Below are 57671 nucleotides of genomic sequence, written 5' to 3' on the forward strand. Positions count from 1 at the left end.
TTAAACGCAACTTTGCTATCGGCAAAGTCGTAACCATTACTGGAACAGGGGTTTCTGTCGCTGCTTGTCCTATGTTAAAGGTTGACGGGCACGCAGTGGCGACATGGCCGGGTTTGTTACGGCACGGCGTAGAATTTTGTGCATCAAAAGGGCTCATGACGCCAGAGGAAGCTAGGGCGCTGGGAGGCTTGCTCGAAGTCGGCTCCACGTCTTTTTTAATTACCGCAGCCGAAGACATTTCACAGCGGATGAGAGATAGTTCGCATGGTGTATTTCGCGGCTGGCTTGAAGACACTATCGGGAAAATTGTAGTACCGGCGGCGGCACCTTTGCCAGATATTCTCGCCGCACTGAGAAATATACCGGGCTTACTCGCCACCTTAAATTACGACAATTTACTTGAGGCGGCCACCGGCTACAAGCCCGTTACTTGGGATCAATCGCATCAAGTGCAGAAGGTATTGAGGGGCGAAGCCTCGCAGTCTGTGCTTCACCTGCACGGCCATTATGAAGCGCCTGAGTCAGTAGTACTCGGCCAACTATCTTACGACAAGGTAAAAAATGATGCTCACGCATCAACCGTACTAAGATCCTTTGCCATCCAGCATACTCTGCTATTTGTGGGCTGCGGCGACACGGTTCTAGATCCAAATTTTAGCCGACTAATTGAATGGGCAAAAGACGCGTTAGCGGAAGTTGCGCCACAGCATTACATACTTTGCCGAAGTGCAGATACCTCCGGCTTTCAGGAAAAACTTCGCGCGGCGCCTTGGTTACAGCCACTCAGCTATGGAGATGCGTATGATGACCTTGCCCCGTTCTTACAAAGTCTATACAGCCTTACGACGGTCACTGCCTCGCCTATTTCGCCAAACGCACCTATCTCACCTGCACCTATACCGATCACAGATTACGACATTGCCACTACACCGGCAATCTGTAGTGAAAGAATTAAGACATCGACAGAGCTTTTCAATGGCACGACGCAAGTAGATCTTAGTACCTCCATAGAAAAATTAGAAAAAACTGAACTCAAAAAACCGACTGTTGACGCACTTTTCGATATTTACTCGCTCCCCGTTGAACCCTATTACGAGGTCCGTGATTTAGATGCTGTAATAGCGACTGCTACATTCGGGGCTCATTTATGGGTTAGTGGTGCAAGTGGTGTAGGTAAGACGGCAGCTTTACAGCGACTAGCGGTTACATCGGGATGGCGAGTAGAGCATGTAATTTTGGCGAGTTTTCAAAATTTAGACGCTTTAGCGTTGATAGCAGCGATATGTACGCAGCTTTATGAGCGTATAGGCATGCACGATATAATCGTTCCTCCTGTAGTCGATATAGTTAGCATACTGAATCATCTCGACAAAATCTACAGCACCATCAAAGATATTCAAACACTCTCGATCTTTGTAGAGGAAATACCGATTTCGCAGGGCGAAGAATATGCGCGTTTTCTTGAGCTTGTATACCATATCACGCTTTCCACCGGAAAAGCTAAGCACATTCGAGTGGTGTGGATGTTTTCTTCAATTGAAAACCCAGAAAAAAGTATAAATCCGAAATTAAAGCATTTTCGTGAAAGAATGCAGTTCATTCAAATTGAGAACTGGAAAGATATTGATATTCGCCGCCTTATTGTTAGAATTAAAAAATCTGGTCAAATAAAAATATCTCCCGAAAATTCAAAGGACTTGGTACTGGCAGCAAATGGAATCCCACGATTCGTTAAAATGGTTTTACGCCGAAGTCGAAACGAAGTTGCGAGTCGTAGGCCATTTTCCGCAGTAATAAATTCGGTTAAGAAAGACCTATAAAATGTCCGTAAAAAGTCTAAAGCCAACCGCGATAGTACCCGACTCCATATACGTGGAACGTGCGGCGGATCGCCAGCTCAGAGAAATTATCGACGAAATGGGAAGGCCAGGTTACGTTTTAGTTGCGAGACAGATGGGGAAGACTAACCTACTGCTCCACATGAAACGTGAGCGAACCAATGACATGGTCATTTACATAGATTTGACTAGTCGCTTCGATACACCGCGCGCTTGGTTTCGTAATATCATCGATATGCTCATCGAGGCATACGGTGAAAAGTTTCCGGATGCGGCCGTACGCATATCACAACAGCGAATAGATGCAAATCTTGAGCCGAATGTTGAATTTGACCGGCATTTGCGAACCATTCTTCGTGAAGTTTTTGTTAAAATAATCATTATTCTGGATGAAATTGATTCATTGGTGAACACATCGTATTCTGATGTCATTCTCTCGCAGATCCGAAGCATGTATTTTTCGAGGGCGAATTATCCAGAATATGAAAAACTAACTTATGTATTGTCCGGAGTAGTCGAGCCAACTGATCTGATTAAAGATAAGAATATTTCACCTTTTAACATTGGTGAAAAAATTTATCTAGAAAATTTCAACTTCCAAGAATTTATTCAATTTTTATATAATGCAAATTTGCATTTAGACGATGACGTCGCTGGACGGGTTTTTGACTGGACAAATGGCAACCCTCGGATGACGTGGGATATATGTGCAGAGCTAGAAAATTTTTTCCAGACAGCAGGCTTTTTAACTAAAAAAGACGTTGATAGTATTGTTTTTAAGACATATTTGAATGAATTTGACCGAGCACCTATAGATCATATTCGTACTTTAGTTGAATCGGATCAAAAGATCCGAGATGCTATTGACGAAATTCGATACGGTAAGGGCGAGGTTTTAGATCAAAGCATCAAGAACAGATTGTATCTTGCGGGAATAATCACATCGGCTGGTGAAGATGTGACTATAGCCAATAAAGTTATCGACGCTTCCTTATCCGATTCATGGTTGAAGTCGCTAACATCCAGTAGCGAGTCAATTTTCGCAAATGCGAACGAGCATTTTTCTGAGAAAAGATATTCCCTGGCGGTAGAAGAATTCAGGCGAATTTTAAAATCAGCCAAAAACGTTACACTGTCAAAACAAGATCGAAAGCATTTGGCTTTATCTTATTTGCACATTGGCCTTACAAGCGATGCGGTAAGCGAACTCACGCTCTGTATAAGTGAAGAATCTGATCCAACACAGATTCAATACTTGAACCTTGAGCTTGGAGTTGCGTTTGCCGTTGCTAAAAATTTCCCAGATGCAAAAGTCGCATTCGCTAATGCAAGATCTGGTCCAGATAAGCTTACTTCCTGCAAATCTCAGCTAGAGCAAACATTCGTAACCTTGATGACGGGCGATAAAAAAGAAATCACCGATGGCGTAGAAGCCTGTTCGAACATTATTAGTGAAATGAGTGCCTCAGAACTGAGAGACGAACAAAAGCATCAAGAAATAGTTATCCTAGCTTACTATTTGAGATCACAACTGCTAAGCAAATTGAAACTGGAAGACCGTGCAGATATCGATCTAGAAAGTGCAATATCGCTATCCTCCAGTAAATATAAACCCGGTCTTCTATTCGCTAAAAGCGATATGTCGAAGCATAGGAGCACTAGGATCGCTGTTTTACGGGAACTTCTAAACCTGATAACTGAAGAGAATCTATTCGTACTTGATATAGATGACAGTCATCTGCAGCTCAGTACAGCTCGGGTCGTGGATATATTTACATCTCTGATTAAGGAAAACCTCGTCAAAGAATTTAAAGATTTTGCAAAACATTGCCTGAGCATTTCTTCGAATTCTGAAGAAAATGAGTTTTCCTTATTGAAAAGTCTCTACAATAAGTCATCACATTTCACAACCATCAATGATTCTATCAACATCTTAGTATGGGCCATACGATACTTTGACGATGTCGAACAAGACTGGCATGAAAAAATTGAGGTTTATCGCGAAATAGTGATGGTTTATGGTGGCGCCGAAAAAGCAGGGCTAAGGACTCGTTATTTGGACGAGCTTAATATCCATGAATCAGAAAAAGATTCGTTTTTCGACGTTTCGCATTTAGAAGCTCTGACGGTTTTGGGTAACGCTTGTATTCAGGGATCTGAATGGCCCCTTGCTCGTCTGCTATTCGACGTGTGGGGAAAATATAGAAATTCCGCAGATAGAACGAGTTTTTATCCGTTAATGATGGACTACTATGAGATTTTATGCGCAAAAGCAGGTCAAGTTTTTACAGCTAGTGTCATTGACCTCTCAATCCGGAATTTGCAGACAATAAAGGATCATGACGCTTCTTTTGCAAATAGCGCCGAGAGAGATACTGTAAACCATATCAAACGCGATACAGAAATAATTGCTAGAGGCTGGGTCAAAACGGATAAGCCCAAACCAAACCCTTTACGCAACGTCGGCAGAAATGACTGGATTACCGTCCAATACTCTGGATCAGATGCTCAACAAAAGAAATTTAAGTTTGTTGAGGAAGATCTGAAAAGTGGGAAGTGCATCCTAATAAACATTGTCAAATCTAGTAAATAGTATGATCATAAATATTTTCTCAATACACCAGAAAGGTTAAAATAAATCGAACCGCCATGTTGCTCACACTAAGGAAGCAATGACTTATTCATCGGGTGCCGTTCCCTACGGCAGTCCGAGCTGAGACAATAACGGTATCACCACCGTCCGCCATCGACCATGCAAAAGAGCTTTTCCGACCTTGAATACGCCGCCAAGAAGAAGCTGACGCGGCGCGACCGCTTCCTGGCCGAGATCGACAGCCTGACGCCGTGGGGCAAGCTGGACAAACTGATCGAGCCGTTCTATCCAAAGGTCGAAGGCGCCGGCCGGCCACCGATCGAATTGGCGCGCATGCTGCGCATGTATGTGGCCCAGCAATGCTTCGGCTTGTCTGACGAAGGCATCGAAGACGCGATCTACGACAGCCAATCCATTCGCGCCTTTGTCGGCATCGATCTGGGCCGCGAGTCGGCGCCGGACGCAACAACCTTGCTGAAGTTCCGCCACCTGCTGGAAGCCAACGGGCTGACGCGCCAGATTTTCGATACGATCAACGGGCACTTGTCCGAGAAGGGTTTGATGATGCGCGAAGACACCATCGTCGACGCCACGTTGATCGCCGCGCCGCCGTCAACCAAAAACAAGGACGGCAAGCGTGATCCAGAGATGCACCAGTCGACGAAAGACAATGACTGGCACTTCAGCATGAAGGCGCATGTCGGCGTTGATGCCGCTTCGGGCCTGGTGCATATCGTCATCGGCACGGCAGGCAATGTCGCCGACGTGACGCAAGCGCACGCGCTGCTGCACGGCGACGAGACTGCCACGCTCGGCGACGCCGGCTACCAGGGCGTGGAAAAGCGGCCCGAAAATTGCGGCAAATCGGTGACGTGGCACGTGGCCATGAAGCGCTCCAAACGCAAGGCGCTGCCAAACAATAAGCTGGGACGCTTGACGGAAAAGCTGGAGCATCTGAAGGCCAGCGTCCGGGCGAAATTCGAGCATCCGTTTCATGTCATCAAGAACCTGTTCCGTCATCGTAAGACGCGCTATCGCGGCTTGGCCAAGAACACTGCACAGCTTTTTACCTTGTTCGCCTTTGCCAACTTGGTACTGGCCGGGAGACGTTTTACGATCACCGAATCCCGTAATCCGTCTTGATTGCAGAAAGACGCGAAGCATCGCGTCAAACTGAACGAAAAACGGGTTTTAAACGGCTCGCCGGTGACCATTTGGCGCGCCAACCTTGCCAGAAAACCGAGTTGATCAGCGCTTCCCTAGCGACTAGCCGTTAGTCGCTAGTGTAAATCATCTAATATGTATGCCAATAATGTCAGAAAAAAGAAGCTTATTATTTACGTCATAAATCCTGATTTCCATGGTATGAATACCACGATATTCAGCATGCCGCGTCCAACTATACTTTCTTGGATCGCGACCACGATTCGCAGCATTCGGTTTAATTTCAAAGTCACCCCGATCGTCATGGCTCATATTCGCATCCGCCGCTTGCTGACCGTGATTCTTTCTGATCCACTCCCCTCTTAAAGGCATGCGAAGTCCATCAAGAGCATGAGGCTCGATAAAAATTTGAAATTTTACTTCCGTTCCCTTGTTAACACACCTAGAGACTGATCTATACTCATTATAGGACTGCATGTCTCGGCAAAACGCTTGAAATTGGATGCCGGGGTAAGCAAGCACACCATTTACTATTTTTTGGCGCATTTCTAGTGGAATTGGCAAGAGCCGCACAAATTCCCTGAACTTTAATTCATGAATCTCGTAATTGTGATTTTCTCCACCAAATACCGAATAGTTCGGCAATAAGTAGGGTATTGGCACTGGCACACCATCGCGCATTTTTGTTTTTTGACCGGTTAAGCTATGAGGGAAATCAAGGTATCGGACTAAATTACCTCCAAGCATAGCGCTGTCTTTTGATGCCATCGATTGCAGTTTTGCAGCCGCGTCAACGAAGAAGGAAGTTGCCGTAACTTCGGACACGTCTCTGTAGCCATATGAAGACCATAGGACTTGGTCATCGCCGCCATAATCGATGCCTACTCTAAAACCAATGTCATTTGCGTCAATCCCCTGCTTTAAAAGACCAGGACCGATAGATTCATCCATCAGTAAGCGCAGCATTGCGGCACAATTAATCGCAGCCATGCAAGCACTCTCGGAGTCACGTCGCATACCGCCAAAATAGGCCATAAGGGCATCACCCATAAAACGGTGGACATGCCCATCTAATGCTCTTACTGTCTCTGAAGCCGCCCGCAGAATTGTATTTTTTATTTTCTGTACCTGAGGTAGTCCATAACGAAGTGAAAGTCGAGTAGAATTTTTTATATCGATAAATACAGTTGTGATATGGTGATATTTTGTATCGTCAGTGCCAACTAAATATTCAAAATCCGGATGTGCCCCGATTGTGCCTGTATTGACTCCAGTATTTCCAAACCACTCGCGTATTGGCTTTTGAATGACATACTCATCGGCGGATACGTTAGCCAAACCGAATCCTTGGTGATCCGCACTATCAAAAACGATAGAGGACGAAGTAGCGGCGCTCTCCATCGTTGGCCGTCCAAAATCGTCAATGATTGCGCGAGTGGATTGACTCTCTGAGGCGTATAAAGATTCAAAGCTAGCTCGGAATAATTCTTGGTTTTTATTTTTCATATCTACCATCTAAAATCAAATAATGCACAGCAACAGAATAGTCAATAAACTTAAGGGTAACTGTATTGTCGCAATAGCTTGGGTCGATTGATTAAGTAAAGCCATTTTTCGAGAAACAATATTTGCCAAGACATGCGCTTGTCGCGACAAATCCTCAACTATTTCTGCGTCAGTAATTTCGTTAATTCTGTGTACGTAACCATCTCGCCCTCCATTTAATCCCGCAACATCGCCAAAAAATATAATTGATGGTTTTTCGTGATTAGCGCGCCCACTTGGCATTTGAGGATTTAACGCCCCATATGCGCGATATGCAGAATAAAATGTGACTGCAATAGATATTCCCGCCGAGACAATTGGTAACCACCAAGTCCAGTTGTGATCCCTTTTGGCTATCAAATCGATAATTTTGAAAGCAATACCGCCGATGTAAGCCATGCAGTAAGACAAGATGATCGCAATTTTTGTGTTTGCGGCGCCAATATAAGCATCGTACCTCTTAATAATTTCAAAAAGTAGTTTTTGTTGATTTTCAGATCGCTTTGAAATATCGCCTGAGATAGTCGTCATTTTTTAATCCTAGATGTTGATTTGCAGCGAATTCCGACCCATTTTACCTCGTTATTTTCAAAAAAAGCGAACTACGTTTAGGTAACCGCTGATTTATTCATCGCGCCGTTCTCTGTGGCTGGCAGACCTGAGACAATAAGGACATTAGATTTCAAAAAGCGTATGGGTGCGATGCTTGACTGCCTTTTTATCCAAGAAAAGCCTAATGATGGTCAGGATATGTAATGGATCGACCCTGGTTTAATTACGGACACCGACAGCGCGGCCAGTTGCCTCAGAGCTCTTCAATCAGCTTTGCATTTCAACCAACATCCCCTTAAAACCGACGGCTCCGTTGTAGCCACCATAGTCTTAGTAAACCGGACAATCCGTTGCCCATTTGCAAGTGGATGTGAAGCCGAACGCAACGACAAATACCTCGCCGCCTGCAAGTCGGCCCCGCGGCTACGCTTTACGCCGTCACAAGCCGGCGAGCAGGTTTGCTGGTATGCCGCAGGTGTCAAAGCCCTGAGAAACTCCAAAAAGCCGCTTACGAGGCAAGATAGTTTGCCGGGCGCGGCAGTAGCCGCGCCCGGAGTTTGAAGAGCGCCCCCTGCGCAACGCACTTGGGTTATAGGACAATCGCAAGCGGCCAGCACATGCATCTCGACTTCGTCGTCGGCTTCTTCCTGCTCATTGCAGTGGTCGATTTGGAACACGGCGGGCAGTCACATTGTGCTGGCCTTCGTTCTTGGAATCAAAAAGGCTTCATAGGCTCTCCAAAATACTGTATGCACATACAGTATTTTATGCGATCACCCATGCCGCATTCAAGCGGTTAATTTTGTTGCTTTTGGAAAATATTGAAGCGGGGAAGCACCGCTTCGCCCAACTTAGTAGAAAGGCGACTTTTCGGTTACCTTCAGAAAGATCTCAATGGTAATATTGATTGCAACGATATTAACCTTGGAATAGGTTGCGCCCAATGACCTCAACATTTAGCTTTAGCGATCTTTGTGATCAAAATATCAATATCTTGATCGGCTCCGGCGCATCGTATGGCTTATTCCCAACGCTTGAACTTGGTATCAAATCGAATGACGGCGCAAATACCACGGTTGAGTCACTGGCCACGTTGTTTCAGGATCGAACTGACCCGCGCTATTCCGCGTTGTTCATGCACTACTACAAAACGTGCATCGAACCTGTGCTGGCGTTTGATTACACTGGGACGACGGCAAACGCTGTCCATGCGGCGGTATTGGAAAATTACCGGCGATTTCTCGGTTCGTTGCTCTTGCTGTTAAGGCGGAAAAAGGCCGATCAGCGCAAGGTGTGCAACCTATTCACAACAAACTACGATGGATGCCTTGCTCACGCGGCCGAGGAGCTGTGGAAGGAACGCAAGCATGAGTTCTACTTAAATGATGGGACAACCGGTTTCAAGCGTCGATATCTAGACGCCAGGAATTTCAGTACGGTGACGACGCAAACCGGGATCTTCGGGCGACATCGAAACGAGGTTTCGCAAATTAACTTGATCCACTTGCATGGTTCAAATTATTGGTTCAAAGATGCAGATCGCATTCAGGTCAACTACCTCACCAACAATGGGGAAAGGCTCGTGACTTCAGGCGGGTTTGCGAAGTGTGATGAATTTTCAAATGTTCTGCTCGACCCAACGAAGGCGATAGATGATCTTCCCGATGTGAAGTTTGTGGGCAAAGAGACTTCTGCGTTTTGGGGGAAATACGATTTGCTTCCCATCGTCAACCCCACCAAGTGGAAGTTCCACGAAACCGTCTTCGAAGAGCACTATTACCAGATGCTCCGCTACCTTAGCTATGAGCTTGAAAAGCCTCATGCAGTATTGTTGACCTTTGGGTTTTCATTTGCGGATGAACATATTCGTCAGCTGGTTCGGCGATCCCTGTCGAATCCTTCACTTCAACTCTATGTGTGCTGTTACAGCGCGGGCGCGAAGGCTACTATTGATGGGTACTTTAGCGAGTTTCCGAATGTGCAGACCATCGTGCTCGATGATCCGCTGGATTTCACAGCATTCAATAAACAGGTTTTCACAGCGTCACCAACGGCAGTGAGTGCCAACGTCGCTTTGGCTGGAGGGGCGGCCGAATGACCATTCGTGTTGGCGAAGTCGTCGCGGTCGAAGGGACCAAGATTTCGATTCGAATCTTTGAAGAGTCGAACCGCGACACGCTGTTCTTGCATGGCGAGAAGTACAAAGGAGTGTCGATCCGGGAATATTTGTCGATACAGCGTGGGTTCAGGGACATCGTATGCATGGTGCAAGGTGAATACCTGGATGAGCGCAGAGTCGAGGGCGACGGTGCAAGTTCTTATTTTATCCGACGAGTCGAGGTAAAACCAATTGGATATCTAGAGGATGGGCGATTCAGAGAAGGCATCAAGTTCCTTCCTATGATCAAGGACTCTGCCTTCCTCATGCAAGAATCCGCAATCAAGGCCCTTTACGCGCCCAAGGATACGACTAGCGGACTGGTGATCGGCCAGCTTCTCAAGGAAGAAATTCCTATTTCCCTCCCTTGGCAGCGTCTATTTAACACGCATATCGGAATTTTTGGAAATACTGGCAGTGGCAAGTCAAACACTCTCACCAAGCTCTACACCGCCTTGTTTGAAACCAAAGCACAGGATTTCGCTGGCAAGAGCAAGTTCGTACTGCTCGACTTCAACGGGGAGTACACGAATAACCAGTTGATCGGTGCTGAACAAAAGCAGGTAATCCGACTTCGGACCAACGCCGAAGGCGGGGACAAGATCACTATCAATGATGAAGAGTTCTGGCATACTGAGACGCTTTCAATCTTGTTTCAGGCAACCACGAACACGCAGCGACCGTTCATTAATCGCGTCGTGACGGCCAGGGCTAAGTACCGGGAACAAGAGAATAGCTTGGCACGCTTTTTTTCATATACTTGCAAGTCGGTTTTCACTTCAGCGGGACCAAAAACGGAATGCCTAGATCTCCTGCGTGTCGTCTGCAAGATGACACAAGCAGATGACCTGCAAGAATTCCTGGCAACGATCAAATGGCATAGCCAGCAGGGGAAGTTTTTTGTGGCTGGGCCGCGCTTTTTCGATTCTGATGGAATTGTCTACGCTGGCTTGCTTCAAGCATTGGTAAATGGTGTGGACCTAGGCGACTTCAACGCTTTTGATGAATTCATCTTGCGAGCGCACCTGCAGCTCACACTGGACGTTCTCAGCGGCTTTGTTCAGTTCGAGCACATCCAGCCGCTACTCAAACGCGCTGAGTCCGCATTCACGAACCTGCGGCGCGTCGTTGAAATCTCGGGCGCCAATCCCGACGAGCGTATTTTGACTGTGATTTCGCTTCGGAACTGCAATCAGGATACGAAGAAAGTTCTCCCCTTGCTGGTTGCGAAGCATTACTACAACAGCCACCGCAACAGTGTCGCATCCCCGCCGGACAGAACGATGCACCTGATAATTGATGAAGCTCATAATATCTTGTCGGAACAATCGGCAAGGGAGCATGAGGTATGGCGGGACTACCGCCTTGAGCTGTTTGAGGAGATCATCAAGGAAGGTCGCAAATTCGGCATGCTCTTGACATTGTCAAGCCAACGCCCGGCCGACATTTCGCCGACGATTGTCTCGCAGCTTCACAATTTTTTTATTCATCGCCTGGTGAACGAGCGAGACCTGTATTTGATCGAAAACGCGATCAGTACACTCGACCAGATATCGAAAGCGCAAATCCCCAATTTATCAAAAGGCTGCTGCATCGTGACCGGCTCTTCATTTGACTTGCCAATGACTCTGCAGGTAGACCTTCTGGAAAGGCATAAGCAGCCAGACAGTGAGGATGTGGATCTCTCTGAAATCTGGTCGGACAACATTGATGATCTCGTTTGAATACGAATTGGCTTTGCGCTGGCAGCATCCGGCCAGCGTTTCACCTGTTCTCTAGAAAGGACGTCACGCAATGCAAATGAGTAACCTGTACATTTTGGTATTCCGCGATGGAGATTACATCAAGATCGGGAAAGCAGATGGTATCCATGCCAGGATCGCTGTCCTTCAGCGCGTAAAGCCCGCGATGTTTGCAACATCACCGGCGGCTAGTGACCCGCAGTCAGCATTGAGGACTTTATCTCATCTGACAGCTGCCGTCAGACTTCATCGAACTCAAGACTGGCCGAATTGCCGATTGGAACGGTTTCAAATACGCCATCTTTTTGCTTCCTCAGAAGACCGGCCTTGGCGCTTTGCCCAAGGCAGCGCGCTATCGCCTGGCGCCATGCTTCCGGCGTGAGACCTTCGGGAAGAACATAGCGGCCAGTGTCTTTCGCTAGCATGTCACGCTCGAACTTTGTACCTACCTGCTTCACGCTAATCCGAGAATAGATGAATGCCGTTGCCAATCGATGAAGGGTGCTGGAATTGGCGAGTTGGTTCAGCTCGACAGGAACACCTAGCGGCCTGGCTCTGGCATATATCCGCGCCCCCAATGCGGCCAGTGGCAAGGGGAGGCAATTTTTCACTTCCTGCGCAATCACTCCTGGATTCGGTGAGGTGATGATTGCATCGAATTTTCGCAGCATTGCCAAGACGTCTTGTGACGGTGTCGCTCGTTCCTCGATCGCACCAGCGCAGCATTGGCATATGGGCGCTTGACGCAATTGGGGCACGTGCGGCGTTATGTCGGTACAAGCTTCACACACATTGAGTTCATAGATCTCCGTGCGCAGATCACCCGGAACCTTATTGACCGAAGGATCTTCACGTTTGATTTTGCGTCGGCATGACGATGTCCAGGAATACACCGGCCAGTTGTGGTATGCCAGCAAGTAGTCTATCCAAAGGTCCGCAGCCTCTGCGTCGTCTTCCCTGTCAACGAACCAGCATTTCCAGGTATCACACCAGGACAGCTCCACGGAGGAGAGTCCAACAGAGGCAGACTCGATATGCCGGGCCAAGATGAATCTGGTCAGCCCCTGTTCTCTCGCAGCATTCGCGATGTTTGCATTGTCTGGATGTTCCAAGACCAGCTCTTGAAACTTCCCGTGCGAGGATTTGCAACCCAAGGGCTCCGCTTCGTACAGTGCGATACAAACCGTCGTGGCGCGGGAGTAGGCGCAGAACAGTTCGATATCGTCCATATCATCGGCTCCCGCAATAATAATGACAGGCGCCTCCATGCCACGAAAGCGAGCAACCGTTTCATAGCGCTCGGCACTGATACGATTGCGCGACCACCCGAACCTCGACAACACGACGATGTCTGCTCGGTTGACCCCTTTGGCCGTTAAGTCCCCAATTAAGGCATCAATAGCAGTGTTCACGTTTCCGACTACACGCTCTTGCAATGTATCTTCTTCCACATCACGCGGGTTGACCATCTGGTACGAAGGCTGTCGAACCCGCTGCAAACGATCGAACACGCTGCGGGGAGATCGCAATGGAATCGTAAGAGAAAATGGGCCCTCAATCCCGAATACATTGCAAAGATCGTTGGTGGAAATCCGCTCTTTCTCAAAAGCGAATCTCTGGGTTTCATCACAGAAAGCGATAATCGGTTTTCCCATAAATTGCGCTGCGAGCCAGGCGCACCACCCCTGACGGAGGGTTTGCGCCTCGTCGAGAATGAGTACATCGAAATCTGGGATCAGACCGTTAGCTTGGGCACTCTGCAGGTCCTCCAAGCAACCGTGTTCCAGCCAGGTAGAATTGGATTCGAATTGCCCGGGCAGTCTCCTAGCGTACTCCGAACAGAATCCATGCCAGGTCGCTACTCTCGCCATCGTTGCATAAGCGATCTCTCTTCGCAGATGCTCGACAAGCAAGGCATTGAACGTCAACATTAACACTCGCTTACCCTCAGCGATCATGCGCCGGGCGATCTCGACCGCGATTAACGTCTTGCCTGTACCCGGCCACCCAGTTACTACCATGCGGGCCTGACTCATGAGAGTGTTCACGACTGAAGCTTGCTCCTGAGTCAGGCGTAACCAAACACGATTGTCATATTCAACTCGGTTTCCCCACGATGGGGTGCCGTCAAACGTAGGGCATAGCACTTGAACGAGACGGGCCGCACGACTGGAGCCAAGTGTTGGATTGCCGAGGGTTTGCTTCCAATACGCCATCAGTTCACGAATTCGGGCTGCCAGTTCAGGAGCATCCATACTCATGCGATCAATAAACAGCGATTGCGGTGGCGTGACGGTGACGTCGACGAGTCCAGGACTAATTATGTTCTCGCCAAACACACTATCTGGGAAGACCAATCCGTAGCCAATGCGCCAGCGTAGACGGGGGTCATTGCCCAGCCACCGGGCTAGACCGTGAAGATTATTGCGCGTTTGAAGGACATGATTCCCAGTGTTTCCGGTCTTCACATAGATGAAAAGTCCGTCCTTGACACTCTGCTTCCCACCCTTGACCTCAAGTGCTAAGAGACCCAATGATTCGTGAATTACGAGAAAATCAATCTCTCCCGTCGGAGCGTAGTTGGGATCGATTTCTTTGACACCTCGAGCCAGCCACGGAAGACTATGAATTACGGTGAAGTCGTCCGATAAGCCTTGCTTTAACATGTCATAAATTTTCTTCTCGCCACGACTATTCGTATCTTGCGGTCCTGCGACCGGAATCATGCGCGCCATGGATATTCCTCTCCCATCATACTTTCCTCACTCCATTCAGCCTGGCAGTTCTTTCTCCTCAAATTGGCCGACAACACCAAGAATCTGGTCAATTCGTGTAAGGCACTCATTGATGAGTGAGTCTGTTATGTAGCATAGGAGCCGGAGGCACTATCGGCAAAATCGGAGGCACTGGCGGTTCTGGTGGTGTAGGTGCTACTGACTGCGGAAAAACATTAGATGGCAGCTGTGCGCTCCAAGAAGGTTTCCGCTCAGGCTTAGTTAGGTAGCGGCTCGCTCGACTGAATGGAGATAGACCCGGCGCTGGTCGATTGACAGGGGGCGTGCCTACGCTGTCCCATTCCTTTGTGCCCAGGTTCCAAGCTGAGTCAAGCATAAAGAGGAATGCCACGTCACCGTCTGAACTCCCAACTATGTCACGGAAATCGCACTGGTGGCGATTTCGGAGATTGCCCGGAGAGTGGTCGAACATGCCGAGCTCTACCAACCAGTGATCTCCGGCTGCTACGGTAAGGGCGCTAACTTTTGCTATATAGCTTTCTGTATCAAGCTCCCAATATGTACGCGCGGCCAGGATAACCGTCAGAACACCCTTATGTTCGCCGATGAATTGCACGCCAGGCAGCAACCCTTCCATGAGCATCTCTTCGATAACGCAAATGATGCGAGTGTCATCATCGTCATCCCATATAACGGCAAAATCATGAACACGGGGACGCGCGACCAACTCTTGGCTGACATTGCGTGAGTCAACTGCTCGAAAGATTGTGTATCGAGGAAAGCGTGCGCCGGGGGCACTTTGCTCGTCGTGCATGCAATGGAATAAAGTGGAATAGAAAGGTGTGCCGTTAGCCATTGTTATGCTCCATTTTCAGTGGTTGGCGTTGTGGATTCCTCCACTGCCTCCCGGCTTTCGACCAGGAAGCGATTTCAGTGGACAGCTTAGCATAGTTTCGATGGCTGCTTTCCTGCGTGGTCGGAAACGCTAATTCATCCGACAGCTTTTGTTAGGCCAGATCAGATCTGCTATATATCAAGCTAGAATTGCTTAAATTTCCAACGTTGGAAAAATAGGGAAGGTTGACCTGACTCCAACACCACAAGATACAGGGTAGGTCACTACTATTCCCTCGACACGATTGCTACAACGTTGCCCACCTCTGCGAGCTCTTTTCTCAGGCGAGACGCTGCCGCATGCTCGCGGGCGGCCTCTTTCTCGGCTTTGTCTCGAGCAGTAAAGTGTGCCAATACAGCCGCCTTGTGCGTATTAAGCTGGCTTCTCAATTCCGCATTGTCGGCGCGCAGACGCTTGATGACTTCATTTAAGGTCGTGGGCACGCCGTCGAGTCCGGCCGTATGCTGTTTAATCAGTTCACGTATCCGCGGGTACCGGCATCCTGTTTCCAAGGCAATCAGCGTACGGGAATGACCTGCTTCCAGCGCCACATTCGAAGCATTAACTTTCAACGTTCCTTTGACCTTACGCGCTTTGAGCTTTTTGTTTTTCGGTTCGCCATCGCACAACCGGTCGAAGGCCTCTAGGAAATCCTGCTCAATCGGGTCTTGTGCCGGCGCTTCCTTCTTAAGTCTAGGCATGTTCGTTCTCCATGATTATCACCACACGGGCGTCCAGCGCCCCCACATCCGAGCCGAACTTCTTCAGGATGCTCCTAGCTTGGTCGGCGCGGAAGCGGATTTCCCGAAACAGGCCGAGGTGTAATCCAGCCGCTGCCGCCTGGCGCACCGATGTCTCGCAGGCTACATAACGGTCAGACCAGAATGGCTCATGGCTTATGTCCATAATTGCGCAGGCACAGCCAGCACATAAGCTTGGCTCACGAGTCGCAGTGTTAGGAGCCTTACGCAACCAGATTGGAGTGCCCGAAGCATCATGGCAGCGCATCTCGCTTGCACGAGTCGGACAACAAGTCGCATGCGCAGTGAAGAACATCTTGAGATCGTTGCGGTCACTCCACTCGACGGCGCGTTGCCATTTGCTCGACGTAGGCAATTCGCCTACCTCATCACGCAATTTTGCCAAGGAAAACTCCAACTGTTCGCCCATCCTCCCCGCCAACGCGGACTTTCCCATAACGCTATCGAAAACTGTCAGATAGACTTTCTGTACGGACATTGAGCTGATCTCGCCAAGCAGCAGCGGGTTGCGGCCGATATAACCACCCTCGGTCATAGCTAGACTCACGTGATGAAACTGCATCTGTATCGCGGGTAGCAGCCGAGGATCGCAAGCCAAAGCGAATTGTGCCCAACTTTTGCGAAGCATGTGCGTCCTAAAGATTGCTCCTTTGCTTTCACGCCAAGGCACAAGATCATTGTCTTCGGTCTTGCGCGCGCTCTCGTCGGACAAGCCGGACAGGTCAACCCAGCATACAATGAAGCGCTGCATCGATTCGTTTAGCTTAGTGCTTGCCATCGCTCCAAGATCCGTCGATGCAACAGACAGAGTTTTACCGCATCTGCCCGACAGAATCAGTCGCCGCGTGCGCGCACGGGCTCTCCAAGGTTCGTATAGTTGATTGAGAATGCACAACGCTCGAACGGCCAACGGAATTTCCCTGCTTCCTACGGGACGCATACCTAGTACCCAGTCAACTTCACGTGGTAGGCCCCCTTCGGTCTTGGAGAGAACAGAGCTGATAACGAACCATTCGTACAGACCCGTTGTGCTTCGCTCCAGACGAACACCGTTCGGAAGGCCGCTGGCCTCGTCGATGCCGGCCTGAATACCCAGTAATTCTGACACCCTCATTCCCGAGCATGCCTGCACCATGATCGAGGCAGCGTCCCGCACAGATTCCCACAATTCCCGAATTCGCGACATTCGAGCCGATCTCCGATCAGACGAGCATTCGAATATAGAATCGAGTGGCCCATGCCAAGGTTGGGTGTGGCCGGGAGGAATGCCGAACTCAAAACTATCCAAGAACTTCCTTGCCCGCCGAAGTCTTGCTTGTTTTCTTGTTCCGGTCTTTTTCCGGGCCACTTCGGAACCCCGCGAGCTCTTCACCTTGACCACCGTACCAGCAAGGGGATCACGAATCACATCCAGCAATCTAAGCACATCGTCAGCTGGCGTACCAAGAAACCATGCAGCCTTGTTCAACAAGGGAATAGCCACCTCGTCTGGCAACGGCTTAATCCATCCCGGCACTTTAGTGGCAACGTTCTTGGCTATGGCCCATGCTCCGCGGCCATCAAAGGGGTGACTCGCCAACGATTTCACCCCCATCTTTGACAATGCCAAGCGCTGATCCCACAACCGCATGAGTATCGCCAACGTCCTTACAGCGACAGACACGCCGATCTCGCCATCATCGGTATGGGCCGCGATAAAGCTCGGGAGCTGATCTACATAATGTTGAATCACGGCTTGGGTAAGTTCGTGTGGATCGTAGTACCCTGCTTCGCTCATCCAAGACAGCAGCCACTTAAATTCAACTTGAATCGGCCCCATTGATCCGGGCGCAGGCTTGCGTCCGTCGGATGGTAATACAAGTAGCGTAAGCATTAATACTCTCGCCCAATGCAGGCGCGCTGTATGTTGCTGATCTATTAGTCGACTGCCGTCGAATAGTTCCATTCCCCAATTGAGAGAAGACTGCGACTTTTTTGATCCGGGGGTGGGATTGGAAAATAACCAGACTTTATCATTAAACAAACTGTGTTCGCTGACCTGATATTGATCGAGCTCATCCCTAATCAATTCATGAATTTTTTTCCTGTCGGGATCATTTCTAGCTTGTTCGCGAGGAGCGGCAGCGTTAGTCATATCTACCCCACGTTCGGTAGTTGTACTGAAAAGTCCATCGACGCCTTCATTACGTCCGCAGGAATCCAAACTCGCAGCGCTTTCAGATCAGCCAAAACCGGGACCCAGCGTTCGATCCAAGTCTTGGCGCTCATGAATGCCTGGCTTCTATAGATCGCCACCTCGAGCGCAGTGTAATATGCGACGCAGATAGGGTCGGAAGGATGGGCAGCTGCCATTGGACATGATGGACAGCCGCCGTAATCTTTGCACAGCCGTCCAGGCTGTTGATTTGGTCTTTGCGAGTTGAATGGATCGAGACAAGAGAAACCGGGCGTCGCAGCCCCTTTATCCTCTCCGAACGTTAATCGTCGTGGATCGATCACACCATTGGTATCAAGCCAGCGTTCGCGCAAGACAATGACCTGCCCTATTCGTTCTCGGTAGCGTTTCCTTATACCAGCGCTAGTATAGTGGGTCCACGTTGTCACCGGATTGCCATGATTACCAACTAGACGGGCCGCCTCAAGGCTGCCATCCATGAACTGAACTAGATCCAATATAGTTGGACGTAGCTGACTAAGGTTAAATTGAGATAGTTTATTGTCAGCTATAAATTTTTGAAGAGCTTTCTTCCAGACTGGATCGTTTGATGGAAGTAAAAAACGCTGACCATTCAAGCCGAATCCCTTGGGTCTCTTCGTACCCACTTTTTGAACAAACAAAAACAAACGACCCATGTGCTCTACCGAGACCTCTGGTCTGATACGAGACGTAATATTCTGTAAGCATGAGAGCATTCGTTTTAGGCCTAACTGCGACGAAACTGCTACATCAGGATCAAGCAGGCGCACCAAGTCCTTTGAGGCACGCCCCTTCGTTCCGATAATTTCAATGGCCGGAGAACCTGCCTGTTCCTTTTCAAAAGAGATGTCTCCCCAATCCAAGCTCAATACAGTGTCGGCGTTGAACACTGTCGTTATAGTCAGCAGCAGAACAAACGGAACGAGGTCACGACCTGATGGATAGAAATACGAGCATACCGCTGTTTGGCCGTGTATGCTCTCAATTGCCCAACCCAACGCTGGATACTTGTCGCGAATTACTGGCAGATTTGGAATCGTGCCAGGATAGGCGGCCTCCAGAGCAGCAAGGCAAACCGCCAGATCCTCGTAGTCGCAACGATTGTTATGTACGGATCTTCTGGGATCCTGTAGCCACAGTCGACCTTTCTCCAATAAACTGTTCCGCCCGGAGAATCGCTGCTCAATGATCAGTACCTCCCGCTCTGCAACTTCGATGATCGACAACAGCAGATCGGTGTCCAACACCTCTGTTGGTATCGACTTTCGGTTTCCCCCTATAGGTCCGGGAGGGACCCGCTCGGAGATATACCGAGCCATATCAGCCCAGGGCCCGGTGTCAAGCGCATCCATGATCGATCGCACCGCGCCCAACGCACGTCCAATGGTAGTAGGGTGCAAGGGCTTGCCTCGCTGCCCAGTCTCCCTCAACAGCCTATCTTTAAAGTCTGCCAGTAATTCATCGTCAATCTCGCCAGGATGCAATGTACTAGGCCAATTCATCCCAATATACCCAAAGAAGTAGCTCAAGTTGCCTTTTGCATTTGTACGCGTAGCCGCCGAAACGTTGGAGCCCCAACGTAGAAACGCTTCTGTGAATAGCTGCTGGAGGTTGGGGAAGGCAAGCAGGAAGCTCAAATCTACACGATGCGGCTCACATCCGCCTTTTTGCGGGAATATGGCGGTCAAGATCTGATCGCCAGTTTTAGAGTCCATGCTTTGCTCGATACGAGCGTGTGCAACATACTCGATGCTATGGCCTTGAGCCATCTTGGTTTTCACTTGCGCGACGCTGCTTGCCGCAGATGAGAGCTTCCTGCGTCCGCGCTTCAAATCCTTCCGCGATTCAGGTCTAACAGGCTCCATCGTCATAACCCGAGCATTCTTCTTACGTCGAGCAAGCCTGGCTGGTCAGTGAATATTTGAACATGCGACAGGTAAGTATCGATTGTCGTTTGGAGACTTCGGTGACCGAGTTGAGCTTGTATCCTTTTCCAAGGCTCAGCGTTACCGTTAGCGCGTTCAGCGTGATAGGTCAGTACGGCATATGTGTGACGCAAATCGTGCAACGAGTGTCGCGGCGTCTTATACGTAAATTTCATCCCGGTTTCTGGATCTGTCTTCTCGATGACAGTCACCAATCCGAGAGCCAGGCAGGCCTCCCTAAACATTTTCTGTAATGCTGCGTTCGTAATTGGCTCACCAGCACTGTCGGAGTGCTCAAGACCAAGAAAGAGACGCGTTGTTGAGTGTCTATTCTTGGTCTTAGTCGCCCGCAGTAAAGTAGTCCGTTCGCCTTCCATATACGCCTGTATATCCATGACTAGCCACGAGGGTACCATTACCTGTCTGGCCCTGTTTCCCTTTCCACGCTCTATGGTGAGAGCCATGCCCACAAAAGGCGCAGCAGGGTCAGGGACTAGCGTCATAAATTGCAGCGTAGTTAGGCTGTTGATTTCGCTTAGTCGAAGGCCAACCGCCCATCCTAAATCACTGATTAGGCGATTGCGCACCACGCGCTGGTCACCTTCGCGAGCAGCAGCCTGAGGACCAAGATAACAGAGGAGAGTTTTCAAATCGCGGACTGTCAGCGGATGAATTTTGACGCCTGGACGCATCTTTGGCAGGGCTCGGTCCTTCACGCTGCAAATCGCATTTGCACGAGTATGCGCAAAGGAGTCTCGGTCTATCGGTACCCTATATTCGGCAACATCTGAACTGCCACCGATGTCGCCGTAATAAGCGCCGCGATTCGCACAATGCTGGTAGAACAAACGTACCACGACCATAGCGCTCCTCACACCATCTTCACCATAGCGCCTGCCAGTCTTCGGGCTAATCGATTGGAGATAAGTATCCCTGAAGTCGATACGGTCCTGCTCACTCGCGTCCAGCCAGTCACGCTCAATCGCTTGCAAAAACTGGAACCAACTTTTGAGTCCGTAGGCAGCCTTCTGCCAAGTGTGCGAGCTTGGTGTCGAACCGCACCGCACAAAACGTTCCGTAAGGAATCGAGTTGGCTCCTCGAACAATTCAAATTTGCGCTCAGTTTCCAAAAAAAGAGAAGGCCACCCCAATTTCAAATTCGGATGACTGGTGTAGTTAATGAACATGCCGACCTCTGCCTGAAGAAACATGTTCTCCATATTGTCACCTCATCCGAAATCTATGAACAGACGCACATATCACAGATTAGTCGGAACAACAGAGGAATCAAGTAAATTATGAACAATCTAAAGGTTCATCATTATCAGCATAAATCAACAAATTTGGTCCGTTCCCCCCCTACATAAATGATTTGAAACACCAGTTTACATTTCGTGTTCGCAGCCCCGGTACGGATTCAGCGACACGCTGAACGGCAGATCCGGCGACGCGTTGCGGGTCAGGATGGTCTTGGCGTACTCCTCGGTGACCTGGGTCTTCCAGCTGACGATGGCCTTGCCGTCGGCGTTTTCATCTTCCTGCGCCCAGCCATCGTCATACCCTTCGCGGCCATGGATTTCATAGCGGCCCTGCAAGTTCGACACGGCGCCGCGCCCCTTGCGCCCTTTCAGGGATGGCGGCGGCAGCATGACCTGCCCTTGCATCTGTTCGTCATAGTCCGACATGGCGCCCCCATATACTGTATGCCTATACAGTATACTATGCGGGTATCAGCGCAAGATCAAGTACTGTCTGCGCTCAAACTGGCAGGCTATCTGATGTAGCGCAATTGCTGGGCCACGAAACCGTCGAAGGCGGCGATCAGCGGCGTAAAACGGGCGTTGTCGTTTTCCAGCTGCATCAAGGCGTAGCAGGTCGCTTCCAGCGTCGACAATTGATGCGGCGCATGGGCCTTGCGGATCAGGTAATGCGACCGCGGCGTATCGCGCAGCGGCAGCCGCGGCAGTTGCTGCAGTTGCGGATTCAGGTACAGCATTTTGCGGCTTTTGCGCCACGTCGCGTCCAGCACCACCAGCCGCAAACCGGCCGGCTGGTGCAGCCATGCCGGGTTTAATACGGGCGGAACCGGCATGCCGAGCGACTGGTCGCCAGGGGTGTCCGGGTAGAGCAAGATATTGTTCTTTCCGGACAACAACATTGCCAATTGATCCACTGCAAAGGTTTCGCCAACGGCCAGCTGGCTACCCGGCAAGCTCAGGTGCAGCAAGCGGGCGCTGTTCTTGGCGTTGTTCACTTCCAGCGAATGCTGCAGGATCAGCACTTCCACCAGTGCCGGCAATGTGGCGATCCACTGGCAGATGCAGGCCGAGAGCGGGCGCAGGCAGGTGGCGCACACGGCGCGCCCGCGCTGTGGCGAATTGATTGGAGGCGAACTATCGGGAGTGCTGGAAGTCATTCAGTGGCTACGCGGTTTGCTTGCAAACCGCGATTGTAGCCGCCCGGCATGGGCGGCCACTGATCATCGGCTTAAAACTCTTCCCATTCATCGGTTCCCGCCTTGGCCGGCGCCACGACCTTGCGCGGTGCCGCCGCCGTTCTGGCGCGCACCAGCGCCGCTTGCGGCCGGGCCGGAGCGGCGACCTTGGCCGAGGCGACGGCGACCGCCGCATCCAGCTTGAACAGGCTGACCACGTCGGCCAGCCTGGCCGATTGTTCCTGCATCGATTCGGCCGCGGCGGCGGCCTGCTCCACCAGCGCGGCGTTTTGCTGGGTTACCTGGTCCATCTGGCCGATCGCCTGGTTGACTTGCTCGATGCCGAGCCGCTGCTCATCGCTGGCGTCGGTGATCTGGTTCATGATTTCAGTCACATGGGAAATACTTTGCACGATTTCATCCATGGTGCGGCCAGCCTTGTCGACCAGCGTAGACCCGGCCTCGACCTTTTGCACCGAATCGTCGATCAATTCCTTGATTTCCTTGGCCGCCGCCGCCGAGCGTTGCGCCAGGCTGCGCACCTCGCTGGCCACCACCGCGAAGCCGCGGCCCTGCTCGCCGGCCCGGGCCGCCTCGACCGCCGCGTTCAGCGCCAGGATATTGGTCTGGAAGGCGATGCCGTCGATCACGCTGATGATATCGACAATCTTGCGCGACGAGTCGTTGATCGATCCCATCGTCGTGACCACTTCGGACACCACCGCCCCGCCCCGGCTGGCGATTTCGGACGCGTTGATGGCCAGTCGGTTGGCATCGCGCGCATGGTCGGCGTTCAGTTTGACGGTGGACGTCAACTCTTCCATCGAAGAAGCGGTTTCTTCCAGCGAACTGGCTTGCTCTTCGGTGCGCGACGACAAGTCAAGATTACCGGCGGCAATTTCACGCGATGCCGTGCCCATCGATTCGGTGCCGGTCCGCACCTGGCCGACGATGTTGACCAGGTTATCGTTCATGTTTTTCAGCGCGGTCATCAATTGCCCGGTTTCATCCCGGCTGTCGACCACGATGTCGCTGGTCAAGTCGCCTGCCGAGACGGCTTCGGCCACTTTCACCGCCTTGGTGATCGGCCCGGTGATCGAACGGGTGATCCAGTAGGCGCAGGCAATGCCGAGCACGATCGCCGCCAGGCCTAGCGACAGCAGCAACAGCCGGCCGCTTTCATAACGCGCCTTGATTTGCGCTGCGGATACATCGAGCAAGCGCTGTTCGGTGTTCGCCAGCTTGTTCAGCGCGCCCAGGTACAGATCGCGCTTGGCCGCCATGTCGCCTTCATACAGTTTCTTGCCCAGCTCCATGTCGCCGGCGGCCTTGGCCTTGAACACGGCCTTGCGCACGTCGACATAGGCCTGGCGGGTGGCCAGCACCTCCTTGAAAAGACTGCGCTCTTCATCGTTGAGGGTACTCTTGCCGATCTGGTCCTGGATTTCAGTGGCGCGCGCGGACGACGCCGTCATTTCTTTTTCGAATTGTTTTTGATGTTCCGGGTCGGAGACTTTCCACGCCGCCGCGGTACGCGCCGCGTTCACCTCGATGACCTTGGCCCATTCGGCGATCAAACGTTCATTGGCGACTTTGATATGGACCAGTTCTTCGGTCATGTCGCTGGCGCTTTGCATGCGCACGATGCCGATCGCGGTCAGGGTCGTCAACAGCAGCAGCACGGCGGCAAAACCGCCTCCGAGGCGTACGCCGATCTTGAGGTTTTTCATAAACGTGATTCCTGTCAAGTAAAGCCATGAAAATGCGCCGCCTTCAATCCAGAACGAGGGCCAGCCTGGGTCATCCGGTAATCACACTGCTTGCCATGGGGAAGACCTCCAGCTTCCCCACCCAGCACAACATCAAAAGCGCACCAACTTGGCGCTGGCTTTGATACCGATTGTGAGCGAATCAAGATGACATTGCAATTCTCTGTATGCAGGAAAGCAACACTTTAAGAGGAAATTAAAACAGGAGAAAAATGCCGCCATCGCGGCAGCATTCTTGAATGGAAATCAGTCGTGCTGAGGATAAATCAGCTTGGCGGTATCGAAACCCAGCGCCCGGGCTTTGTCGAGCAAGCGTTTCTGGGTGGCGGGATCCATCGTCGGCGTGCGCGACAGCAGCCAGAAATAGGATTTGTCCGGCCCGCTGACCATCGAGTAGCGGTAATCGTGCGGTTCCAGGTCGAACACGATGTAGGAGCCATAAAAGGGGCCGAAAAACGATACTTTCAGGTAGCCTTCGTCAAGCTTGTCGACAAAATAAGCTTTACCGATGGATTCTTTCCAGACCGAATCGGCAGCCTGGTAACCCCGGTTGACGACTTTCAAGCCGCCATCGCTGCGCAGACTGTATTCCGCGGTGACCTTGCTTAAACCTTTTTCAAAGGAATGGTCGAGCCGCGCGATTTCATACCATTTGCCGAGATATCTGGAGGTATCGAATTGCCCGACCGGATAAATATTGTCGGGCCGGCCAACGCAGCCACATAGCAACAGCGCCATCAGGCACAGTATCTTCTTCATCAATATTTCCTTGCCGATATGGGCTGACGATTGTAGCGCACGGCAAGCTGAAGCAGCCGCACTGCTCGCCTGCAGAGCGGCGCGGCCTCTTGTCACAACTCAGACCACCTTGTTGGCCGCCAGGTCCCAGCCGCCCGAGGTATTGCCGCCGGCGCCGCCGGTCACTTTTTGCTGGGTGTACTTCCATTTAACCTTGGAAAATTTGAAGCCGACCTGTTCGGTCAGGATGTCGCCTTCGTGCACATTCGGCGTGACCGCGCCGATCAGCACGTTCTCGATTTCGATTTCAAAATACTTGATGCGCTCGCCTTGTCCATCGGCGCGCATGAATTCAAAATGCGCCTTGGGTATGGTTTTGCCCGCGGAACAGGTTTGCAGCAAGATCGGCGAGGCCAGGTCGGCCAGTTTCGAAATCACGATATCCTTGTGTTCGCAACGTTCGGCGGTGTGGCCGCCGCCGGTCGAGGCGGTGGCCGATTTCGGCTGCTCCACGCTCCAGCTGACCGATTTGCACTCGATCCAGTCCTTGTGCTTGTCGTCGGTCGACTCGCCCTTGATGCCGTCAATTTGCAGATACACGTCGATTGCCATTATGTGCTCCTTAATGAAACGATCCTCGGGATCGGGAAGTGGCCGGCTCTGGCTCCGCGGCCACGCGGAGGGTACTATTTCAAGCCGCTGAAGGGATCGTTGCTGGCCGGCGCCGCCGGCCTGGCGCTGGCGGCCGCGGGATTCGTCACGGCCGGCCCGGCCGCGCTACCGGCGAGCGGCGTCCGCCTGGCCGGCGCCACGCGTCTTGGCGCCTGTGCTTCCTCGCCCAGGCTGGAGCGCACCAGCTTGGCCAAGTCTTGCACTTCGGAACGCAACGACGCGTTTAGATTGTTTTGCCGCGACAAGTCGGCCAGCGCCTTGCCCGACAGGCGCAAGCCGCTGACGGCGACGATGCTGCTGGCGACCTTGTCGTCCGGGTCGCGCTGCAAGACTTCCAGCGCATGGTTGATCGCGTCGCCATAGTTGCCACGGTCAAATTTCATTTGCGCCAGATGCAGCCACGGCGTCTTGTCGGCCGGGAAGGCGCTGCCGGCGCCCTTCAATATGGTTTGCGCCTGTTCATATTGGCCGGCCTTGCTGGCGGCGTCTGCCTGGGCCAGCACTTTATCGAGGCGAGGCTGGATGGCCTTGCCGGCGCCCGGGTCGGTTGTCGCGCAGCCGGCGAGGCTGGAAAAAATGATGGCGCTGGCGATGCAGGGCAAGAATCGGTAAACCTTCATGTCGGAAATCCCTTTGCTGGAAGACGAATCGGGCGGATCGGGACGGCCGTCAAAACCGCTTGCGGCCAGCGCTTTGGTGGAGGCCATTATCAAGCCGTGGTTTTGATGGCAAATTGCGGTTAATCAGAAAACAATAAGTTCCACTCATCCGCCTGAATTTTCAAACACAAGTCTGATCTGGCGCATAAGCGACGCCGGCGAGCGCGGTTTTTATGGATAAATCCAAGGGCTACGCACGAGAGTTGCGCCGCCGCAAGTGACGTTTGCTACCGATCCGGTCAAATGGCGGGAAGTCCTTCTTTCCCACACTCAAGGAGTATCGCCATGGCAAGTGCGGCAATCCGCTACCAGCAGCGCGCGCTGACAGGAGCGCCACGATGACCCAATTTGTCGAACGGCGCGCCGCGCCCTCGCTGCTCGGTGCGCGCAGCGGCGCTTCGCCGGCCGGCGAAGCGCGCCACGGCATCACGCTGCTGGATTTGATGCATGAAGGTTTTTACTTGCTGTTCTTGCTGAAAAACGGCAGCGGTCCGGCGCACGAAGAAACATTCTTGGAGCGCATCACCAAGTTCCTCGGCAGTTTCGAGCACGACGCCAAGCAGGCCCGTGCCGATGCGCAAGATATCGACGCCGCGAAATATGCGTTTTGCGCGGCGGTCGATGAAATCATCCTCGCATCGCCGTTCGCGGTGCGCCAGCAATGGGAACGGCGGCCCTTGCAACTGGTGCTGTTCGGCGACCAGTTGGCCGGCCAGCATTTTTTCGACCGGCTGGAGGAATTGCGCGCCAAAGGCGCGGTGCGGCTGCAGGCGCTGCAAGTGTTCCATATGTGTTTGCTGCTCGGTTTCCAGGGTAAATATGCGATCGACGGCGGCGAAAAACTGAACTACCTGAGCGCGCGCCTGGGCGATGAAATCGCCCACATGAAGGGCAAGAGCCGCGGCTTTGCGCCGCGCGCGGAACGGCCCGACCAGATCGTCCACAAGCACCGCAGCGACGTGCCCTTATGGGTGGTGTGCAGCGTGTTCGGCTTGCTGGGCCTGTGCACCTACCTTGGCTTGAAGACACACTTGACGCGCACGACCAGCAACACGCTGGCCGCGTACAGCGACCTGGTCAAGCTGGCGCCGCGGCCGGCGCATTTGACGATCACCTTGCCCTGACGCAGTACTGCGCGCACTACTGCGCCACGCGGAATTCGATGCGCCGGTTGCGCGCCCGGCCATCGGCGCTGCCATTGTCGGCCACCGGCCGGTCCGGTCCCTGCCCCGAGACCAGCACATGGTCGGCGGCGATGCCTTTCGAAGCCAGGTAAGTGCGCACCGCTTCGGCCCTGGCCTGGCTCAGCGCCAGGTTGCTGTCGCGCAGGCCGCTATTGTCGGTATGGCCGATCACTTCCACCTTTTTATCCTTCAGCTTCAGCAGGACCAGCGCCATGTCGTCGAGGATGGCCAGCCCGGCCGGCGTGATGCTGGTCTTGCCGATGTCGAATTCGATGATGCGCTGGTCCAGCGCCGCATCGAGCAGGTTTTGCTCCGACGCGCTGACCCGCAAGCCATTGCTGACGATATAGGTCGGGTTCAGGCTGGTGGCGATATCGCTGGCGATTTGCTGGCGCTGCGCCTCGTTGGCGACCTCGCCGCGCACGCTGACGTTATTACCGTCGATTTTCAGCTGGCCGCGTGAAATCAGTTTCAGGTTCGGGCCGATCAGCTTTTGCACATGGCCATTCCAGTTCGGCGGCAGGGCCACCGCGCCGATGCCGATCTGGTCGACCACTTGCTCGCTGCCATACAGTTCGCGCAAGCGGGCCAGTACGGCGGCCTTGGCCGCTTCGTCCGGCACCATGCCGCTGACCAGGATCTGGCCCGGTTTCGGCGTGGTCAATACCGGAACTATCACCGGCGCCTGGGCATGGCCCAGCGCGCAAAATAGACTGGCCACGGCGGCCATCGTCAGCTGTTTCATCATCGTCCCCGCTTCAGGTAAAAGTGGCGCAAAACAGCGCATGGGCCGACGCCAGCGACAGCTGGTCTTGCGCCAGGCAGGCCGACAGATGCTGCAGCGCCGGATCGGCGGCGACCTGGTGTTCGACCCACTCCAGCCGGTCGAACACGATTTGCCGTTCGGCGGCGGCGGATGGATCGATCAGCGCTTGCAGCGCGTGCGGATCGGCGCCGCAAAAGCCGATCACCAGCACCGCGTCGTCCTTGATATCGGTGATGAACAGGACCAGCTCGAAGTCGGCGTGGCGCAGGAATGGCGCGATCAGGTGCAGCCAGAAACTGGCGGCCAGCAAGCGCGCTTCCGGCGCGCGCGGCAAGGGCAGCACCAGGCTTTTTTCAAGCCGCTGGCTGGCGCTGTGGCGCACCGGTTCCAGCAGCATGCCCAGGCCCAGCATCAATTGGCGCAGCGTCACCGGAAAGCCCGGCGACGCCAGCATCGTCTGCAAGCCATGCAGCGTCTGGCTTTCCAGGAAGCCGGCGAAACCGGCCGCGTGAACCGGCGCGCCCGGCGCGATTTCCAGCACATTGGCGGCCAGCGCGTGCAAGGCCGGCCCCGGATCGTCCTGCGCCAGGATACCGGACGACAGCCGCCCCAGGCGCTGCCACAAGCCAGCCAGCACCAGCGGGGAGCATGGCAGGAAGCCGTCCGGTTCGGCCACTTCCAGCACGCTCATCGTCATGAAGGGAAAGCGGCGCTGCGACTGGTCGCTGCTGGCGACGATGCGTCCGGCGATGCTGCGCTTGCTGCGCGTGCCGACAAAGGCGAAATCGAGCGGCGCCATGGCGTCGTAATTGAGTTTCCAGCGCGGTTCGCTGGTCAGCAAATTCATCACTTCGGCCAGCCATTGATCGAGCAAGGTGACCAGCGCGATATTGTCGGCCGCCTTGATGAAATCGCTGCGCGCCGGGATTTTGCCGAAATAGCCGATCCGCACCTGCTGCGGCCCGCGCATCATTTGGCCGCTCCGCTCTCGGCAGCCGCGGCCACCACCGCAGCGACAGACACGGGCTGCGCGCTCTTGCCGACGATGACATCCGGCAGCGTCATGCCGCGAAAGCCCTGGCCCTGGCCCTGGCCCTGCCCGGCGCCATCGCCGACCGCGGCGGCGCCGGCCTCCGGGCTGCTGGTGATTTTCAGGTCGAAGGCCACCGAGGTATCGCCCTTGCTCCAGCGCAGTTCAAATACGCCGCCGTCCTTGCGCTTCTTGGCCGCCGCGTCGATCATGCGTTTCAGGCCGAACGGGCCTGGTTCGTTGAACAATTCCACGCTGCGCCCGTCGGCGCTCAGCGCGCTGATGCGCGCGCCGGGAACACCTTGGGGACTCGGGTGCACCATATTGGTCCATTGCACCGGCGTGCCGTCGCCGTGCTTGTAGCGCAGTTGCTGGCCGTCGATCTCGACCGTGTATTCCTGGGTGCCGGGGGCCGGCGCCGGCAGGATCTGGAACACCGTCTGCGCCGCCGCCGACGCGCTGGCCACGCCGCCGGCCGCCAAGGGCGCGATCCAGCCCGGGAAACGCGCCACCACTTGCGGACTCAGCGTGATACCCATGTCGGCCCAGGTGCGCGCCGCCAGCATATCGCCGCGCCGCACCACCAGCGGCCCCATCGACGCATTGACGAATTTGGCGACCTGCCCTTCCGGCCCGAACAACTGGCCGATCTCGGCGCTGCTGGCTTCGATACCCGCTTTCGGCGCAAATGGATATTTATTGGCCAGCGTTTGCTGGAACGGCTGATATACCTGGGCGCTCCAGGTCTTGTTGACTTCCGCCTCGGCCGGCGCGACGATCACCGCGAACGTCTGCATCAGCGGGCGCACCAGGATCGGCCGCAGCGCCAGTTTCTGGCTATCGCTCATGCCGGTCAGCATTTGCTCATCGATGAATTTCAACGCGTCGGCCAACTCCGAACCGCTGCCTTCCAGCGTTTGCTGCATGAATTGCTTGGCGCCGGGGCCGGCGTCGCCCTGGTTCTTCAACTGGTTCAAGCGGCTGCGCAATTTCGACAGCGTTTCCATGTAGGCCCGCAGCAGCGACGCCTGCTTATCCTGGCTGGCCACCAGCTTGCCGACGCCGGCAAATTCCCGGCCCACCGGCCCCATCGGGCGGGCCGGATCGAGCTGGCTGTTCAGGCTGGCGCCGACATCCGCAGCAAGCGGCGCCGGCGTGCGGCGCAGCACGGTTTCCTTGAACCATTTGACGAAGCCGCCCTCCACCTTGCGCAACCCGGCATTGGCCAGCCCCGGATTGTCCCACGAGGTTTCCTGGTAAATCGTCGTGAAGATCTTGGCGATCGGCGACGACAGCGGATCGCCGAGCCGGTTCATCGCCACCACCGCCCCATCGAAACCGTTCAAGTCGCTGATGGCGACGCCCTGCACGAATTTCTGCCATTCCTTCGCATAATCGGCCTGGTATAAATCGACCAGCCCTTTCTGGATTTGCTCCGGGCTGCCTTCCAGCGTCAAGTCATCGGTGGTGGCGGTTTTCAAGACCCAGTCGGCGCTGTGCAATTCGCGGTTGGACGCCTCCCTGAAGGACTTTTCGATGAATTTTTCCCACGCGCCGCGGGTAAACGTGCCGGGCAGCGCGTAGCTGCCGACCACCAGCGCCTGGTCCGCCTCGCCGACAATCCGCGCCACCGTCACCGACGGGAAGCGGGTCGCGGCGCGCGCCTTGATGTCGGCGTAAATCCGGTCGCGGGCCGGCATGCCGCGCACCACCCGGCGCAGGTTGTCGCGCGCCTGGTCGACCAGCGCCAGCTTCTGTTCGATCCGTGGCCACGACGGATCGCCGAGCTGGGACAAATAAAACGTCATCAGGCGTTCGGCGCTGCGTATCATTTGCTCGCGCGGCATCGTCCCGCGATTGCTGTCCAGCCAGCCGCGCCAGAAACGCGTCATCTGGTCGTTCAAATGGCTGGCTTCGGCATGCGATTGATCGGCCAGCATCAGATAGGTTTTCAGCGCATTGTAGGCATCCTCGACATTCGCCGGCGACGCTTCCAGATAGGTGCGCCGGGCTGGCGGCGCGTCGGTCGCGGCGGCGCGCCCGCCCGTTGCGGGCGCCGCTGGCTGGGCTTGCAGCTGGTCGGCGTTGGCGTTCATGTCGGCCAGCAGCGTTTCCAGCTTACTCACCACCGGCAGCAGCATCACTTGCCGCGCACCGGAAAAATACTCTTCGCGCAGTTTGCGCTCCAATAATTCGCCCTGGTACAAGCCCATGCGCAGGGACCATGGCCGGTCGCTACGGTATTTGTCCAGTTGCTCGATGCGGTCTTGCAAGATTTCCAGCGCGTCCAGCCGAGATTGCAGATCCAGCGTCTTGTCTTGCATGCGCACCACTGTATCGAGGTCGGCCTGGACATTCGACACCAGTTGCCGGTTGCCCAGGTAGGACCAGCTCCAGCCGCCCAGGCAGCCGCCCAGTATCAGCACGGCGCCGAAAAACACCGCGTACTTGAATTGCACCTTGTGCTTGCTGGCATAACTCGACACCAGATCCTTGTCGGCGAAAATCACCTTGCGGAACAGTTCGAGCAAGAAGTAGCCGTGCTGCGCGCCGCGCGACTCGGCCGCGCCCGCTTCCAGGTGCAAGTCGAAACGCTGCGCGATCTGCTTCGACGACGCACTGACCGGCAAGCCTTCCTGCAACGCGCTGGTGAAATAAAAGCCGCGAAACACTGGCTGGAACTGGAACGGATTTTCTTCAAACAAGGTGGCGATGAAGGCGCGCAGCGGCGTGCGGATACTGGAAAACTCCAGCGGGAAAGTAAATACGCCGGGCGCCATCTTGCCCGTGTGGCGGTGCGCCATATTGGCCAGGCTCATTTCAGTCAGGCCGGCATGCAGCTCATCGAAACTCTGGTCGAAAAAAGCCAGCAGTTCACTGGCCGGCACCTTGCGTTTATACGGCATCGTGGCGCCCCACACGCGTTCGCGCTCGCTTCGTTCGGCACTGTCGAAAAACGCGCTGAAACCGGAAATCAGATCGGACTTGGTGAACACGATATACAGCGGCGCAAACACTTCCAGCCGCTCGATCACGTCTTGCACGCGCTTGCGCAAGCTGCGCGCCAGCTGCATGCCTAGGTCGGGATTGTCGCCGCCCAGTTCGGCGATGCTGACCGCGATGATGATGCCGTTGACCGGCGCCTTCTTGCGGTATTTTTTGAGCAAATCGAGAAAGCCGTACCATTCGCCGCGATGTTCGTCGAGCACCGAATAGCGGCCTGCCGTGTCCAGCAAAATGCCGTCGGCGGTAAAGAACCAGTCGCAATTGCGGGTGCCGCCCACGCCTTGCACAATCTTGCTGTCAGCGAAGGGAAATTGCAGACCGGAATTGACGATCGCGCTGCTCTTGCCGGCCGCCGGGTTGCCGATGATCATATACCACGGCAATTCATACAAGGCGCCGGCGCCCGAAGCCTGGCCCAGCCTGGAGGTCTTGATGGTGTCGATGGCTTTCAGCATGGTGCTGCGGATGGCTTGCAACTCTTCGCGCCCGGTGCCATCCACCTGTGCCGACGGCGGCTGGCTGACGATGGCCTGGTCCAGCCCCTGGGCGTCGCGGCGGGCCTTGCGGCGCCGCCAATACCAGGCCAGCAGCCAGACCGCTGCGGCCAGCGCCAGCCCGGCCAGCGCCCAGGCCAGCGCAAGTTCCAGCAATTCCGCGCCGAGATACAACATGATTGCCAGCACCACAAAACCGAGGATGGTCAGGCTGCGTTTGTCGGTCAGGAAATGCCAGATTTTTCGTATCATGGGGTAGGCAGGGTAAGGTCAACGGCAGGAATCAGGCTGGAACACCAGGTTCAGGCAATGTTGACACCAATAAAGCGCTGCTTTCTTGAGATGAAACAAGCATTTGGCAGTGCAAGATTTCCTCACTTACATAGCCACATTGATACTGGTCAATCTCCCTGTCACTGGCGTCAAGCACATGCCGCGCGCGCACTAGAATGGCTACGCGCGATGAGGGCAAGCTATCTGGAACGCGGCATCATCGCGCGCCCCTTCTGCAATTTGCGCAATTCAATATGGCCGAAATCCCTGATCGACCAGCGTCCGCCCCACTGCAAGCCGGCCGCTTCGGCCAGCCCGCCATACAGCCGGTAGCCGCGCATGGTCCATGGATCTTTTTCAGACATCAGCAATTGTCCGTGACGCAGGAAAGCGCAATCGGCGGCCAGGCCGTACTGGTGGTAACTCTGGAATGCGGCGGCGCCGGTGACGCCACTGCCGCGTGTAGCAAGCAACTGTTGCCTGAACGGACTGCGATAGCCTTCCAGCAAAACCATGTCATAACCGTGGACTTCCTTCATGATCTTGAATACCAACAAAAGGCGCTGTTCAAAATCATGATCGAGCAATTGCCAGTTGCGATTCGCTTCAAGCAGCCTGGGCAATACCGGCGCCGGCGTCCTTTCAAGACGCCAGTCCAGGTCGGCGAAAAATCGCCGCGGCGGCGATGGCGGCGGCGCCAGTGGCGCTTCTTGTACCTCTTGCGCTTGCGGCAACGGGCGCAGAGTCCGTGCCTGATCGATGCTGCCGTGCCATTGCCAGGCCAGGATAACCACAGTACCGACAAGCAACATCAAACACTGCCAGCGCGTGGCTCGTTGCGGGCGCAAGCCCAGATTGACCATCGCGCACCGTGCCGCAAAGCGGCCGGCAGGCGACAGCAACAGCCAGCCGAAAAAAGCGGCGGCCAGCACATACATCAGGATCAGCACAGTCAGCACGCGGCGCTCCGCTATCGCTTAAGGATTGCTTCATCGTAGGCCGATTACACAGTCGCATGAAACGCCACATCAAATCCGATCCAGTTTGGAGGTGATATTTTGCAATCGTTTAAAGACAAGGCGCCGCGCCACGGCGGTCCCGACTTGCTGGCCGGCGGCGGCAAACATCAGCGCCCGGCCTCGGAAGGCAACCGCATCCTGGCCAATCTGGAACATGGCCCCGGCCTGATTCCCGGCACCGCGGCGATCCGCTACCGGCCCGGCCGCACCGCGCTATTGAGCGCCGGCGTGTTATTGATGCTGGGCGTGGTGAGCTGGCTGTCTTACCAGCAAGCGGTGGCGCCAACGCCGCTGGTACTGGCCAGCACGCCGCTACGCGATGCCCGGCCCTCGCCTGCCCCGGTGCCTGCGCCGACAGCGGAGCCAGAGGTGCAGGCGGCCGCGATCATCAATGAAACGCCGCCGGCAAGAGCGGCAACGCCGGCAAAAGCCGCGCCAGCGCCAGTGAAAGTGGCGCCATCGGCCGCCCCCGCGGCACGGCCATCGCCGCCATTGCCGGCCAGACGCGGCGGCGCGGCGCCCGACAGCGACGTCGCGCTGCTATCGGCGATGGTGGCGCACGCCAACGGCCAGCCGCCGCCAGAAGGAAGCAAACGCGACGTGGTGCTGCGCAAGGGGGACGAAAGCACCGAGTCGCTGTTACAGCGCTGCAAGGAACTCGGCTTGATCGAGGGCATGTTGTGCCGCTCGCGCATCTGCGCCGGCCGCTGGGATAGCGACCTGGCTTGCCGCTGAGCGTGCTTCAGAGGGCGGCCGGCACGGACGCCAGTTGCCCTTGTAAAAAATTAGCCATCAGCGCCAGCAGCGCGTCGGGCTGTTCCTGGTGCGGCGCATGGCCGCACTTTTCGATCATTACGGGGGTGGCGTTCAAGGCCAGCCGGGAAATCGTATCGACTTGCGCGGCAGAACCGTATTGATCTTCGTTGCCCTGCACCACCAACGCGGGACAGACGATCGATGGCAGCAGGTATTCGATATTCCAGAATTGAAAACCAAAGGTTTGCCAGGTCAGCGACCACGCCTTGAACAGGGTTTCGGTCTTGTCGCCATGATATTTTTCCAGCGCGCGCAGCTTGCCGGCGTCGAAGGCGGCATCGGCCGCGCGGATGCCGGCCAGCGTTTCCGCTTCGACAAATACGTGGGCCGCTTCGGTAATCACGCCACGCAGGCGCGGCGGCCGTTCGGCGGCATGGATCAGCGCGATGCTGCCGCCGTCGGAATGGCCGATCAAGAAATATTCCCTGCCCGGCAGCACATGTTCCAGCAGCGCCGGCAATTCGCGCAAGGCGTAATCGTGCAGATAATGAATATTGCGGCCGGCCGTCAGCGCCGATGACTGGCCATAACCGTGGCGGTCATACACCAGCCCGGCGCAACCGGTGGCCTGGCACAACCGCGCCGGAAAGTCCTGCCACATGGCGGTACAGCCCAACCCTTCGTGCAAGAACACCAGCCAAGGTTGCCCCGGCTGGCCTTCTATCAATTGGTAATGAATCGCTTGCGTCGCATCCAGGGTCAAAATAGGCATGGGTCGAGAGCTGCATCAATGTGGCGATACCCTTATTGTGCCATTGCTGGATACAACACGCCGTTTATTCCGGCCGCAACGGCAAGCACATGCGCAAAACACAAGCCGTCCCGGTGCTGTCGAGCAAACTCCTGCCCGGTCGCGACCAGCGCGGCTTCGCGGTCAGTTCGGCAACTAAATAACGCCGTGAAATTGAGTCTGCACACTGCTTGCGGCAGCGCAAATCGACTGCGCAAAAGCCGCGTGCCAAGCCACTTCTTTAACGTTCGGCGTCCTAGAATCAGTCATTATTTTTCGCCGGCCGGGTTCGGGGAAAAATATAGCAATCCTCATCGGCTGGGCATTACAGGACGGGGCGTACGGCATCCCGACGACAGGCGGAGCACATCACAAGCATCTCAAGCGAGGTTATCATCATGGAGACTCAAGAAAAGGCTGCCGGCAGCAATCTGGCCGAAAAGATCAGCGAGCAACCGGAATTGCAAAAATCGGACGGTGCGGGCGCACAAGCAGCCAACCTGAGCGGGGCATCGTTCAGCACTTACTACACTTGGCGCGCCAACGGCGTATTCCATGCCGTGCCGTTTGCCAATGCATCGATCCATCCGAATTCGCGCGTGTTCGTCAACATCAGCGAATTCAGCACGGACGCCCAGCACCGCTTCATCGGCAGTGCACGCATGGCGGTGTACAACATCGCACCGTTCGAAGGCGGCTTTTACGCCTGGGTAGAAATTTCGTGGAGCAGCCCGCTCAATATCCGTTTTGACGTGCTGGTCGATCCTTGATCAGACCGCGGCGCCTTGTGATCTTTCGCAGGGCGCTTTTTTACCGCTTTTTTCGTGTTTCCTGCCCTGCATGAAGCCCCCTTCTGCACACCATGCGCATTGACAAATTGAGCAACAAAAACTAGACTCGCTGGATGAAAATCCAAATGCGAATAGTTATTATTTACTTGGCCAACATGTTGAAGTGCGGTTCAGGCATGTTGCTGTGTTCCATATTGCTGGCAAATCCCGCCATGGCGCAAGCCGTCGCGCCGGAACATAACGCCCGACAATTATGGCAATTGATCGACTATGTTGCAGTCGACTATGGCGGCGCGGTTGCCAATGGCGCTGTTGCCGACCAGGGCGAGTATGCGGAAATGCTCGACTTCACCGAGAACGCGACCAGGCAGGTATCGCTGCTGCCGGCGCATGCCTCGCAAGCGAACATAGCCGCCGCGATTGGCGCACTGCGCGCGGCCGTCGTGCGCAAGGCCGATGCGGCTGAAGTGGCGCGGCTGGCGCACCACGCCAACGACTTGCTGATCGCCGCCTACCCGATACCGGTGGCGCCGAAAATCTTGCCCGACCTGGCGCGCGGCGCCGTGCTGTACGCGGCCCAATGCGCCTCCTGCCATGGCGCGCTGGGGGCCGGCGACGGCCCGCTGGCGGCCAGCCTGGAACCGAAACCGATCGCCTTCACCGACCGCGAACGGGCCGCCTCGCGCAGCGTGATGGCGCTGTACCAGGTCGTGTCGCAAGGCGTGGAAGGCACTTCGATGACCAGCTTTGCGGCGCTGCCGGACGCCGACCGCTGGGCGCTGGCATTTTTCATCGGCAGCCTGTCGCACGACGATACGATGCGCGGCCACGGTCAGCAACTGTGGCAAAAAAATGCCGCACTGAAAGGCAACTTCCCCGACATGGCGGCACTGACCACGCTGACCGAAACGGCCGCCGCAGCGGCCATCGGCCACGACGACGCGCGCGACGTGATCGCCTATCTGCGCACCCATCCGGGCGCGGTCGACGCCGGCAAGCCGGCCGGACTGGCACTGTCCCGCTTGCGGCTGCAGGAAAGCCTGGCGGCGCTGCATGCCGGCGACCGCGCGGCGGCCACCAAGCTGGCCCTGTCGGCTTACCTGGATGGCTTTGAACCGATCGAACCGATGGTCGGCGCACGTAACAAAGGACTGCTGGTCGCGGTCGAAGATGCGATGCTGGCCTACCGTTCGGCGGTCGCCAAAGGCACGCCGGACCAAGTGACGGCGCAAGCCGCCAGACTGGACCGGCTGTTTGCCCAGGTCGACGCCGAAATGTCGTCCGGCCAGGCATCGCCGATGACCACCTACATCGGCGCGCTGACGATCTTGCTGCGCGAAGGCGTCGAAGCGCTGCTGATCGTGATCGGCATCATCGCCTTCCTCAAAAAGGCCGAACGGCGCGACGTGCTGCGCCACGTGCACGCCGGCTGGATAGGCGCGCTGGCCGCCGGCGCGCTGACCTGGGCCGTCGCCACCTACCTGGTCGAAATCAGCGGCGCCAGCCGCGAAGTGACCGAAGGCGTCGGCTCGGTATTTGCCGCGCTGGTCTTGCTCAGCGTCGGCCTGTGGATGCACCAGAAGAGCAGCGCCGGACGCTGGCAAGCCTACCTGACCGAGAAACTGTCGGCCGCGATGAACCGCCGCTCGGCGTGGGCCTTGTTCGCGCTGTCCTTCATCGCCGTGTACCGCGAAGTGTTTGAAACCGTGCTGTTTTATTCCGCGCTGGCGGCGGACGGCAACGGCATGGCCTTGCTGGGCGGCTTCCTCAGCGCCGTCGCGCTGCTGATGGTGATCGCCTGGGCGCTGCTGCGCACCAGTGCGCGCATGCCAATCGGCAAGTTCTTCTCGTACACCTCGGTACTGGTGGCGGTGCTGGCGGTGATCTTGATCGGCAAGGGCATGGCCGGCTTGCAAGAGGCTGGCTGGGTCGGCGTGAATCCGGTCTGGGCGCCACGCATCGATATGCTGGGTATTTATCCGAGCGCCGAAACGCTGATCGCGCAATGCATCGTGCTGGCGGTCGCCTTGAGCGGCTTCGGCATCAACCTGTTCAGCGCCCGCAAGACCGGTAAAACCAGCACCGCCTGATCCGCGTCCCGCTTCAAGCCACCGCAACAGGGGCTGCGTGCAAACGCAGCCCCTGTTTGCTATCGTCTTCCCTCTCCAAGGCACAACCGAGGTCGTGTGAAACTTGCCCAATAGCAATTTGCAAGCTACCATCCCACTGCAAGTTAAACACCTTAGGAAATTATTTTCATTTTGGAAATAATCTAACTTGTATTCGTTCATGAGGAGGAACATCCGTGCAATCCAGAAGAAATTGGCTCCATCAGAAATGGGCGGTGGCCGCAGCCGTCTTGATGACCTGTATGCCGTTCGCCCAGGCCCAGTATGTCGGCGTAACTTTCGGCTATAACTACACCAAGGAAACCGAGATCATCGGCCCGGATACGGGGACCTATAACACGCCGCTGTACAACCCCGACCCGAAAAATCCCGATGGCACCTGGGACGCCTGGGTACGCGAGCTGGGCGAGGCCGGCGTCGATTTCGTCGCGCCGAATGTGCGTGGCGCTTATCCGTTCACCAACTGGAGTCCGGCCGGCATGGCGCCGATCGTCAAGGCGCTGGCCAAGACCGGGCTGGACAGCCAGATCAAGGTGGCGCTGTTCGACGACAATGCCGCCTCGTGGAAGGCGCAATGGAACCAGGCCAACCATAATTCACTGCCATTCGACATCGGCAACCCGGCCAACTGGACCTATATTTACGACACCAACTACAAGGTGTTTTTTGACACCATTCCCGACGCCAACCGCTTCAAGATCGACGGCCGGCCGGTGATCATCATCTGGACCGGCAATGCGGCCACGGTCGGCAACGAGCAGGGCAATTACTCCAGCGCGATGAAGTATGTGCGTCAAAAGTGCATGCAAGACTTTGGCTTCAATCCCTACATCATCGTCAATACCGACGCACTGAAAAACGACACCACGCTAGCCGCGGTGGTCGATGCGGCCCATGCCTGGTCGGGTGGCGGCACCTGGACACTGACCAACGTCAACCGCACCAAAATCGGCGTGGCGTTTCCCGGCCTGTTTGCGCCAACCTCCCCCACCTTCAGGGATCCCGACCATGGCCGCACCTTCGATACGGCCTTGAAGAATACGGTCGATGCCGGCGCCCTGCTGACGCTGGTCGAAGGCTTCACCGATTTCCTCGAGAACGCATCGGTGTTTCGGGTCCGCAACCTCGACGCCGACGGCAAGCCGCTGACATATCAAGACACGCTGTACGATTATCCGAACCAGCGCATTAATATCCTGCGCGCGCATAGCCGGAATCCATTTTCCGCCGACCTGAAGTTCGCGGCGGCCGGCGCCGATTATTTCGGCGGCGCCAACGGCGGCAATGGCAAGACCAACTTCTACCGCAATGGCAACATCGCCATCGAACCGACCCGCGATGTGGGCGGCGGCGTCAACGTGGGCTCGATGCAAAACGGCGAGTGGCTGGAATGGGAACATGTACCGGTCAAGGCCGGTTCGCATTTCCAGGTGCGGATCGCAACGCCTAGCTCCGGAAGAAAAATGCACTTTGTCATCGACGGTGTCGCGCAAGCTCCGCAAACGCTGCCCAGCACCGGCGGATGGCAAAACTGGGTGACCTACGATTTCGGCAATCTGGGCATCGACGCCGACTCGTACCACACCGTCCGTATCGTTTTCGATAACGGCGGTATCAACTTCAACTGGTGGAAGTCCTGATAGAAAGATACGCCCGGGCCTTCAGGTCCGGGCATTTTCATCACCGGCCTCAACTGCGAGATCCGCCCTCCTTCCCTCGGGTTGCCCTGACACACGTGGTAGCCTGTCGCGCGGCTTTGAATTCACGGTTGAACTGCTGTCCGACAAGACCACGCTGGAACTGAAGCAATTGCAAGGCAAGCTGCTGAGCGTGGAACTGGTCCGGCAGGACGGCAGGACGGCAGGACGGCAGGACGGCAGGCTGCGCTATTTCTCCGGCTTCTGCTTTTCGTTCCGCCTTAAAAAGACGGACGGCGCGTGTGGCTGTGGAAGGATGCGAAACAGAATGCGATACAGGCTGAAAGGCAGCGCCAACGCATCGCTTGATTGAAGCCGGACACTTGTCCGGCGAGCAAACAGGAAGCGAAAAAAAACAGCCGCATCGCTGCGGCTGTTTTTTCATGCTTAATTCTGGCTCCCCGACCTGGACTCGAACCAGGGACCTGCGGATTAACAGTCCGTCGCTCTACCGACTGAGCTATCAGGGAAAAGAGGCCGCATTATATACGGCGTTTTTTGACTTGTCCAGACCAGCCATCGCCCCGCATGAATTCACCCGGCGCAGTGCAGCGGCCAAGCCGTATCCGGCACCCGAAATATTGCCTATAAAATAACAATAAAGTTAATACTACAGCCTGACAAAACCACCAATTATCATTATTAACATATTTTCCATAAAGCGATATATCAGCTAAAAAAATATACTCACCGCCAATCTCACCATATTGCAAATTTCAAGGTGCTGTTTTTATAAAACTGACTTAATATAAGTACGCTGTACTCAAACAAAGATAAGGCCCGACTCCAGCAACGGACACGGCTTGGCTGGTTACCCCACATTTGAAAGGGATCGACTATGGACATGTTTCTCGGAACAATTATCGGCGTTGGTTTTAACTTTCCGCCACGCGGCTGGATGAGTTGCAATGGACAGTTGTTAAGCATCAGCCAAAACTCCGCCTTGTTTGCCTTGCTCGGCACGCAGTACGGCGGCGACGGCGTTACCACGTTCGGCTTGCCCGATTTGCGCGGCCGCATTCCAGCAGGCACCAACCAGGGCATCACCGGCCGCATCGTCGCGGACAACGGCACGACCGGCGGCGCCGTCAATACCACCTTCACCGCGCCGGGCACCGGCGCCGCCACCGTGACGCTGACCGTGCCGAACTTGCCGGCACATAACCATACCGCCACTTTCACCGCCAGCGGCGGCTCGTCGACCACCGTCGCCATCAAGGTCAGTACCGACAACGCCACCACGGCGACGCCGACCAGCACCAGTTACCTGGCGGTCGGCAAGTCGTCTGGCGCGGTCACGCCCTACTTGTATCGGGACAATATCGGTAGCGGCAGCACCACGCTGGCCAGCGACATGGCCACCGTCAGCGGCGGCGGTTCGGGCGGCACGGTGACCGTTAATAATACCGGCAGCGGCACGCCGCTGACGGCGCCGGTGACGGTCACCACCAACGGCAGCGTGGCGACCGTGCCGCCATTTCAAGGCGTGCTGTACATTATTTGCGTCGAAGGTATTTTCCCAAGCCGTAATTAATTATCGCGATAGCATAAAAAGGTGCGTCTATCGCACCTTTTTTTATGTCGGCACCGTGTGGAAGCGATAATCGCTGATGCAGCCGAATGCAGCGGACCGGCCAACAATCCATCGCTAAAAATTATAATCGGCAACTGGTTTTTTATTGAAAATCATCTTACTATTCATTCGGCTTTCTACCACGTCACGCAAACCCTTTATTTTTCAAGGATGACCCATGGATCCAATCTTAGGCACGGTTATGTTGTCGGCATTTCCCTTCGCACCCAAAGGATGGATGTTTTGTAATGGCCAGGTATTGAACATCAACACCAACGCCGCCCTGTATGCCTTGATCGGCACCACGTATGGCGGCGACGGCCGCACCACGTTCGCGCTGCCCGACTTGCGCGGGCGCATCCCGGTTGCGCTGAACGGCACGCCGGCGCCGGACCGCATCGTCACGGCGCCTGTCACCACGCCGGGCGGCGCCGGCAATCCCAATATGGGCGACACGCTGGGCAGCAACGTCAGGCTGACCAGCAGCGGTAACGTCACCGTTGCGTTGACGCAAGCCAACTTGCCGGCGCATACCCACACGGCAAGCGTCTCGACGCCGCCGTCGGTGGTCAACATGAACATCACCGCCAGCCTGGATAACGGCAATTCGATCACGCCGATCGCCAATGGTTACCTGGCGCAATCGAAAGCCAACGGCGCCAGTGTGTCCAGCGTCTATATCGACAAGCTCGGCACCACCGGCAGCGTCACCATGGCCGGCGGCAGCGCGCAAGTAACGGTGGCGACCACGGTCACCAATAGCAACACCGGTTCCGGACAGCCATTGCAAGCGCCGACCACGGTCACCGCGACCAGCGCACCGACGCCACCGTTCCTGGCGATGCAATATATTATTGCGGTCGAGGGTTATTTCCCGCAGCGTAATTAAGCCTTGCCAGTCCCGACCTCGCACACCAGTCCCGGCTGGCGTCCCAGCCGGTAATGGAAGTGCAGCGTCGCCGCGCCTGCCAGCAGCGGTTTTCCCGGCAGGCGCAGCGGCAAGTTCAAGCTGCAATCGTAATCGGACAATACGATATCGCGATAGACCTGGATACGCGTCAACAAGCGCGGCTCCGTTGCATGCAGCACTGTCGGCAACTTGATGCTGGCGGCCGGCAAACTGGCCGCGCCGGCATCCCGCCAGGCCCGCATATTGCTCGCATTCAAGGTAAATACTTCGCCCCAGTCGGCGCAGGGATGCCGGCGTGAACGGCCCGGCAAGCCAAGATGTACCGATACCGCCGTCGGCACCAGCGCCGCCAGCGGCGCCTGCAGGAACAGATTGCGCATGATGGCCACCTGCGGTTCCTTGCCCAGCGCCGTATTCATGGTTTCGCTGACGATCACTTGCGGCATCGACGCCGCCGGTATCCGGTACAGCGCGGCGTCGGCGCACACGAATTCCCGCACATGGCCGCCATAACCGCATCCTTCGATCAGCTCGCGCGCATAGGCCAGTGTTTCAGGGTGCACTTCGAGTATCGTGAATTGCACTTGCTGTGGCGAAAATATCGCCATCAGCGGCAAGGCCAGCAAGGCAAACGGGCCGCAGCCGGCATACAGTACCGATACCGGCGCATGCCCGGTCAGCGCATCGCCGATGGCCGCCGCCAGGCCCTTGATGAAGGCGGCGCTGCGCAACGGTTCGCGCGCGCACAAGCCCGCTTGCACCGGTGAAATCGCCCAGCCGCTCTCCAAGATACGTTCGCCGGCGGTCATGTGGTCCGAAGCAGCCATCGACAGCCGCGTATGCTGTTCGACCAGGCTGCGCAACTGGCCCGCTTCGCCGATCAGCGACTCCAGCGGCCGTAACGGATCGGCGATGGCGCGCGCAATGCCGGCCAGCCCGGCTTGTGCCGCGCTGGCCTCCATCACGAAAAACTGACCTGGTAGCGCTGCTTGCCCGCTTCGCCGGCCTTGGCCGGCAGCGATGGCGCGATCGGCCACACATACCATGACACCTGGCCCAGGTGCTCATGGTCCAGCGTGTAGTTGCCCTCGCTCAGCACCAACTCGGCCGGGCCGCTGAAAATCAGGCTGAGCGGCGTGCGGAACTGTTCCGGCAAACCACGCCGCGGCAATTCCGCGGCCTCGGTCAATATCAGCGGCACCAGACCGGCCGCCGTATGTGCGCTAAAACTGCTGTTCAAAAACGGACTGATCTGCTCAAGCGTCATATTCATCGCCTCATCCTGTGAATGTGGTTGCAAGACCGCGTAAATAGAGGCAGCATAGCAAATAGACAGCATCTTGTTAAGAGCCTATCCCAGTCTACTGGGATAGGCTCTAAGTATCCCGCCACCCACTGCATACCATGGAGTCCCGGTGTATTGCCTGCCCACCCCCTACCGCTTGCGCCCATTCAACGACAATGCCGAAGACGCCGCGTTCGCCGCTGCGCTGTACCGCTCCACCCGCGACGATCTGCGCCTGATGCCAGCCGATCCGGCCTTCATCGCCGACTTGATCGCCATGCAGCAGCGCATGCAAATCCAGGGTTACCGCCAGGCTTATCCGCAAGCAGATTATCTGGTGCTGGAACAGGACGGCGCGGCGATCGGCCGGCTGGTGCTCGACCGCGACGATACAGCGTTGCGCATCGTCGATATCGCGATCTTGCCGCAAGCCCAGGGCCAGGGCGCCGGCAGCGCCGTGCTGGGCGCGCTGCAAGCGGCGGCGGCCAAGCAGGATCAGTGCATTCGTCTCGGCGTCAGCCACGGCAATCTGGCCGCGCGCGCCTTCTATGCACGCCTCGGTTTCCATGCCGCCTCGGAAGACGCGCTGCAACAGCAACTGATCTGGAGCGCCGCATGAAACCCGCCAGCACCTGGCTGCAATTGCCGATGACTTTCGACGTGCCGCGCATGCAGCGCGACAGCGACCAGTTCCAGGCCGGCGACTGGATCGACCACTTCAATACCCGTGCCTATGAACAAGGCTGGAGCTGCATCCCGCTGCGCTCGGCCGGCGGCGCGGCGGACCACATCATTCCGCTCGACGGCGCGGCCTTCGCCGATACCCCGCTGCTGGCCCGCTGCCCCTGCCTGCGAGAAGTGATCGCCAGTTTCGCATGCGACACCGGCGCGGTGCGCCTGATGGCGCTGCAAGCGGGCGCGCAGATCCACGCCCACCGCGATACCGGCACCGCGCTGGCCGATGGCTTGACGCGCATCCACATTCCAATCCACACCTCGGAGCACGTGTTGTTCAGCATCGATGGCGAAGCGGTTCATTTTTCGGCCGGACACGCGTGGTATATGGACGCCAGCTGCCTGCACGCGGTAGAGAATCGCGGCGCCACGCCGCGGGTACACCTGGTGCTCGACTGCATCACCAACCAGTGGCTGGAGCAACTGTTCGAGCGCGCCGGTTTCGTGCCGAAAACCGCGCCGAAATATGCCGACCCGAGCATCAACGATGGCAATGTCGCAGAGATCATCGACCGCCTGCGGACGTCCGGCGCCCCGGCCGCGCTGGGCCTGGCGGCCCGGCTGGATGCGATACGCCGTGGAGCTGGAGCATGAGCGCCAACAACGGTTTTGCATTGCAGGAACGCTTGCTGAGCAAGGGAGAAGCTATCCCGTGGCAAGCCGGCATGGCGTTGCACGGCTGGTATCCCATCACCGTCAACCGCGACCCGGACCACGGCGCCATTGCGGTGTGCTGGCGCGACCTGGGACAGCTCCGTTTTAGCGATTCTTTCTTCAACAATACGCTGGAGCGCCAGCCGCGCGAACAGCGCCGGGTCTGCCATACGCCGCTGTCGGCGCTGGACGATATTGACGATAGTTTGCCACCCACCGCCTTCATCTTCCACGTCTCGCGTTGCGGCTCGACCTTGCTGACCCAATTGCTGGCCTCGCTGCCGCAGTGCGTGGTGATGTCGGAGCCGCCGGTGATCGATTCGGTGCTGCGCCTGCACCACGACCACCCAGGCCAGGATACCCCGGCGCTGCTGCGCAAAGTGATACGCGCGCTGGGCCAGCGCCGCTCGATAGCCGAGAAAAAATTCTTTATCAAATTCGATTGCTGGCACATCCACAGCCTGGCTTTATTGCAGCAAGCTTTTCCAGAAACGCCGTGCCTCTTTTTATACCGCGAACCGCAAGCGGTGCTCGCGTCGCACCAGCGCCAGCGCGGCCCGCAAATGGTGCCGGGATTAATTCACCCAGCCTTGCTGCCGCTGCCGCCACACGCCATCGGCCTCGGCGACCTGGACGCTTATGCCGGGCTGGTGCTGGCAAGTTTTTTCGCGGCCGCGAAAAACCATGCCGGGGCTGGAAAATTAAAGCTCATCAACTACAATCAATTGCCGGGAATACTGTTTTCGGCATTGCTGGACGACTTGGCCGTCGAATACACGCAAGAACAGTTGCAAACGATGCGGCAGCGTTCGGGCTTTCATTCCAAATACACCGGTAACGCTTTCCAGGGCGACCCGCCAGCAGCGCAGGCGGATCGTTTGTCGATCATTGCCGCATCGATACAGCCTTTGTATGCGGAGCTGGCGCATCCGCACTATTGATGACAACCACAGGCGCCAGCGCATCGCTGGCGGCAACACCCCGAAACGCCGCGACATCGAGCGTGCGTCGGGTGTTCGCGCCAACCATGCCGCTTCGCATCACCAGGATAGCTTGTCATCCGCCTCGCCCGATGGCCATATTCCGGTGCCAGCTCATGCATCCAGAAAAATACCGACATGCTGCAAGAACAGCGCCGGATACTGGAAGTGCGCGCCGTGCCCCGAATCGGGATAAATAATCAGCTGGGCGTTCGGAATGTGCTGCGCCAAGTTGTAGGAGTTGATAGTGGGAACCATAATGTCATCGCTGCCGTTGACCACCAGGGTCGGCTGCCGGAGAACCTTCAGCTCGGCGTAAGGTTCGCCTTTCGGCTGGCGCCATGCGGCGATCGCCGCAAGCTGGGACATCATGGTTTGCTGCGAACTTGGCACATCCAGGTCCGCCGTGCGCCAATGGCGCCGCTCCCAGAACGCCCTGCCCGCCGCCTGGCTGGCGTCCGATGGCCCAAAGAAGAGTATCAGGAAATCCTCCAGTGTCGGAATCGGATTGCCGGTGGCCGCCGGCACCACGCGCGCATCGGTGCCGAGCACGCCAGCGCGCGGCCCGGTGCCAGCCAGCACCAGGCGCCGCACCAGATGAGCGTGACGGAAGGCAACTTGCTGCGCAACATATCCCCCCAGCGAAAAACCGAGCACATCGACCTCGGCATAACCAAGCGCGCCCAGGAATAGCGCGACATGATCGGCCATCGCCTCGATCGTGTCCGGGGTTGCGCCGCTGGACGCCGCCACCCCGGCATTGTCGAACAGGATCACGGTACGTCCCTGCGCCAGGCCGTCGGTGATCAGCGGATCCCAATGATCCATGCCGCCGCGAAAGTGCTGCAAGAAAATCAGCGGCACGCCCTTGCCGCTGCCAAAGCGGCGATAGGCATAACGATGGCCATTGGCGTCGATAAAACTGGTCGGTACGGAAATATGCGTGTGTTGCATGATTAATACTCCTGATATCGGGTAAAGGGCTAGGCTGGCGGGCGCCGGCCATCGCATGTTATGATTATGATCGCAATCAATGTTTTAATGATAGTGATCGCAATCATTAAAGTCAAGCATATTATGATGATGAGGTTTTGACATGAAAGTCAGCAAAGAGAAGGCCGCGGAAAACAAGGCTGTACTGATACGCACCGCCGCCCGCCTGTTTCGCGAGCATGGCATCGACGGCGTCGGCGTGGCGGAAATCGCGCGCAGCGCGGGCTTGACGCATGGCGCGCTGTACGCGCATTTTCCATCGAAGGAAGCGTTGGTGGCGGCGGCGCTGGCCGATGGCATGGCGCGCAACCAGGAACGCCTGGAAGCGGGCCGCAATGGCGCGCCGTTAGAGCTGGCCAGCTTGCTGGAGTCGTATCTGTCAGGCGAAAGGCGCGACAATCTCGCGGTCGGATGCACGATCGCCGCGTCGGCCAGCGAGATCGGCCGCCAGGATGAACATACCAGCGCCTGTTTCAGCGTCGGCTTTGAAGAGATGACCAGACTGGTCGAAGCGACGCTGGTCCAGGATCTGCCGGCCGGCGCAGCGCGCCAGCGCGCGCTGGCCATCACCGCGGCGATGATAGGCGGGATCGCGGTGGCGCGCGGCGCGGCCAAGGCGCGGCCGGAATTATCCGATGAAATCCTGGCCGCGGTGCGCCGCCAATTACTGGAACTGGGCCTGGCGCGGCCGGCTTAGAGCCTATCCCAGTAGTGAGCGTCTTCTGCTGGCCGCGCATCGGGAGCGCGGACCAGGCGGGAGGAGGACGCGTGGCGGGCCACGCGACGACGAGCAACGCAGTCCCCGCTGCTGAGGAGCGCCAGAAGAGGGCGTATTCATCTACTGGGATAGGCTCTTAGCCGGTGCCCAGATAAATGAACTTGAACAGGAATACGGCGGCGATAATCCAGGCCATCGCCGACACTTGCCGGGCGCGCCCGGTCAGCAGCTTCAGCACCGCATAGCTGATGAAGCCGAACGCCACGCCGGTGGCGATCGAATACGAGAACGGCATCATCAGCGCGGTGATCGCGGCCGGCACGCTTTCAGTGCCGTCTTGCCAGTCGACATGCACCAGTTCACGCAGCATCAGGCACGCCACATACAGCAACGCCGGCGCGGTCGCATAGGCCGGCACGGTGCCGGCCAGCGGCGCGAAGAACAGGCATCCGAGGAACAGCAGCGCCACCGCCACGGCGGTCAGGCCGGTGCGGCCGCCCGCCTGCACGCCGGCCGCGCTTTCGACAAACGCGGTGGTGCTCGAGGTGCCCAGCGCGGCGCCGGCGACGATCGCCGTGCTATCGGCCAGCAAGGCCTTGTTGAGGCGGTCCATCTTGCCATTCCTGAGCAGGCCGGCGCGGCTGGCCACGCCCATCAATGTGCCGGTCGCATCGAACAGCTCGACCAGGAAAAACACCAGCACCACGTTCAGGATGCCGAACGACAGCGCACCCATGATGTCGAGCTTGAACAGCGTCGGCAGCAGCGACGGAGGGGCCGACACCACGCCGTGGAACTGGTTGCCGCCGACGATAAAGCTGGCCAGCGTGATCAGCAGGATGCCGATCAGGATCGCGCCGCGCACCTTCAGCAAGTCGAGCGCGACGATGATGAAAAAGCCGGCGATGGCGAGCAGCGGACCGGTCTGGTGCAAGTCGCCGACGGTGATGATGGTGGCTGGATTCGACACCACGATGCCGGCGCTTTTCAATGAAATGATGGCCAGGAACAGGCCGATGCCGACCGAGATCGCGGTGCGCAGCGACGGCGGGATGCTGTCGATGATCATTTCGCGGATCTTGAACAGGCTGACCACGATGAACAGGCAGCCGGAAATGAAGACCGCGCCCAGCGCCACTTCCCACGGCATGCCCATGCCCTTCACCACCGCATACGAAAAATACGCGTTCAAGCCCATGCCCGGCGCCATCGCGATCGGGTAGTTGGCGTACAGGCCCATGATCAGCGTGCCGAGCGCCGCCGCCAGGCAGGTGGCGACGAACACCGCATCCTTGGGCATGCCGGCGTCGCCCAGGATCGATGGATTGACGAAGATGATGTACGCCATCGTCAGGAAGGTGGTCAGCCCGGCCAGCAATTCGGTGCGGACATCGGTGCCGTGTTCCTTCAGTTTGAAATAGCGCTCCAGCAGTTGCATGGTGTTCCCCCAGGTGTCGTCAAATCGTCGATGGTGAATAAATCAATCCTGCGCGCCGGCCAGCTTGAACGCCCACCAGCGGCTGCCGAGGAAATTCCAGGCCAGGCCGATCCCCGTCGCCAGCACTTGCGCGATCCAGTAATTCCAGCCCAGCTGATGCACCAGCAGCCACATCAGGCCGGTATTCATGCACCAGCCTATGCCCAGCAAGGTGAAGTACTTGGTCGCGGCTTCACCGTGCCCCTTGTCGCTTTTAAAGGTGAAAAAATAATTGAGGATGTAATTGACCACCGACCCGAGCACATAACCGAGGCCGGAGGCGGCGGCGGCGCTGGTCCCGAGCAGTTCGACGCCGGTCCACAGCACGCCATACTGGACGGTCGTGCCGGATGCGCCGACGGCGGCGAAACGGAGAAATTGGCGCGAAACGGACATCGACAAGCTTTCAAAATAAACTGCGTGAAAATAAAAAGGCGGCCTGACTATGAACCAAGCAGCAAGTTCCCAGCTCCAGGCATTCGAAGCGGCATTATATCCGGGGACAACAGCGCGGCGGCTATCGGCGGCGACGGCAGTCAAGACACGCCCCCTGATCCGGACGGCTCAAAAAAAGAATGCGGCCTCACGCGCTTTTATTCCGTCGTCCGGACACGGCATCACCTTACAGCGGCATGTCGAGAAAGCCAGAATTACTTGTGCCGCCGCCCTTTATCATGAATAATAATGAGAATCATTATTATATAAGTCAAATCCTTCCGGGAGTGGGCGTGTCCGCCGACAGCATCAACCGCAACGAATTCCTCAGCCTGCTGTTCCACAACCACCATGGTTGGCTCGCGGCGTGGCTGCGCAAAAAGACCGGCTGCCCGCATCGCGCGGCCGACCTGGCGCAGGAAGCGTTCGCCCGCATTTTGATGCTGCCCGACCCGCGCCGGCTGGAACAGCCGCGCGCCTTCATGGTCACCACCGCGACCCGCATCATCATCGACGAGCAGCGCCGGCGCATGCTGGAACAGAGCTATCTCGAGGCGCTGTACCGGCTGCACGGCGACGATCCCTTGTGCGCCGACTCGCCCGAACAGATCATGCTGGCGGTGCAAGCGCTGCAAGCGATCGACAGCATGCTCGGCGGCCTGGCCGCCAAACCGCGCCGCGCATTCTTGCTGAGCCGGCTGGATGGCCTGGGCCACGCCGAGATCGCGGCCGAACTGGGCGTATCGGCCAGCATGGTCAAGCAATACCTGGCCAGCGCGCTGGGCCATTGCTACCGCGTGCTCTATCCGGCGGCGGCATGAGCGTGGACACCGTGCAGCAAGAACCCGACGCGGCGGTGGTCGACCAGGCCATCCTGTGGCTGACCCGGCTCAGTTCGGGCCTGGCCAGCGACGAACAGCGCCGCGCCTACCGCGACTGGTGCGCCCAGCATCCGCAGCACGCGCTGGCGGCGCGCCGGCTGGAAGGCATCTTTTCCCGCTTCGACGGCTTGCCGGCGCAAGCGGCGCGCAGCGCACTCGACACCGGCCGCCGGCCGCGCAGGAAAGCGGCGGCGCTGACGCTGGCGCTGCTGCTGGCCGGCGGCGCCTGGTCGCTGCTGGCGCCGCAAGCGCGCTACTGGAACGCCGATTACCGCACGACCGCCGGCCAGCGGCAAGTAGTGCAACTGCCCGACCACAGCATCCTGACCTTGAATAGCGGCAGCGCCGTGAAGCTGCATTACGACCGCACGCAACGCCGTATCGATCTGCTGGCCGGCGAAGTGCTGGTGCAAGTGGCGCATATCGCCGACCCGGCGCGACAACCGTTTATCGTCACGACCGCCGATGGCAGCGCCCGCGCGCTCGGCACGCGCTACCTGGTGCGGCGCGAGCCTGGCGGCACGCTGGTGACGGTGCTGGAATCATCGGTGCAGGCCGCCAGCGCCAACGGCAAGATGTCGCGCAGCGTGCTGCCGGGGCAGCGCGTTTGCGTCACCAGGGACGCCGTCAGCGCGCCGCAAACGCTGGATGCGGAGCAGGCGGCCAGCTGGGTGCGCGGCCGGCTGGTGGCCGACAATACCGCGCTGCCCGACGTGCTCGCCAAACTATCGGATTACCGCCACGGCGTGCTGCGCTACGATGCGGCGCAGCTCGGCCAGCTGCGCGTGTCCGGCGTGTTCGCGCTGGACGACAGCGAACGCACGCTCGATACGCTGCAGGCGCTGCTGCCGATCACCGTCACGCGCTACACGCGGCTGCTGACGGTGGTGTCGCCGAAGAACCCGGCGCCGCCGAAAAAAATAATGTCCCTTATTTTTGCCGGGCCGCTGTCCCTTCGTCTTTCTGCTTCGTCATGGTTAACGAACTCCATCGACAGGAACCGACATGACACCGAAAAATACCCTCCACCCGCTACGCCTGGCGGCCCGCCTGACACTGCTGTGCGCCAGCGGCGCCGCGCCCTTCATCATGGCGCCGGCCGCCCACGCACAAACGCCAGCCGCGGCCACGGCGGCCAGCCAGCGCCACGCATACCATATCGCCGGCGGCCCGTTGAGCGCCGTGCTGAACACATTCGCGCAGCAAGCCGACACGCTGCTGGCGTTCGACCCGGCGCTGGCGCAAGGCGCGCTGTCGCCCGGACTTAATGGCAGCCACACGCCGCAATCGGGCTTCGAGGCGATCTTGCGCGGCAGCGGCCTGAGCGCCGCGCCGCAGGCCAACGGCAGCTTCCTGGTCCAGCGCGCCGCCGCGGCGCATGGCGCCAGCCCGCACACGGCAGTTGCCGCCACCGGCGCGCCGGTGTTGAGCGAAGTGGTGGTGGTCGGCGCGCGCACGCCGACCCGGATCACGGAAATCCCCAGCACCGCCTGGATCATCGCCAGCGAACAAATCACGGCCCAGGCGCGCGCCGGCGTACCGCTGAAGGAAATGCTGGGCAACCTGGTGCCGGGCCTCGACATCGGCCCGCAAGGCCGTACCGCCTTCGGCCAGAACCTGCGCGGCCGCAGCGCGCTGGTGATGATCGACGGCGTGTCGCTGAACGGTTCGCGCGCGCTGAGCCGCCAGTTCGACTCGATCGACCCGTTCAACATCGAGCGCATCGAAGTACTGTCCGGCGCCAGCGCGCTGTACGGCGGCAACGCCACCGGCGGCGTGATCAACATCGTCACCAGGCGCGCCGCATCCAGCCAGTTGGCCTTCACCAGCGAAGCCGGCCTGCGCAGCGGCTTGCGCAATGGCGACGACCTCGATTGGCATGTCGCGCAATCGCTTGCCGGCGGCAACCAACAAGTCTTCGGCCGGCTCGGCATCGTGTATGGCAAGACCGGCGCCGCCTACGACGGCAACGGCAACGGCGTGATCCCGGACATCACCCAGACCGACCTGCAATACAACCAGTCGATCGACATCCTCGGCAACCTCGACCTCCGACTGGCTCAAGGCCGGCACCTGAAACTGCTGGCGCAAGTCTATGATTCCGGCTACCGGCCGGGCAAGGCGCTGTACCTGGGCCGCAACCTGGGCGGCGCGATCCAGCTGAGCGCCGCGCCGGTCAATCCGGCGCTGCTCGACATCCGCGACGGCTTTTCGTCGGATATCAAGCCGCGCACCAAACGCCACATGTTCTCGGCCGACTACCATGCCGACCAGATCGCCGGCGGCCAGGACTTTTACCTGCAAGCCTACACGCGCAGCGAAAAACTGGACTTCTATCCCTTCCCCGGCATCGACAATTACGTCGCCGGCGGCGTTCCGGGACGCGCGCTGAACTACGCCGCGTCGCGCCAGAATACCGACACCTCGGGCTTGAAGGCGGTGTTCGCCAAGCAGTTCGACAAAGTGAAACTGACCTACGGCGTCGATTACGACCACGAGCAGTTCGAAGGCAAGCAGGTCTTGTTCGACACCGCCCAGGCGCTGCAAAGCGGCGGCCTGGTATTCAGGCAGAGCGCCCAATTGGGCCGCTACCCGGGCTTCAAGACCGACATTTACGCGCTGTACGGCCAGGCCGACTGGCGCATCGGCCAGACCCTGTCGCTGTCCGGCGGGGTGCGGCGCCAGCGCGCCGACATCGAGGTCGACGACTTTGTGCAAGCCGCGCAGCAGCGCCTGATCGCCGCCGGCATCGGCCGTTCGGCGCAAGCCATCCCGGGCGGGAAAAACAGCTACGAAGTCACCTTGTTCAATGCCGGCCTGCTGTACAAGCTGTCGCCGCAACAGCAGGCCTGGACCAATTACTCGGAAGGCTTTGAGCTGGCCGACCCGGCCAAATACTATGGCCAGGGCAACTACACGCTGGCTGGCGGCGCGACCGGCACCTGGAATTTGCTGAACTCGATCAACGCCGGCGCTGCGCCGATGAGCGGCATCAAGACGCGCCAGCTGGAAGCCGGCTGGCGCCATCGCGGCGGCCCGCTGGCGCTGCAAACGGCGCTGTTCTACTCGAAGTCGGACAAGGCGATCGATGTCAACCGCAGCACCTTCGATATCACCCTGGTCGACCAGAAGGTGCGCAACATCGGCCTGGAAGGACAAGTGAACTACAGCGTCGACGAGCAGTGGGATACCGGCGCCAACTGGCTGGCCATCATCACCCAGCAGCAAGGCAACGGCGACTGGAACAAGCGCGACGTGACCGTCTCCAGCCCATCCAAGCTGACCTCGTATGTCGGCTGGAAGCAGGCGGCGCTGGCCTTGCGGCTGCAAGGCACGCAGGTGTTCGCGCTGGCGGATGCGTCCGGCAAGCGCCTCACCGGCTATGCGCTGTTCGACTTGCTGGGCGCCTACCGGCTGCCGAAGGGCACGCTGAGTTTCGGCATACAGAACTTGCTGAACCGCGACTACACGACGACCTGGGGCCAGCGCTCGAAAATCCTGTACGGCGGCCTGATCGCCGCGCAAGCGCTGGACTACAAGGGCCGCGGCCGCAGCTTCGGGGTGACTTACGCGCTGGATTATTGATGGCGAATTGACATTGCCGATTGCTAAAATGATGGCCAGGCACTACAATTGAGAATGATTGTTATTATCATTTAATGCCCAGCATCAGATGCATGCCGTTCACGGCGCTGCTTCGCCAAGCTCACTGAACGCCATGTCCACCGCCCAACCATCGCTGCAATCGCTGCCCTTCCGCTACCACTGCCGCGCCCTGGATTCTTCCTTCGGCGGCAATGCCGGCGTGACCTTGCGTGGCGCTTTCCAGGCGATGGCCGTGCAGAGAGGAGGCGGCCCACGCACATCACCGGCATAAGCAGGCCACGGCATCATCCTATCGCCTGGGCGCGGCAACGCGCCCAGCCTTCACCCCTTTGCAAATGACAACAACAAGCATGCATACCAGGACCAGCACTTTCACCACCTTCGACAAGAACACTCTCGCCCTCTCTCCACGGCGCAGCGCCATGGCCATCCACCTGACGCTGGCCGGCCTGCTCGCCGCCGGCAACGCCCAGGCGCAGGCCAATGACAGCACCAAGGAGCCGCAAACCATGGCGCCCATCGTCGTCACGGCCGGCGCCCAGGGGCCAACCGAGAACAGCGGCTCCTACACCAGCAGCGCCAGCACCGCCGCCACCGGCTTGAACCTGTCGCTGCGCGATACGCCGCAATCGGTGTCGCTGATCACGCGCGAACGCCTCGACGACCAGGCCCTGCGCTCGGTGTTCGAGGTAGTCAATAGCGCGCCGGGCATCTCGGCCAAGGAACTCGACAGCGTGCGCGGCTCCTTTTCATCGCGCGGCTTCAACATCGACAAGCTGCAGATCGACGGCGTGCCCATGCCCGGCAACGACGCGGGCGAAGCCAAGGCCGACACGGCCATCTATGATAGGGTTGAAATCGTGCGCGGCGCCACCGGCCTGATGAACGGCACCGGCAGCCCTTCGGCCTCGATCAACCTGATACGCAAGCATGCGGACAGCAAGACCTTCACCGGCTCGGCCAGCCTGGGCGCCGGTTCCTGGGGACGCCGCGACGGCGTGCTCGACCTGAGTTCGCCGTTGAACCACGACGCCTCCGTGCGCGGCCGCGTAGTGGTCAGCGCCGAAGAACACGATAGCTTCATCCGCCTGGAACGCGGCGGCAAGGCGCTGTTCTATGCCGTGCTCGACGCCGACGTGGATGCGGCAACCCATGTGAGCGTGGGCGCCAGCGAGCAGCGCGACCGCCACCGTGGCAACCAGTGGTCCGGCCTGCCCCTCTTTTATGCGGACGGCGGCCTGACCAACTGGGACCGCTCGGCCACCACCGCCGCCGACTGGAACCGCTGGGACACGCAGCAGCGCAGCGTTTTCGCAACACTGGAACACCGGCTGTCCAACGGCTGGAAATGGCAGGCGTCGGCCACGCGGCGCAGCAATACCGGCGACCAGTACCTCAACTGGATCAGCGGCAGCCCGGACCGGAACACGGGCCTGGGCCTGAATTCCTTCCTGATCGGCTATGGCGTCGATGAACACCAGACGGACGTCGGATTGACGGCCGTGGGTCCATTTACTTTGTTGGGACGCCAGCACGAACTGGCCATGGGCCTGCTGCATGGCGAGTACACCATGCGCTGGCTCCCGCGCGCAGCCAGTGTCACGCCGCCCATCGGCGACTTCCGCGCGTGGACCGGCGGCTATCCCGAGCCCGCATGGGGACCGCAACAGGTGGGCAGCAGCACCCACACCACGCAGACCAGCGCCTATGGCGTAACGCGGCTGCAACTGACGCAAATGCTGAAACTGATCGCCGGCGCCCGCGTCAGCAACTGGCGCCGCGACGGCGACCAGGCGCTGTGGACCGACGTCGCCTACACGCAGCGCCACCAGGGCGTCGTCACGCCGTATGCGGGTCTGATATGGGACCTGGGACCGCAAACGTCGCTGTACGCCAGCTATACCGACATTTTCGACCCACAGGATTACCGCGACCGGCGCGGCGTCTATGTCGATCCCTTGAAAGGCAAGAGCGCGGAAGCGGGCCTCAAGGGCGAACTGCTGGATGGCAAAGTCAATGCCGCCGTGGCCGTGTTCCATGTCAAACAGGATAATTTCGCCATCGCCGACGGCACCACCTTCGTGCCCAACACGCGCGAGCAAGCCTATATCACCATCGACGGCGCGACCACCAAGGGCTATGAAACGGAAGTGAGCGGCGATCTGGCGCCAGGCTGGAACGCCAGCATCAGCTGGACGCAATTCACCACCAGGGACGCCAGCGGCAAGGATATCAACACCGTGCATCCGCACAAGCTGCTCAAGCTGTACACCAAATACCGCCTGCCCGGTACCTGGCAAAAACTGGCCATCGGCGGCGGCCTCAACTGGGAAGGCCGCAGCTACACCAGCGTCATCAATCCCGCCAGCGGCAATCCTGTCGACGTCGGCCAGGACGCCTACGCCGTCGCCAGCCTGATGGCCCGCTACGACATCAGCCGCCAGCTGTCGCTGCAGGTGAATGTGAATAACCTGTTCGACAAGCGCTATTACGCCAACCAGCTCGATGTATTCAACAACATCACGTTCGGGGCGCCGAGGAATGTACTGGCGACGCTGAGGTATACGTTCTGACGGTCAGCGGCAGGGCATGACGGGGAGAGGCAGCGAGGTGTTGTAGCCACCTCTCCCGTTTACATCTTGGGCGCACCAAATAGTAGCCGGCCAACAATCCTGCACAACGGCCATGCTGAGCGCCATAGTTAGCTATGGTTAATGCCGTCGGATTTATCTTTTCAAGTCACGCCACGAGTACAGTCCAACTTTTTCAGCTGGCGCAATTCCACAGGGCAATATCAGATTATGTTCGGGGAAGCAGCAAGTTATATGACTACCAGCGCCCAAGAGACATGGATATTTCACAGGTCACAAATAACTGCGCACCATCCAATCTCGCGGCCGCCTCAGAACCCGCACTGGAATGCAAAAAGCCCAACCGTAAAGGCTGGGCTTTTTGATGCTGCTGATGTTCTGGCTCCCCGACCTGGACTCGAACCAGGGACCTGCGGATTAACAGTCCGTCGCTCTACCGACTGAGCTATCAGGGAAAAGAGGCCGCATTATATACGGCGTTTTTTAGATTGTCCAGCAAGAGTGGCGGGCAAAATATTCAT

44 protein-coding genes, 2 tRNA genes and 1 pseudogene are annotated in these 57671 nt (G+C 57.3%); 22 read left to right on the top strand and 25 right to left on the bottom strand.

Annotated elements, in window-relative coordinates; translation table 11 throughout:
- Positions 1–155: 155 nt before the first annotated feature.
- From GJA_RS26800 to GJA_RS15745, 3 genes are all read left to right on the top strand, one after another.
- Positions 156–1820 carry an SIR2 family NAD-dependent protein deacylase gene (locus GJA_RS26800; protein ID WP_167541126.1) on the top strand — a complete coding sequence of 555 codons (1665 nt, stop codon included), beginning with the start codon at positions 156–158 and terminating at the stop codon, positions 1818–1820.
- A 52-nt stretch (positions 1821–1872) separates the two neighbouring features.
- Positions 1873–4431 carry an AAA-like domain-containing protein gene (locus GJA_RS26260; RefSeq protein WP_169803238.1) on the top strand — a complete coding sequence of 853 codons (2559 nt, stop codon included), beginning with the start codon at positions 1873–1875 and terminating at the stop codon, positions 4429–4431.
- Between the two features lie 159 nt (positions 4432–4590).
- Positions 4591–5574: an IS5 family transposase gene (locus GJA_RS15745; protein WP_038493918.1), complete on the top strand. Its 984-nt coding sequence runs from the start codon at positions 4591–4593 to the stop codon at positions 5572–5574.
- 147 nt (positions 5575–5721) lie between these two features.
- On the opposite strand, the gene GJA_RS26805 is transcribed toward GJA_RS15745, so the two are convergent.
- Both GJA_RS26805 and GJA_RS27410 read right to left on the bottom strand, forming a co-directional pair.
- The gene (locus GJA_RS26805; protein ID WP_167541127.1) at positions 5722–7101 is read right to left on the bottom strand and encodes an adenylate/guanylate cyclase domain-containing protein; all 1380 of its coding nucleotides are present in this window, start codon (positions 7099–7101) and stop codon (positions 5722–5724) included.
- Between the two features lie 15 nt (positions 7102–7116).
- On the bottom strand, positions 7117–7671 hold the full coding sequence (locus GJA_RS27410; protein ID WP_144241559.1) for a Pycsar system effector family protein: 555 nt from the start codon (positions 7669–7671) through the stop codon (positions 7117–7119).
- Positions 7672–8635: 964 nt separating this feature from the next.
- On the opposite strand from GJA_RS27410, the gene GJA_RS15755 reads away from it, so the two are divergent.
- Both GJA_RS15755 and GJA_RS15760 read left to right on the top strand, forming a co-directional pair.
- Positions 8636–9790, top strand: coding sequence for a hypothetical protein (locus GJA_RS15755; RefSeq protein WP_038493924.1), 1155 nt, complete (start codon positions 8636–8638; stop codon positions 9788–9790).
- Positions 9787–11574: an ATP-binding protein gene (locus tag GJA_RS15760; RefSeq protein WP_038493926.1), complete on the top strand. Its 1788-nt coding sequence runs from the start codon at positions 9787–9789 to the stop codon at positions 11572–11574. The genes GJA_RS15755 and GJA_RS15760 overlap by 4 nt, the downstream gene beginning before the upstream one ends.
- 257 nt (positions 11575–11831) lie before the next feature.
- Here GJA_RS15760 and GJA_RS15765 read toward each other — a convergent pair whose 3' ends face one another.
- Entirely contained in the window at positions 11832–14327 is a 2496-nt protein-coding gene (locus tag GJA_RS15765) for an AAA family ATPase (protein ID WP_051780957.1), read from the bottom strand.
- Positions 14328–14760: 433 nt separating this feature from the next.
- On the opposite strand from GJA_RS15765, the gene GJA_RS15770 reads away from it, so the two are divergent.
- Positions 14761–15075, top strand: a complete 315-nt coding sequence (locus GJA_RS15770; protein ID WP_038493929.1) for a hypothetical protein — start codon at positions 14761–14763, stop codon at positions 15073–15075.
- Between the two features lie 374 nt (positions 15076–15449).
- Here the strand turns inward: GJA_RS15770 and GJA_RS15775 are convergent, their stop codons facing one another.
- From GJA_RS15775 to GJA_RS15820, 10 genes and pseudogenes are all read right to left on the bottom strand, one after another.
- Positions 15450–15923 (bottom strand): hypothetical protein, encoded by a 474-nt coding sequence (locus GJA_RS15775; protein WP_038493932.1) that lies wholly within the window; start codon positions 15921–15923, stop codon positions 15450–15452.
- Positions 15916–18117, bottom strand: a complete 2202-nt coding sequence (locus tag GJA_RS15780) for a hypothetical protein (protein WP_038493935.1) — start codon at positions 18115–18117, stop codon at positions 15916–15918. The genes GJA_RS15775 and GJA_RS15780 overlap by 8 nt, the downstream gene beginning before the upstream one ends.
- A gap of 2 nt (positions 18118–18119) precedes the next feature.
- Positions 18120–20051: a hypothetical protein gene (locus tag GJA_RS15785; RefSeq protein ID WP_038493938.1), complete on the bottom strand. Its 1932-nt coding sequence runs from the start codon at positions 20049–20051 to the stop codon at positions 18120–18122.
- The gene (locus tag GJA_RS15790) at positions 20048–21325 is read right to left on the bottom strand and encodes a tyrosine-type recombinase/integrase (protein WP_242404555.1); all 1278 of its coding nucleotides are present in this window, start codon (positions 21323–21325) and stop codon (positions 20048–20050) included. The genes GJA_RS15785 and GJA_RS15790 overlap by 4 nt, the downstream gene beginning before the upstream one ends.
- Before the next feature lie 174 nt (positions 21326–21499).
- A pseudogene (locus GJA_RS15795) lies at positions 21500–21790 on the bottom strand (PA0069 family radical SAM protein); the annotation flags it as partial.
- 86 nt (positions 21791–21876) lie between these two features.
- Positions 21877–22521, bottom strand: coding sequence for a tRNA-uridine aminocarboxypropyltransferase (locus GJA_RS15800; protein ID WP_081905446.1), 645 nt, complete (start codon positions 22519–22521; stop codon positions 21877–21879).
- A gap of 71 nt (positions 22522–22592) precedes the next feature.
- Positions 22593–24269 (bottom strand): methyl-accepting chemotaxis protein, encoded by a 1677-nt coding sequence (locus GJA_RS15805; protein WP_038493941.1) that lies wholly within the window; start codon positions 24267–24269, stop codon positions 22593–22595.
- Positions 24270–24554: 285 nt separating this feature from the next.
- The gene (locus tag GJA_RS15810) at positions 24555–25067 is read right to left on the bottom strand and encodes a lipocalin family protein (protein ID WP_038493943.1); all 513 of its coding nucleotides are present in this window, start codon (positions 25065–25067) and stop codon (positions 24555–24557) included.
- Positions 25068–25166: 99 nt separating this feature from the next.
- A complete protein-coding gene (locus tag GJA_RS15815) occupies positions 25167–25658 on the bottom strand; it encodes an Hcp family type VI secretion system effector (RefSeq protein ID WP_038493946.1) in 492 nt (163 codons plus the stop codon).
- A gap of 74 nt (positions 25659–25732) precedes the next feature.
- On the bottom strand, positions 25733–26425 hold the full coding sequence (locus tag GJA_RS15820; RefSeq protein WP_242404556.1) for a tetratricopeptide repeat protein: 693 nt from the start codon (positions 26423–26425) through the stop codon (positions 25733–25735).
- Between the two features lie 290 nt (positions 26426–26715).
- Here GJA_RS15820 and icmH point away from each other — a divergent pair, with 290 nt between their 5' ends.
- Positions 26716–27501: a type IVB secretion system protein IcmH/DotU gene (icmH, locus tag GJA_RS15825; RefSeq protein ID WP_038493948.1), complete on the top strand. Its 786-nt coding sequence runs from the start codon at positions 26716–26718 to the stop codon at positions 27499–27501.
- A 16-nt stretch (positions 27502–27517) separates the two neighbouring features.
- On the opposite strand, the gene GJA_RS15830 is transcribed toward icmH, so the two are convergent.
- The 4 genes from GJA_RS15830 to GJA_RS26810 form a co-directional block, all read right to left on the bottom strand.
- Positions 27518–28306, bottom strand: a complete 789-nt coding sequence (locus GJA_RS15830) for an OmpA family protein (RefSeq protein WP_038500049.1) — start codon at positions 28304–28306, stop codon at positions 27518–27520.
- 13 nt (positions 28307–28319) lie between these two features.
- Positions 28320–29300, bottom strand: a complete 981-nt coding sequence (tagF, locus tag GJA_RS15835) for a type VI secretion system-associated protein TagF (RefSeq protein WP_038493951.1) — start codon at positions 29298–29300, stop codon at positions 28320–28322.
- Positions 29297–33109: a type VI secretion system membrane subunit TssM gene (gene tssM / locus GJA_RS15840; protein ID WP_174525980.1), complete on the bottom strand. Its 3813-nt coding sequence runs from the start codon at positions 33107–33109 to the stop codon at positions 29297–29299. The genes tagF and tssM overlap by 4 nt, the downstream gene beginning before the upstream one ends.
- Before the next feature lie 221 nt (positions 33110–33330).
- Positions 33331–34089: a M15 family metallopeptidase gene (locus GJA_RS26810; protein WP_038493954.1), complete on the bottom strand. Its 759-nt coding sequence runs from the start codon at positions 34087–34089 to the stop codon at positions 33331–33333.
- A 99-nt stretch (positions 34090–34188) separates the two neighbouring features.
- Between GJA_RS26810 and GJA_RS15850 the strand changes: the two genes are divergently transcribed.
- Entirely contained in the window at positions 34189–34884 is a 696-nt protein-coding gene (locus GJA_RS15850) for a hypothetical protein (RefSeq protein WP_051780961.1), read from the top strand.
- A gap of 7 nt (positions 34885–34891) precedes the next feature.
- Here the strand turns inward: GJA_RS15850 and GJA_RS15855 are convergent, their stop codons facing one another.
- A complete protein-coding gene (locus GJA_RS15855; RefSeq protein WP_038493957.1) occupies positions 34892–35677 on the bottom strand; it encodes an alpha/beta fold hydrolase in 786 nt (261 codons plus the stop codon).
- Between the two features lie 416 nt (positions 35678–36093).
- On the opposite strand from GJA_RS15855, the gene GJA_RS15860 reads away from it, so the two are divergent.
- The 3 genes from GJA_RS15860 to GJA_RS15870 all read left to right on the top strand — a co-directional run bounded on the left by GJA_RS15860 (position 36094) and on the right by GJA_RS15870 (position 40255).
- A complete protein-coding gene (locus GJA_RS15860; protein WP_038493960.1) occupies positions 36094–36465 on the top strand; it encodes a hypothetical protein in 372 nt (123 codons plus the stop codon).
- A 233-nt stretch (positions 36466–36698) separates the two neighbouring features.
- Positions 36699–38576, top strand: coding sequence for a cytochrome c/FTR1 family iron permease (locus GJA_RS15865; protein ID WP_242404557.1), 1878 nt, complete (start codon positions 36699–36701; stop codon positions 38574–38576).
- 272 nt (positions 38577–38848) lie between these two features.
- Positions 38849–40255, top strand: coding sequence for a DUF5010 domain-containing protein (locus tag GJA_RS15870; protein ID WP_082771760.1), 1407 nt, complete (start codon positions 38849–38851; stop codon positions 40253–40255).
- Between the two features lie 451 nt (positions 40256–40706).
- On the opposite strand, the gene GJA_RS15880 is transcribed toward GJA_RS15870, so the two are convergent.
- A tRNA-Asn gene (locus tag GJA_RS15880) sits at positions 40707–40782 on the bottom strand.
- Between the two features lie 368 nt (positions 40783–41150).
- Between GJA_RS15880 and GJA_RS15885 the strand changes: the two genes are divergently transcribed.
- On the top strand, positions 41151–41846 hold the full coding sequence (locus GJA_RS15885; RefSeq protein ID WP_038493970.1) for a phage tail protein: 696 nt from the start codon (positions 41151–41153) through the stop codon (positions 41844–41846).
- 217 nt (positions 41847–42063) lie between these two features.
- Positions 42064–42774, top strand: a complete 711-nt coding sequence (locus GJA_RS26270; protein WP_081905448.1) for a phage tail protein — start codon at positions 42064–42066, stop codon at positions 42772–42774.
- Here GJA_RS26270 and GJA_RS15895 read toward each other — a convergent pair.
- Together GJA_RS15895 and GJA_RS15900 are read right to left on the bottom strand one after the other, a co-directional pair.
- The gene (locus GJA_RS15895; protein WP_144241562.1) at positions 42771–43760 is read right to left on the bottom strand and encodes an SAM-dependent methyltransferase; all 990 of its coding nucleotides are present in this window, start codon (positions 43758–43760) and stop codon (positions 42771–42773) included. The genes GJA_RS26270 and GJA_RS15895 overlap by 4 nt on opposite strands.
- Positions 43757–44068: a DUF6916 family protein gene (locus GJA_RS15900; protein ID WP_038493976.1), complete on the bottom strand. Its 312-nt coding sequence runs from the start codon at positions 44066–44068 to the stop codon at positions 43757–43759. Before GJA_RS15900 ends, GJA_RS15895 begins: the two co-directional genes overlap by 4 nt.
- A 142-nt stretch (positions 44069–44210) precedes the next feature.
- Between GJA_RS15900 and GJA_RS15905 the strand changes: the two genes are divergently transcribed.
- The 3 genes from GJA_RS15905 to GJA_RS26275 are packed head-to-tail and all read left to right on the top strand — an operon-like array spanning position 44211 to position 46410.
- The gene (locus GJA_RS15905; RefSeq protein WP_144241563.1) at positions 44211–44699 is read left to right on the top strand and encodes a GNAT family N-acetyltransferase; all 489 of its coding nucleotides are present in this window, start codon (positions 44211–44213) and stop codon (positions 44697–44699) included.
- Positions 44696–45409 carry an aspartyl/asparaginyl beta-hydroxylase domain-containing protein gene (locus tag GJA_RS15910; RefSeq protein ID WP_038493981.1) on the top strand — a complete coding sequence of 238 codons (714 nt, stop codon included), beginning with the start codon at positions 44696–44698 and terminating at the stop codon, positions 45407–45409. The genes GJA_RS15905 and GJA_RS15910 overlap by 4 nt, the downstream gene beginning before the upstream one ends.
- Complete coding sequence (locus GJA_RS26275) at positions 45406–46410, top strand: sulfotransferase family protein (protein ID WP_051780967.1); 1005 nt, start codon at positions 45406–45408, stop codon at positions 46408–46410. Before GJA_RS15910 ends, GJA_RS26275 begins: the two co-directional genes overlap by 4 nt.
- A gap of 153 nt (positions 46411–46563) precedes the next feature.
- Here the strand turns inward: GJA_RS26275 and GJA_RS15920 are convergent, their stop codons facing one another.
- Positions 46564–47403: an alpha/beta fold hydrolase gene (locus tag GJA_RS15920; protein ID WP_038493984.1), complete on the bottom strand. Its 840-nt coding sequence runs from the start codon at positions 47401–47403 to the stop codon at positions 46564–46566.
- A 142-nt stretch (positions 47404–47545) separates the two neighbouring features.
- Here GJA_RS15920 and GJA_RS15925 point away from each other — a divergent pair, with 142 nt between their 5' ends.
- Entirely contained in the window at positions 47546–48139 is a 594-nt protein-coding gene (locus tag GJA_RS15925; RefSeq protein WP_038493987.1) for a TetR/AcrR family transcriptional regulator, read from the top strand.
- 157 nt (positions 48140–48296) lie between these two features.
- Here GJA_RS15925 and GJA_RS15930 read toward each other — a convergent pair whose 3' ends face one another.
- Positions 48297–49598 (bottom strand): NCS2 family permease, encoded by a 1302-nt coding sequence (locus GJA_RS15930; RefSeq protein ID WP_038493990.1) that lies wholly within the window; start codon positions 49596–49598, stop codon positions 48297–48299.
- 42 nt (positions 49599–49640) lie between these two features.
- The gene (locus GJA_RS15935) at positions 49641–50033 is read right to left on the bottom strand and encodes a GtrA family protein (protein ID WP_051780969.1); all 393 of its coding nucleotides are present in this window, start codon (positions 50031–50033) and stop codon (positions 49641–49643) included.
- Positions 50034–50082: 49 nt separating this feature from the next.
- On the opposite strand from GJA_RS15935, the gene GJA_RS27425 reads away from it, so the two are divergent.
- The 5 genes from GJA_RS27425 to GJA_RS15955 all read left to right on the top strand — a co-directional run bounded on the left by GJA_RS27425 (position 50083) and on the right by GJA_RS15955 (position 57132).
- The gene (locus GJA_RS27425; RefSeq protein ID WP_144241564.1) at positions 50083–50319 is read left to right on the top strand and encodes a hypothetical protein; all 237 of its coding nucleotides are present in this window, start codon (positions 50083–50085) and stop codon (positions 50317–50319) included.
- Between the two features lie 46 nt (positions 50320–50365).
- On the top strand, positions 50366–50893 hold the full coding sequence (locus GJA_RS15940) for a sigma-70 family RNA polymerase sigma factor (protein ID WP_242404558.1): 528 nt from the start codon (positions 50366–50368) through the stop codon (positions 50891–50893).
- Entirely contained in the window at positions 50890–52221 is a 1332-nt protein-coding gene (locus GJA_RS15945) for a FecR family protein (protein WP_051780970.1), read from the top strand. The genes GJA_RS15940 and GJA_RS15945 overlap by 4 nt, the downstream gene beginning before the upstream one ends.
- Before the next feature lie 172 nt (positions 52222–52393).
- Positions 52394–54538 carry a TonB-dependent receptor gene (locus GJA_RS28340; RefSeq protein WP_242404670.1) on the top strand — a complete coding sequence of 715 codons (2145 nt, stop codon included), beginning with the start codon at positions 52394–52396 and terminating at the stop codon, positions 54536–54538.
- A gap of 371 nt (positions 54539–54909) precedes the next feature.
- Entirely contained in the window at positions 54910–57132 is a 2223-nt protein-coding gene (locus GJA_RS15955) for a TonB-dependent siderophore receptor (protein ID WP_051780972.1), read from the top strand.
- Between the two features lie 397 nt (positions 57133–57529).
- Here GJA_RS15955 and GJA_RS15960 read toward each other — a convergent pair.
- Positions 57530–57605: transfer RNA gene (locus GJA_RS15960), tRNA-Asn, on the bottom strand.
- Positions 57606–57671 lie beyond the last annotated feature (66 nt).

Source organism: Janthinobacterium agaricidamnosum NBRC 102515 = DSM 9628 (assembly GCF_000723165.1).
Taxonomy (GTDB): Bacteria; Pseudomonadota; Gammaproteobacteria; order Burkholderiales; family Burkholderiaceae_D; genus Janthinobacterium; species Janthinobacterium agaricidamnosum.

Coding starts and splice junctions, on each gene's coding strand:
- GJA_RS15860 (WP_038493960.1), top strand. CDS start 36,094: ATGGAGACTCAAGAAAAGGCTGCCGGCAGCAATCTGGCCGAAAAGATC.
- GJA_RS15810 (WP_038493943.1), bottom strand. CDS start 25,067: ATGAAGAAGATACTGTGCCTGATGGCGCTGTTGCTATGTGGCTGCGTT.
- GJA_RS15800 (WP_081905446.1), bottom strand. CDS start 22,521: ATGACTTCCAGCACTCCCGATAGTTCGCCTCCAATCAATTCGCCACAG.
- GJA_RS27410 (WP_144241559.1), bottom strand. CDS start 7,671: ATGACGACTATCTCAGGCGATATTTCAAAGCGATCTGAAAATCAACAA.
- tagF (WP_038493951.1), bottom strand. CDS start 29,300: ATGATGCGCGGGCCGCAGCAGGTGCGGATCGGCTATTTCGGCAAAATC.
- GJA_RS26270 (WP_081905448.1), top strand. CDS start 42,064: ATGGATCCAATCTTAGGCACGGTTATGTTGTCGGCATTTCCCTTCGCA.
- GJA_RS15900 (WP_038493976.1), bottom strand. CDS start 44,068: ATGAATATGACGCTTGAGCAGATCAGTCCGTTTTTGAACAGCAGTTTT.
- GJA_RS15780 (WP_038493935.1), bottom strand. CDS start 18,117: ATGACTAACGCTGCCGCTCCTCGCGAACAAGCTAGAAATGATCCCGAC.
- GJA_RS15830 (WP_038500049.1), bottom strand. CDS start 28,306: ATGAAACAGCTGACGATGGCCGCCGTGGCCAGTCTATTTTGCGCGCTG.
- GJA_RS15760 (WP_038493926.1), top strand. CDS start 9,787: ATGACCATTCGTGTTGGCGAAGTCGTCGCGGTCGAAGGGACCAAGATT.
- GJA_RS15935 (WP_051780969.1), bottom strand. CDS start 50,033: ATGTCCGTTTCGCGCCAATTTCTCCGTTTCGCCGCCGTCGGCGCATCC.
- GJA_RS15865 (WP_242404557.1), top strand. CDS start 36,699: ATGGCGCAAGCCGTCGCGCCGGAACATAACGCCCGACAATTATGGCAA.
- GJA_RS15945 (WP_051780970.1), top strand. CDS start 50,890: ATGAGCGTGGACACCGTGCAGCAAGAACCCGACGCGGCGGTGGTCGAC.
- GJA_RS15870 (WP_082771760.1), top strand. CDS start 38,849: ATGACCTGTATGCCGTTCGCCCAGGCCCAGTATGTCGGCGTAACTTTC.
- GJA_RS27425 (WP_144241564.1), top strand. CDS start 50,083: ATGAACCAAGCAGCAAGTTCCCAGCTCCAGGCATTCGAAGCGGCATTA.
- GJA_RS26800 (WP_167541126.1), top strand. CDS start 156: ATGACGCCAGAGGAAGCTAGGGCGCTGGGAGGCTTGCTCGAAGTCGGC.
- icmH (WP_038493948.1), top strand. CDS start 26,716: ATGACCCAATTTGTCGAACGGCGCGCCGCGCCCTCGCTGCTCGGTGCG.
- GJA_RS26275 (WP_051780967.1), top strand. CDS start 45,406: ATGAGCGCCAACAACGGTTTTGCATTGCAGGAACGCTTGCTGAGCAAG.
- GJA_RS15925 (WP_038493987.1), top strand. CDS start 47,546: ATGAAAGTCAGCAAAGAGAAGGCCGCGGAAAACAAGGCTGTACTGATA.
- GJA_RS15955 (WP_051780972.1), top strand. CDS start 54,910: ATGCATACCAGGACCAGCACTTTCACCACCTTCGACAAGAACACTCTC.
- GJA_RS15885 (WP_038493970.1), top strand. CDS start 41,151: ATGGACATGTTTCTCGGAACAATTATCGGCGTTGGTTTTAACTTTCCG.
- GJA_RS15765 (WP_051780957.1), bottom strand. CDS start 14,327: ATGGCGCGCATGATTCCGGTCGCAGGACCGCAAGATACGAATAGTCGT.
- GJA_RS15785 (WP_038493938.1), bottom strand. CDS start 20,051: ATGACGATGGAGCCTGTTAGACCTGAATCGCGGAAGGATTTGAAGCGC.
- GJA_RS15855 (WP_038493957.1), bottom strand. CDS start 35,677: ATGCCTATTTTGACCCTGGATGCGACGCAAGCGATTCATTACCAATTG.
- GJA_RS15930 (WP_038493990.1), bottom strand. CDS start 49,598: ATGCAACTGCTGGAGCGCTATTTCAAACTGAAGGAACACGGCACCGAT.
- GJA_RS15805 (WP_038493941.1), bottom strand. CDS start 24,269: ATGAAAAACCTCAAGATCGGCGTACGCCTCGGAGGCGGTTTTGCCGCC.
- GJA_RS15910 (WP_038493981.1), top strand. CDS start 44,696: ATGAAACCCGCCAGCACCTGGCTGCAATTGCCGATGACTTTCGACGTG.
- GJA_RS15820 (WP_242404556.1), bottom strand. CDS start 26,425: ATGGCCTCCACCAAAGCGCTGGCCGCAAGCGGTTTTGACGGCCGTCCC.
- tssM (WP_174525980.1), bottom strand. CDS start 33,109: ATGATACGAAAAATCTGGCATTTCCTGACCGACAAACGCAGCCTGACC.
- GJA_RS15745 (WP_038493918.1), top strand. CDS start 4,591: ATGCAAAAGAGCTTTTCCGACCTTGAATACGCCGCCAAGAAGAAGCTG.
- GJA_RS26805 (WP_167541127.1), bottom strand. CDS start 7,101: ATGAAAAATAAAAACCAAGAATTATTCCGAGCTAGCTTTGAATCTTTA.
- GJA_RS15775 (WP_038493932.1), bottom strand. CDS start 15,923: ATGCCTAGACTTAAGAAGGAAGCGCCGGCACAAGACCCGATTGAGCAG.
- GJA_RS15755 (WP_038493924.1), top strand. CDS start 8,636: ATGACCTCAACATTTAGCTTTAGCGATCTTTGTGATCAAAATATCAAT.
- GJA_RS15815 (WP_038493946.1), bottom strand. CDS start 25,658: ATGGCAATCGACGTGTATCTGCAAATTGACGGCATCAAGGGCGAGTCG.
- GJA_RS15920 (WP_038493984.1), bottom strand. CDS start 47,403: ATGCAACACACGCATATTTCCGTACCGACCAGTTTTATCGACGCCAAT.
- GJA_RS15790 (WP_242404555.1), bottom strand. CDS start 21,325: ATGGAGAACATGTTTCTTCAGGCAGAGGTCGGCATGTTCATTAACTAC.